Source organism: Pseudoalteromonas sp. SR45-1, assembly GCF_014163655.1.
Lineage (GTDB): Bacteria > Pseudomonadota > Gammaproteobacteria > Enterobacterales > Alteromonadaceae > Pseudoalteromonas > Pseudoalteromonas distincta.
Genome location: NZ_JACJDR010000010.1, coordinates 93,179 through 150,849, shown reverse-complemented (window position 1 = coordinate 150,849; position 57,671 = coordinate 93,179). Strand labels below are relative to the sequence as shown.

General features: G+C 39.3%; 59 protein-coding genes (1 of these 59 cut by a window edge). 39 read left to right on the top strand and 20 right to left on the bottom strand.

Translation table 11 applies throughout. The annotated features are described in order from the left end of the window. The first annotated feature begins 120 nt into the window (after positions 1-120). Together H5089_RS12130 and ubiA are read left to right on the top strand one after the other, a co-directional pair. Entirely contained in the window at positions 121-660 is a 540-nt protein-coding gene (locus tag H5089_RS12130) for a chorismate lyase (RefSeq protein WP_002961048.1), read from the top strand. Beyond that, positions 657-1,535 (top strand): 4-hydroxybenzoate octaprenyltransferase, encoded by an 879-nt coding sequence (gene ubiA, locus H5089_RS12125; RefSeq protein ID WP_039489667.1) that lies wholly within the window; start codon positions 657-659, stop codon positions 1,533-1,535. The genes H5089_RS12130 and ubiA overlap by 4 nt, the downstream gene beginning before the upstream one ends. A 38-nt stretch (positions 1,536-1,573) precedes the next feature. Here ubiA and H5089_RS12120 read toward each other — a convergent pair whose 3' ends face one another. From H5089_RS12120 to H5089_RS12110, 3 genes are all read right to left on the bottom strand, one after another. Beyond that, the gene (locus tag H5089_RS12120) at positions 1,574-2,194 is read right to left on the bottom strand and encodes a 2OG-Fe(II) oxygenase (protein ID WP_154903688.1); all 621 of its coding nucleotides are present in this window, start codon (positions 2,192-2,194) and stop codon (positions 1,574-1,576) included. Positions 2,195-2,285: 91 nt separating this feature from the next. Beyond that, on the bottom strand, positions 2,286-3,170 hold the full coding sequence (locus tag H5089_RS12115; protein WP_002961044.1) for a LysR family transcriptional regulator: 885 nt from the start codon (positions 3,168-3,170) through the stop codon (positions 2,286-2,288). A gap of 377 nt (positions 3,171-3,547) precedes the next feature. Beyond that, complete coding sequence (locus H5089_RS12110; protein WP_002961042.1) at positions 3,548-3,970, bottom strand: DUF2721 domain-containing protein; 423 nt, start codon at positions 3,968-3,970, stop codon at positions 3,548-3,550. Positions 3,971-4,045: 75 nt separating this feature from the next. Between H5089_RS12110 and H5089_RS12105 the strand changes: the two genes are divergently transcribed. Genes H5089_RS12105 through tsaD form a run of 3 tightly spaced genes read left to right on the top strand, consistent with a single transcriptional unit; the run spans position 4,046 to position 6,034 of the window. Further along, entirely contained in the window at positions 4,046-4,399 is a 354-nt protein-coding gene (locus H5089_RS12105) for a DUF2007 domain-containing protein (protein ID WP_002961041.1), read from the top strand. Further along, positions 4,392-4,982 (top strand): YjaG family protein, encoded by a 591-nt coding sequence (locus H5089_RS12100; protein ID WP_002961040.1) that lies wholly within the window; start codon positions 4,392-4,394, stop codon positions 4,980-4,982. Before H5089_RS12105 ends, H5089_RS12100 begins: the two co-directional genes overlap by 8 nt. Positions 4,983-5,020: 38 nt before the next feature. Next, positions 5,021-6,034: a tRNA (adenosine(37)-N6)-threonylcarbamoyltransferase complex transferase subunit TsaD gene (gene tsaD, locus H5089_RS12095; protein WP_182712279.1), complete on the top strand. Its 1,014-nt coding sequence runs from the start codon at positions 5,021-5,023 to the stop codon at positions 6,032-6,034. An 11-nt stretch (positions 6,035-6,045) separates the two neighbouring features. On the opposite strand, the gene plsY is transcribed toward tsaD, so the two are convergent. After that, on the bottom strand, positions 6,046-6,657 hold the full coding sequence (gene plsY / locus H5089_RS12090; RefSeq protein WP_002961038.1) for a glycerol-3-phosphate 1-O-acyltransferase PlsY: 612 nt from the start codon (positions 6,655-6,657) through the stop codon (positions 6,046-6,048). Between the two features lie 230 nt (positions 6,658-6,887). On the opposite strand from plsY, the gene folB reads away from it, so the two are divergent. The 8 genes from folB to H5089_RS12050 all read left to right on the top strand — a co-directional run bounded on the left by folB (position 6,888) and on the right by H5089_RS12050 (position 13,061). After that, the gene (folB, locus tag H5089_RS12085) at positions 6,888-7,247 is read left to right on the top strand and encodes a dihydroneopterin aldolase (RefSeq protein ID WP_024604056.1); all 360 of its coding nucleotides are present in this window, start codon (positions 6,888-6,890) and stop codon (positions 7,245-7,247) included. Then, positions 7,248-7,736 carry a 2-amino-4-hydroxy-6-hydroxymethyldihydropteridine diphosphokinase gene (folK, locus tag H5089_RS12080; RefSeq protein WP_024604057.1) on the top strand — a complete coding sequence of 163 codons (489 nt, stop codon included), beginning with the start codon at positions 7,248-7,250 and terminating at the stop codon, positions 7,734-7,736. Continuing rightward, positions 7,733-8,533 (top strand): undecaprenyl-diphosphate phosphatase, encoded by an 801-nt coding sequence (locus H5089_RS12075; RefSeq protein ID WP_182712278.1) that lies wholly within the window; start codon positions 7,733-7,735, stop codon positions 8,531-8,533. The genes folK and H5089_RS12075 overlap by 4 nt, the downstream gene beginning before the upstream one ends. 176 nt (positions 8,534-8,709) lie before the next feature. Continuing rightward, on the top strand, positions 8,710-10,065 hold the full coding sequence (gene mpl / locus H5089_RS12070) for a UDP-N-acetylmuramate:L-alanyl-gamma-D-glutamyl-meso-diaminopimelate ligase (RefSeq protein WP_182712277.1): 1,356 nt from the start codon (positions 8,710-8,712) through the stop codon (positions 10,063-10,065). 1 nt (position 10,066) lies between these two features. Then, a complete protein-coding gene (locus tag H5089_RS12065) occupies positions 10,067-10,687 on the top strand; it encodes a flavin prenyltransferase UbiX (RefSeq protein WP_002961027.1) in 621 nt (206 codons plus the stop codon). After that, positions 10,687-11,616 carry an ABC transporter ATP-binding protein gene (locus tag H5089_RS12060; RefSeq protein WP_182712276.1) on the top strand — a complete coding sequence of 310 codons (930 nt, stop codon included), beginning with the start codon at positions 10,687-10,689 and terminating at the stop codon, positions 11,614-11,616. The genes H5089_RS12065 and H5089_RS12060 overlap by 1 nt, the downstream gene beginning before the upstream one ends. After that, positions 11,617-12,384: an ABC transporter permease gene (locus tag H5089_RS12055; protein WP_002961025.1), complete on the top strand. Its 768-nt coding sequence runs from the start codon at positions 11,617-11,619 to the stop codon at positions 12,382-12,384. After that, on the top strand, positions 12,384-13,061 hold the full coding sequence (locus H5089_RS12050) for a tRNA (guanosine(46)-N(7))-methyltransferase TrmB (RefSeq protein WP_182712275.1): 678 nt from the start codon (positions 12,384-12,386) through the stop codon (positions 13,059-13,061). Before H5089_RS12055 ends, H5089_RS12050 begins: the two co-directional genes overlap by 1 nt. Positions 13,062-13,327: 266 nt before the next feature. Here H5089_RS12050 and H5089_RS12045 read toward each other — a convergent pair whose 3' ends face one another. Beyond that, on the bottom strand, positions 13,328-15,208 hold the full coding sequence (locus H5089_RS12045) for a GGDEF domain-containing protein (RefSeq protein ID WP_033020723.1): 1,881 nt from the start codon (positions 15,206-15,208) through the stop codon (positions 13,328-13,330). A gap of 531 nt (positions 15,209-15,739) precedes the next feature. On the opposite strand from H5089_RS12045, the gene panP reads away from it, so the two are divergent. Further along, positions 15,740-17,365, top strand: coding sequence for a pyridoxal-dependent aspartate 1-decarboxylase PanP (gene panP / locus H5089_RS12040; protein WP_024595231.1), 1,626 nt, complete (start codon positions 15,740-15,742; stop codon positions 17,363-17,365). Between the two features lie 52 nt (positions 17,366-17,417). Here the strand turns inward: panP and serA are convergent, their stop codons facing one another. The 5 genes from serA to metK form a co-directional block, all read right to left on the bottom strand. Then, positions 17,418-18,647, bottom strand: coding sequence for a phosphoglycerate dehydrogenase (serA, locus tag H5089_RS12035; protein WP_024595232.1), 1,230 nt, complete (start codon positions 18,645-18,647; stop codon positions 17,418-17,420). A gap of 9 nt (positions 18,648-18,656) precedes the next feature. Further along, the gene (gene rpiA / locus H5089_RS12030; RefSeq protein ID WP_002958979.1) at positions 18,657-19,310 is read right to left on the bottom strand and encodes a ribose-5-phosphate isomerase RpiA; all 654 of its coding nucleotides are present in this window, start codon (positions 19,308-19,310) and stop codon (positions 18,657-18,659) included. A gap of 53 nt (positions 19,311-19,363) precedes the next feature. Beyond that, positions 19,364-19,960 (bottom strand): 5-formyltetrahydrofolate cyclo-ligase, encoded by a 597-nt coding sequence (locus H5089_RS12025; RefSeq protein ID WP_182712274.1) that lies wholly within the window; start codon positions 19,958-19,960, stop codon positions 19,364-19,366. 18 nt (positions 19,961-19,978) lie between these two features. Continuing rightward, positions 19,979-20,527, bottom strand: a complete 549-nt coding sequence (locus tag H5089_RS12020) for a hypothetical protein (RefSeq protein ID WP_024595234.1) — start codon at positions 20,525-20,527, stop codon at positions 19,979-19,981. Positions 20,528-20,702: 175 nt separating this feature from the next. Continuing rightward, the gene (metK, locus tag H5089_RS12015; RefSeq protein WP_002958976.1) at positions 20,703-21,854 is read right to left on the bottom strand and encodes a methionine adenosyltransferase; all 1,152 of its coding nucleotides are present in this window, start codon (positions 21,852-21,854) and stop codon (positions 20,703-20,705) included. A 304-nt stretch (positions 21,855-22,158) separates the two neighbouring features. Between metK and tkt the strand changes: the two genes are divergently transcribed. The 7 genes from tkt (at position 22,159) to H5089_RS11980 (ending at position 28,320) form a co-directional block, all read left to right on the top strand. Then, positions 22,159-24,150: a transketolase gene (gene tkt, locus H5089_RS12010; protein ID WP_024604068.1), complete on the top strand. Its 1,992-nt coding sequence runs from the start codon at positions 22,159-22,161 to the stop codon at positions 24,148-24,150. Between the two features lie 184 nt (positions 24,151-24,334). Further along, on the top strand, positions 24,335-24,649 hold the full coding sequence (locus tag H5089_RS12005) for a pyrimidine/purine nucleoside phosphorylase (RefSeq protein WP_002958974.1): 315 nt from the start codon (positions 24,335-24,337) through the stop codon (positions 24,647-24,649). Positions 24,650-24,826: 177 nt separating this feature from the next. Continuing rightward, positions 24,827-25,183, top strand: coding sequence for a ribosome hibernation-promoting factor, HPF/YfiA family (gene hpf, locus H5089_RS12000; RefSeq protein ID WP_007376058.1), 357 nt, complete (start codon positions 24,827-24,829; stop codon positions 25,181-25,183). A 202-nt stretch (positions 25,184-25,385) separates the two neighbouring features. Beyond that, positions 25,386-26,561, top strand: coding sequence for an NRAMP family divalent metal transporter (locus H5089_RS11995; RefSeq protein ID WP_182712292.1), 1,176 nt, complete (start codon positions 25,386-25,388; stop codon positions 26,559-26,561). Between the two features lie 71 nt (positions 26,562-26,632). Further along, positions 26,633-27,094, top strand: a complete 462-nt coding sequence (locus H5089_RS11990) for a GNAT family N-acetyltransferase (protein ID WP_182712273.1) — start codon at positions 26,633-26,635, stop codon at positions 27,092-27,094. Between the two features lie 12 nt (positions 27,095-27,106). Continuing rightward, positions 27,107-27,520, top strand: a complete 414-nt coding sequence (locus H5089_RS11985) for a GNAT family N-acetyltransferase (protein ID WP_182712272.1) — start codon at positions 27,107-27,109, stop codon at positions 27,518-27,520. A gap of 62 nt (positions 27,521-27,582) precedes the next feature. After that, positions 27,583-28,320 (top strand): HNH endonuclease, encoded by a 738-nt coding sequence (locus H5089_RS11980; protein ID WP_182712271.1) that lies wholly within the window; start codon positions 27,583-27,585, stop codon positions 28,318-28,320. 224 nt (positions 28,321-28,544) lie between these two features. Here the strand turns inward: H5089_RS11980 and H5089_RS11975 are convergent, their stop codons facing one another. From H5089_RS11975 to H5089_RS11960, 4 genes are read right to left on the bottom strand one after another with little or no spacing between them, the layout of a single operon-like run. Then, positions 28,545-28,967 carry a hypothetical protein gene (locus tag H5089_RS11975; RefSeq protein WP_182712270.1) on the bottom strand — a complete coding sequence of 141 codons (423 nt, stop codon included), beginning with the start codon at positions 28,965-28,967 and terminating at the stop codon, positions 28,545-28,547. Between the two features lies 1 nt (position 28,968). Next, positions 28,969-30,156, bottom strand: coding sequence for a VWA domain-containing protein (locus H5089_RS11970; RefSeq protein ID WP_182712269.1), 1,188 nt, complete (start codon positions 30,154-30,156; stop codon positions 28,969-28,971). Position 30,157: 1 nt separating this feature from the next. After that, positions 30,158-31,006 carry a MoxR family ATPase gene (locus tag H5089_RS11965; RefSeq protein WP_182712268.1) on the bottom strand — a complete coding sequence of 283 codons (849 nt, stop codon included), beginning with the start codon at positions 31,004-31,006 and terminating at the stop codon, positions 30,158-30,160. Positions 31,007-31,058: 52 nt separating this feature from the next. Beyond that, a complete protein-coding gene (locus tag H5089_RS11960) occupies positions 31,059-31,298 on the bottom strand; it encodes a DUF1653 domain-containing protein (protein ID WP_039486721.1) in 240 nt (79 codons plus the stop codon). 60 nt (positions 31,299-31,358) lie between these two features. Here H5089_RS11960 and H5089_RS11955 point away from each other — a divergent pair, with 60 nt between their 5' ends. The 11 genes from H5089_RS11955 to rpoS all read left to right on the top strand — a co-directional run bounded on the left by H5089_RS11955 (position 31,359) and on the right by rpoS (position 38,945). After that, on the top strand, positions 31,359-31,838 hold the full coding sequence (locus tag H5089_RS11955; RefSeq protein ID WP_002958965.1) for a DUF2947 domain-containing protein: 480 nt from the start codon (positions 31,359-31,361) through the stop codon (positions 31,836-31,838). Positions 31,839-31,913: 75 nt separating this feature from the next. Further along, complete coding sequence (locus tag H5089_RS11950) at positions 31,914-32,549, top strand: hypothetical protein (RefSeq protein WP_002958964.1); 636 nt, start codon at positions 31,914-31,916, stop codon at positions 32,547-32,549. A 37-nt stretch (positions 32,550-32,586) separates the two neighbouring features. Continuing rightward, positions 32,587-32,874 (top strand): cell division protein FtsB, encoded by a 288-nt coding sequence (ftsB, locus tag H5089_RS11945; RefSeq protein WP_002958963.1) that lies wholly within the window; start codon positions 32,587-32,589, stop codon positions 32,872-32,874. Next, complete coding sequence (ispD, locus tag H5089_RS11940; protein WP_182673805.1) at positions 32,864-33,565, top strand: 2-C-methyl-D-erythritol 4-phosphate cytidylyltransferase; 702 nt, start codon at positions 32,864-32,866, stop codon at positions 33,563-33,565. The genes ftsB and ispD overlap by 11 nt, the downstream gene beginning before the upstream one ends. Beyond that, on the top strand, positions 33,562-34,059 hold the full coding sequence (gene ispF, locus H5089_RS11935) for a 2-C-methyl-D-erythritol 2,4-cyclodiphosphate synthase (RefSeq protein WP_024604077.1): 498 nt from the start codon (positions 33,562-33,564) through the stop codon (positions 34,057-34,059). Before ispD ends, ispF begins: the two co-directional genes overlap by 4 nt. Continuing rightward, complete coding sequence (truD, locus tag H5089_RS11930) at positions 34,056-35,108, top strand: tRNA pseudouridine(13) synthase TruD (protein ID WP_182712267.1); 1,053 nt, start codon at positions 34,056-34,058, stop codon at positions 35,106-35,108. The genes ispF and truD overlap by 4 nt, the downstream gene beginning before the upstream one ends. Then, the gene (gene surE, locus H5089_RS11925) at positions 35,089-35,853 is read left to right on the top strand and encodes a 5'/3'-nucleotidase SurE (RefSeq protein ID WP_024600608.1); all 765 of its coding nucleotides are present in this window, start codon (positions 35,089-35,091) and stop codon (positions 35,851-35,853) included. The genes truD and surE overlap by 20 nt, the downstream gene beginning before the upstream one ends. Next, positions 35,843-36,481: a protein-L-isoaspartate(D-aspartate) O-methyltransferase gene (locus H5089_RS11920; RefSeq protein WP_002958958.1), complete on the top strand. Its 639-nt coding sequence runs from the start codon at positions 35,843-35,845 to the stop codon at positions 36,479-36,481. The genes surE and H5089_RS11920 overlap by 11 nt, the downstream gene beginning before the upstream one ends. 9 nt (positions 36,482-36,490) lie before the next feature. Then, complete coding sequence (locus H5089_RS11915) at positions 36,491-37,069, top strand: YqaA family protein (RefSeq protein ID WP_002958957.1); 579 nt, start codon at positions 36,491-36,493, stop codon at positions 37,067-37,069. Between the two features lie 41 nt (positions 37,070-37,110). Then, complete coding sequence (locus tag H5089_RS11910; protein ID WP_182712266.1) at positions 37,111-37,935, top strand: peptidoglycan DD-metalloendopeptidase family protein; 825 nt, start codon at positions 37,111-37,113, stop codon at positions 37,933-37,935. 35 nt (positions 37,936-37,970) lie between these two features. After that, the gene (gene rpoS, locus H5089_RS11905) at positions 37,971-38,945 is read left to right on the top strand and encodes an RNA polymerase sigma factor RpoS (protein WP_002958955.1); all 975 of its coding nucleotides are present in this window, start codon (positions 37,971-37,973) and stop codon (positions 38,943-38,945) included. 91 nt (positions 38,946-39,036) lie between these two features. Here the strand turns inward: rpoS and mutS are convergent, their stop codons facing one another. Then, complete coding sequence (gene mutS / locus H5089_RS11900) at positions 39,037-41,622, bottom strand: DNA mismatch repair protein MutS (protein ID WP_182712265.1); 2,586 nt, start codon at positions 41,620-41,622, stop codon at positions 39,037-39,039. Positions 41,623-41,643: 21 nt separating this feature from the next. Between mutS and H5089_RS11895 the strand changes: the two genes are divergently transcribed. Both H5089_RS11895 and recA read left to right on the top strand, forming a co-directional pair. After that, the gene (locus tag H5089_RS11895) at positions 41,644-42,132 is read left to right on the top strand and encodes a CinA family protein (RefSeq protein ID WP_024597314.1); all 489 of its coding nucleotides are present in this window, start codon (positions 41,644-41,646) and stop codon (positions 42,130-42,132) included. A gap of 67 nt (positions 42,133-42,199) precedes the next feature. Then, a complete protein-coding gene (gene recA / locus H5089_RS11890) occupies positions 42,200-43,243 on the top strand; it encodes a recombinase RecA (RefSeq protein WP_002958952.1) in 1,044 nt (347 codons plus the stop codon). A gap of 190 nt (positions 43,244-43,433) precedes the next feature. Here recA and H5089_RS11885 read toward each other — a convergent pair whose 3' ends face one another. Both H5089_RS11885 and H5089_RS11880 read right to left on the bottom strand, forming a co-directional pair. Continuing rightward, entirely contained in the window at positions 43,434-45,557 is a 2,124-nt protein-coding gene (locus H5089_RS11885) for a TonB-dependent siderophore receptor (RefSeq protein ID WP_182712264.1), read from the bottom strand. A gap of 219 nt (positions 45,558-45,776) precedes the next feature. Then, the gene (locus tag H5089_RS11880; protein WP_024597312.1) at positions 45,777-46,943 is read right to left on the bottom strand and encodes a DcaP family trimeric outer membrane transporter; all 1,167 of its coding nucleotides are present in this window, start codon (positions 46,941-46,943) and stop codon (positions 45,777-45,779) included. Between the two features lie 442 nt (positions 46,944-47,385). On the opposite strand from H5089_RS11880, the gene acs reads away from it, so the two are divergent. Together acs and H5089_RS11870 are read left to right on the top strand one after the other, a co-directional pair. After that, positions 47,386-49,326, top strand: coding sequence for an acetate--CoA ligase (gene acs / locus H5089_RS11875; RefSeq protein WP_024597311.1), 1,941 nt, complete (start codon positions 47,386-47,388; stop codon positions 49,324-49,326). Between the two features lie 104 nt (positions 49,327-49,430). After that, positions 49,431-50,081, top strand: a complete 651-nt coding sequence (locus H5089_RS11870; RefSeq protein ID WP_002958948.1) for a response regulator transcription factor — start codon at positions 49,431-49,433, stop codon at positions 50,079-50,081. Between the two features lie 99 nt (positions 50,082-50,180). On the opposite strand, the gene purU is transcribed toward H5089_RS11870, so the two are convergent. Continuing rightward, a complete protein-coding gene (gene purU, locus H5089_RS11865; protein ID WP_182712263.1) occupies positions 50,181-51,011 on the bottom strand; it encodes a formyltetrahydrofolate deformylase in 831 nt (276 codons plus the stop codon). A 206-nt stretch (positions 51,012-51,217) separates the two neighbouring features. Next, a complete protein-coding gene (locus H5089_RS11860; protein WP_182712262.1) occupies positions 51,218-53,104 on the bottom strand; it encodes a hypothetical protein in 1,887 nt (628 codons plus the stop codon). A gap of 310 nt (positions 53,105-53,414) precedes the next feature. On the opposite strand from H5089_RS11860, the gene H5089_RS11855 reads away from it, so the two are divergent. The 3 genes from H5089_RS11855 to H5089_RS11845 all read left to right on the top strand — a co-directional run bounded on the left by H5089_RS11855 (position 53,415) and on the right by H5089_RS11845 (position 56,941). Continuing rightward, entirely contained in the window at positions 53,415-54,392 is a 978-nt protein-coding gene (locus H5089_RS11855; RefSeq protein ID WP_182712261.1) for a DNA topoisomerase IB, read from the top strand. Between the two features lie 210 nt (positions 54,393-54,602). Beyond that, entirely contained in the window at positions 54,603-55,928 is a 1,326-nt protein-coding gene (locus tag H5089_RS11850; protein ID WP_182712260.1) for a murein L,D-transpeptidase, read from the top strand. Positions 55,929-55,939: 11 nt separating this feature from the next. Continuing rightward, positions 55,940-56,941, top strand: coding sequence for a D-Ala-D-Ala carboxypeptidase family metallohydrolase (locus tag H5089_RS11845; RefSeq protein WP_182712259.1), 1,002 nt, complete (start codon positions 55,940-55,942; stop codon positions 56,939-56,941). A gap of 275 nt (positions 56,942-57,216) precedes the next feature. Here the strand turns inward: H5089_RS11845 and pelG are convergent, their stop codons facing one another. Continuing rightward, positions 57,217-57,671, bottom strand: partial view of an exopolysaccharide Pel transporter PelG gene (pelG, locus tag H5089_RS11840; protein ID WP_024597305.1) — the 3' portion only. 910 nt of this gene lie beyond the right edge of the window; the window shows 455 of its 1,365 coding nt (coding positions 911-1,365); its start codon lies beyond the right edge, outside the window; it ends in the stop codon at positions 57,217-57,219.

Below are 57,671 nucleotides of genomic sequence, written 5' to 3'. Positions count from 1 at the left end.
TTTATACTTAATAGTAGGTAATAAACAGCGCCAAGCAATTATTTATGGTTATAAAACATCACTTTTTCAAAAGCTTTGGCAATGGTATCATCTCGTTGTTTTTTATTTTGTTGAGCTATTGTGATTACTTATCCTCTGTCTATATCTGCTAATTGGCAGTCCACTTCTTATATAAGTGACTTATCTCCTCTAGAGCAAGAGTGGCTTTTTGAACAGAATTCATTAACGGCTAAATTAAAAAGTAACTCAAAAACTTTTAATGTAAAGGTATTAAGTGAGCAGTTATTTACTTTAAGCCCAGAGCAAAACTTACTACTAAACAGCACAGCTAAAACAGCTATTAATAGAGAAGTTCTCTTACTGTGCGATAACAAACCTGTGGTGTACGCACAAAGCTGGCTTCCTAAAAATGATTCTATTAATCCTTTGCACAATATGGGCGAGCGTCCTTTAGGTGATGTGATTTTTCAAGACCCAGCATTAAAAAGAACGGATATAGAAATTGCTTATTTTGATGACACGCACCCTATTCAGCAATTAGTTACAAAATTGAACTTACCCGAGAAAAACTTACTAGGGCGTCGAAGTGTATTCTCACTCAAAGAATATAAGTTTTTAGTGTGTGAAGTGTTTTTACCTGGAGCATATTTATACTCATGAAATTAGCCGCTTTAAAGCCAAAACATATTCCTTATTATATACAGTTAATGCGTATAGATAAGCCCATTGGTACCTTGTTATTACTTTGGCCAACATACTGGGCTTTATGGCTTGCTAATAGTGGGATGCCGAGCTTACTCAACTTTATTGTATTTACGCTGGGCGTTGTTGTTATGCGTAGCGCAGGGTGTGTAATTAATGATTTTGCAGATAGAAAAATAGACGGCTCGGTAAAACGCACAGCTCAACGGCCGCTAGCTTCAGGACAGGTGAGTAGTGGTGAAGCACTTAGTCTATTTTTACTACTCATAGTTATTGCGTTCATTTTAGTATTAATGCTTAGCGTTAATACTATTTTGCTTTCTTTTGGTGCTTTGGCTTTAGCCTTTTGTTACCCCTTTATGAAGCGCTATACACAGTTACCTCAAGTTGTTTTAGGGGCTGCATTTGGTTGGGCTATTCCTATGGCGTATATGGCTTCAATTAATGCACTACCACAGCAGGCATGGTTATTATTTATAGCCAATATTTGCTGGACAGTGGCTTACGACACCATGTATGCGATGGTTGATAGGGACGACGATTTAAAAATAGGGGTAAAATCAACCGCTATTTTATTTGGTAAATACGACCGCCATATTATCTTTTTACTTAATGCTGTATTTATAGCGTTGGTTGCTTTTATTGGTATAAGCAATCATTTAAGTGTCGCATTTGGCGTTGGTTTAAGTATTGCTGTGGGCCTATTGGCATACCAACAAACGCTTATTCATAAACGTGAAAGAGATGCCTGTTTTAAAGCGTTTTTAAATAATCATTACGTGGGTTTGGCTATCTTTATAGGGTTATTACTTTCATACCCAATAGCATTTTAAAAGCCTCAATAAAGGCTGTTAAAATGCTCTATTAGGAGTTATCGGGGGGGATCAATAATGCCGCTAATAGAGGCGTTTTTCCTAAACCAGCCTGCAATAGAATAGCGATCGTCAACGGCGGGAAGTACTTCGTGGGCAAAGCGTTCGCTTTCAAACATTACTAATGTGCCAGCAGTTGGTTTAATTGTTATTTCTATCTCTTTACTTTTAGGTTTATAAATAACAAGTTCGCCACCTTGCTTAGGCGTATTTAAATAAAGTACCGTTGTAAATACTCGATTAGAGCGACCTTTAAATGCATCTAAGTGCTTTTTGTAAAAATCACCCTGTGTATATTTTGCATAATGGCATTCGTAATCAAATAACCCCATAAAAAAACTGCGATTTAACGTGGTCTTTATACTTTGCATTATTGCTTGATAGGTAAGCTGTGCTTGAGAGCTGCCGTCAAACCAATAGGTTTTATCAGTACGTACGGCTTTATCTATTTGTAAGTCATTTAATCGACCAATACCAGCAAGGCTAAAGTGAGGGTTTATACGGTGGCAGTCTGCAACTAAATCGTTAACTAAATCGGCAATAAGCGCGTTATGAATTACGGTATATCCTTGGCGTTCTATATCATCTAAATAGACATCAGGACCAAAAAGTGTGTTCATTCACATCAGCTGTTTAAAAAAGGTGCGACAGTGTAGCCGAAAAGCTGTTAAAAGCTACTGTTTATTGTGCCGCACTTTTTGAAACATCAGATTAGCTAAATGCAGCACCCGCTTTTTTTATAAGCGATAGTAAATGCTCTACATGTTCAGTAATCGACGTCTGTTGGCTTGTTTGTACAACGAGTTGTTCGTGGTTTAAACCTTTATTTGTTTTAAGTTGTACTAATTCAGAATTCTCTGCGATTGCATTAGCATGTTCAATGCTTGCAATAGCAAAATGATCTGATTTAACTACACCTGCCATTACTTGCTCAATACTGCCCACTTTAATACTTGATGATTTATTTAAAGAATCAATTGCTTCATTAAGCATAGTTTGTACTTGTTTAGACTCAGAGAAACAGCCAAACATCGGGTAGCTATCAAGGTTTTGTTTACTTATATCGTTTTTATGGGCAAGAGGGTGGTTTTTTGAAACAAATAACACAAGCTGATCAGGTAAGTGAATGTCACTGCCAATACTATTAATAGCTTGAGAGTATACGCTAATGTCTATTTCACCTTGTTGGAGTTTGCGTGTTAGCTCTTGCTGATCTTGTAGCTGCATCTCAATTTTTATATGAGGGTATTGAGCTAAAAACTGCCCACAAGAAATAGGTACTATGCTGCTTGCCTTATTGGTATACCCAATAACGAGCTTTTCATTGGCATTACCGTTTACTGATTGAAAAATCCGCTTTTTCGTTAGCTCAAGTTCCGATAGGGTCGTTTTAGCATATTCTAGAAAAAGCTCGCCTTCTGGCGTTAATTTAACAGAGCGTGTTGAGCGTTTTACTAACTCATATCCCATTTCATCTTCAAGTGTTTGAATGCTGCGCGTTAGCGCTGAAGTACTAATTTGGGTTTGTTCAGCAGCTTGTCTAAAATGACGTAATATACCAAGTGCTACAAATTGCTCTAATTGTTCAAATCTCACTTTATAGTCCCTTTTTATAAGTAAGTCGCAGATACCACGGACATCAAATATATTAATTTTTATTCTAAAGTTTAGTAAAATTCTATATTGAAATACGGTTGCAAGTTCATACGTGTTTCCAGCAGGATACCCCCCTTTTAGTATTAATTAAAGAGAAAAGCGACCAAATAGTATTACTTTTTAAATTCATAACTAGTTGTTTATTGTATTTTATCTATGTTTTTGCAATGGGCTAGCTAAGTAAACTTATTTGTAGTCAGTAAGTTAGTTAGTATATTTGGATTAAATTGTTCTAATTAATAAAAAAGTACGCCCCAAAAAGGGGCGTTCATACAACATGATTGTGACAAATAATAGAGTGTTTTATTTATAATAAACTATTTTACAAAATTTCTATTTATTCGGCTACTTAGTGGTTTATTTTCAATGCTTTGCAGTTCTATCTCGATTGCATCACAGGAAATATGTATTTCAAATAAAGACGTTAATAACGATAAACTTAAGCAAGCTAAGCTAATGCCAAATAAAATAATTCCTGTGGCATTAAACTCAATAAATAATGCAAACATTGATAGTGTACACAGTAGAAAAGAGGCTACCCCGTACACTTGCATCGTTCTAATTAGCTTAATACGTTTACGTAAGTTAGTGATTTGAGCCACTACAACAGGCCGAATAGATTCACCTTCACGCGCATTTAGCTCCCTAATTAATTGCGCTAAAACTAAAAATCGGTTTGTATAGGCGAGTAATAGCAGCGATATGGCCGGAAAAAGTAAGCCTGGGGTTGTTAGTGTCATGTTTATTCCTTAAAAGTACAGCATGCTAATAATTTAGCGCAGGATATTGTTAACACAAAATAAATGAGGTGAATATTGCAAAATATTAATAATAACAATTCAACAGATAGCTCTTTTCAATGGGTTACAATTTATAAAGCTGAAAATACCTTGGAAGCGAATATCGTAAAAGGCTTAATACAAACTGCTGGAATAGAGTGTAAAATTAAAGGCGAGATGCTCCAAGGGGCGCTTGGAGAAATTCCATATGATCAGGCGCAAGTTAGTGTGCAGGTTTATGCGATAAAAGAGCGCCATGCGCGGCAAATATTGGTAAACTATCAACAAGTAAAACAATCCGCTCCAGATTGGGTATGCCCTAATTGTAATGAGCATAATGGATCAACATTTGATTTTTGTTGGTCGTGTGAGACGTTAAAGAATGACTAAAGCAAATAATTTTCAGCGTATTAGAGAGCTTAACTATTTACAAAAGGCCGTCTTAGCAAGTGCTTTAATAGAGCGAATGCTGCCAAATTACGGTTTATTTAGCGAAGCAACGGGGTTTGGTGATGAAACCTTATTACGTAATTCGCTTAATGTTTGTTGGGAAAAAATCTTACTGCCTAAAAGTAAAATAGATCTCGAAAAACAAGTTGAAAAAATAGAGCCAAATGTTCCTGAACTTGCTGATTTTGATATGTTTGGTACTTATCCTGCTATTGATGCTGCAACGTCTTTACTTAGCTTAATGCACGGTTTAGTGGCGCAAGATGAGCAAGAGTTCATTAGTGTGAGCAAAATATCTCAAGCAACAGTGGCTCGCTTTATTGAATATCAAATGACGGTTGAAGGTGAGATTGCTGATAACACAGCAGTGAGAGAGCACCCATTAATGCAGTACGAAATTGAAGTATTAGGTGAGCTAATTGATTTTGTAGAAAATATGGGGCGTATTACCTCTGATAGCGTAAAGGCACTTAAAAAGTTTGCCCTTGAAGATGGCCAAACAAATATTGGTCTTACGTTATAAAAGAAGCAAAGTAGAATTTAAAAGGCAGGAGAAGTACAGTGCGAATTTTAGGCATTGAATCGTCATGTGATGAAACGGGTATTGCAATATATGATGACGAAAAAGGCTTGTTAGCTCATCAATTATACAGCCAAGTAAAAGTACACGCTGATTACGGCGGTGTAGTGCCGGAACTTGCATCGCGCGATCATGTTCGTAAAACATTACCACTTATAGATGCAGCATTTGCACAAGCAGGTTGTGGCCCTGAAGATTTAGACGGTATTGCTTATACTGCAGGCCCAGGTCTAGTTGGTGCATTATTGGTAGGTACGTCTATTGGTCGTTCATTAGCATACGGTTGGGATATACCTGCGGTAGCAGTACATCACATGGAAGGGCATTTACTTGCTCCGATGCTTGAGGAAAATACCCCTGAGTTTCCGTTTATTGCATTGCTTGTATCGGGCGGTCATACCATGATGGTTAAAGTAGCGGGTATTGGACAATACGAAGTACTAGGTGAGTCAGTTGATGATGCCGCAGGCGAGGCCTTTGATAAAACGGCTAAGTTACTTGGTCTTGATTACCCCGGTGGCCCACGCTTAGCTAAAATGGCCGAACAAGGCGTAGCAAAGCGCTTTGTATTTCCTCGCCCTATGACCGACAAGCCAGGTCTTGATTTTAGTTTTAGTGGTTTAAAAACAGCGGCATCAATCACGATTCGTGAAAATGACGACGATGATCAAACCAAAGCTGATATAGCGCATGCATTTCAAACTGCGGTTATTGATACCCTCGTTATTAAGTGCAAGCGTGCGCTTAAACAAACAGGTATTAAGCGTTTGGTCATCGCCGGTGGTGTGAGTGCAAATACACAGCTTCGACTGCAGCTCGAACGCGTAATGAAAGGTATGAAAGGCGAAGTGTTCTATCCGCGTACTGAATTTTGTACCGACAATGGTGCAATGATTGCTTATGCTGGAATGCAACGCTTAAAAGCAGGGGAATTTGCCACGCTTGATATGAAAACAAAACCTCGTTGGCCTATAGATAGCCTTGAGCCGATTTAATGAATCATATTTTAGATATTTTTGTTTTCATCGGTGGGTGCTTTTTTAGCACCCACTTTTGGTTCTTCCCCACTAAATAATCGAATAATATTAGTACGGTGACGAAATATAATTAACAGCGTGATAAAAGTAACGGGAAGAGTATAAAGTGGCTTTATTAGCCATGTATACAAGGGCGCTAAAGATACAGCTACAAGCGCCGCCAGTGATGAATAGCGTGTTATTGCCACTATAACTAACCAAGTACACACAAGTAAACCTGCCAATGATAAGCCAATAGGTAATAATGAGCCAAATGCCGTTGCTACGGCTTTACCGCCTTTGAAGCTAAAAAACAGTGGGTACATATGGCCTAAACAAGCAGCTACTGCGACTAAACCAAGCTCTAAAGGTTCAACTTCTAAAAAATAAGCCCCCCATACCGGAATAGTGCCTTTTAAAATATCAAACACTAGAACCAAGCAAGCCGGAAATGCTCCGCCTAATCTATAAACATTTGTAGCTCCTGGGTTGTTAGAACCACTATTACGAGGGTCTGGGAGTTTGAACAACCGCGACACTAAAATAGCCGACGAAATCGACCCAAGTAAATAAGCTAAAACAAACATTATAGTGGCTAACACGCGCTTCCTTATTTTTTAATTGCTATACCAATTGATAGTGCTTTTAGGCTATTATTGGCAGCAAAATTTATCGTAAAAATTATTAACGGGCTATTTAATAGCTAGTTTAGTTATTTTGCTATTGTAGAAGTTATTTTTACATATTTAAACACTGGCTAAACCATATACAGTATTAATTTTATTGATGCTTAGTATAATTGCTTAGTAGTTTGTTGTTATTTGGAGTATCAATGGATAAGGTTTTTATATCTCAATTGCACGTCGACACTATTATTGGAGTGTACGACTTTGAAAAAGAAAGTAAACAGAGCCTTTATTTTGATATTGAAATGCTAAGCGATATTAAGCCTGCAGCTGAAAATGACGATATTAATTTAGCACTCGATTACTCAAAAGTAAGTGAGCGAGTTATTGAGCACTGCACTTTAAAACCTGTAGAGTTGCTAGAAACTTTAGTTGAACAATTAGCGCATATTATTTTAAGCGAGTTTAATACTCCACAAGTTACTATAAGAGTAAGTAAACCAGCAGCAGTAGCACAAGCGCAAACTGTAGGTGTTGAAATTACACGTGTTAAGGCAACTGACTAAATGGCTCAAATTTATATCAGCCTAGGGTCAAATATAAATAAAGCGCATTATATACAATGTGCATTAATTGCACTTAAGCAGCACTTTGAACATATTGTACACTCGTCTGTTTTTGAAAGTGAAGCAGTAGGGTTTGCTGGCAATAATTTTTATAATTCAGTCGTTGGCGCTACAACTGATATGTCGCTTGTTGATGTATGCGCTTTATTAAAACAAATAGAGCGTGATAATGGACGCACAGCGAACGATAAAAAGTTTAGTCCACGAACGCTCGATTTAGATTTACTATTTTATGATGATGTAATTTGCGCTTCTCCAGCACAATTACCACGAGATGAAATAACTAAAAACGCATTTGTATTACAACCTCTTAGCGAGGTTGCCCCAGATTTCTATCATCCTGTAGCTAAACAAACGATTGCGCAGTTATGGAATGAATATAATAACCCTCAACAAAAGCTATGGAAGGTGGAGTTTTCTAACCCATGAGTATCATCGAAATAATTATTTTAGCCCTCATACAGGGATTTACTGAGTTTTTACCAATATCTAGTTCTGCGCACTTAATTCTCCCATCGCAAATTTTAGGCTGGGAAGATCAAGGGCTTGCGTTTGACGTGGCAGTCCATGTTGGTACTTTAATTGCCGTTGTTATTTATTTTCGCAAAGAGGTCGTCGACATACTCAGTGCGTGGTTTAAATCCTTTGGAACACAGGGTACTAGTGATGATAGTAAGCTAGGTTGGTGGATAATTTTAGGCACTGTGCCTGCCGCTATTTTAGGCTTACTTTTAAAAGACTTTATAGAGTTGTACCTACGAAGCGCTTGGGTAATTGCTACTACCACAATTGTGTTTGGTTTATTGCTTTGGTACGCGGATGCAAAAGGTAAGCAAATTAAAACTATTTATCAGCTTAATTGGAAAACAGCACTTATTATTGGTTTTGCACAAGCTGTTGCAATGATCCCGGGAACTTCTCGCTCAGGTATCACGATGACTGCTGGTTTAATGCTTGGAATGAATAAGCAAAGCGCAGCGCGTTTTTCGTTCTTACTGGCAATTCCAATTATTTCTATGATGGGGCTTTATTATACTGCAGAGCTTGCTTTGGGTGACCATGTGGTTGATTGGAATACATTATTACTAGGTGTAGTGCTATCGTTCTTATCGGCTTATGCATGTATATTTATGTTTTTAAAAGTAATAGAGCGAATGGGCATGTTGCCATTTGTGATATATCGTTTATTGCTCGGTGTAGGTTTAATAGTATTTTTAATGATGTAGCAAATAATGACTAATAAAAAAGCCTTCTAATTAAGAAGGCTTTTTTATTATCAAGTGGTCATTTTGGCACGAGTGAATTGTGCAGACGTACATAGTAACTAAGCACGAATTTTGGCATTATACCGCCATTAAACTTTGCATAGCTGTAAAGTGAGCATACGATTTAAGGAAAGTATATGCATATACATATTTTGGGCATTTGTGGCACGTTTATGGGCGGTATTGCAGCCATTGCTAAATCGTTGGGTCATAAAGTAACGGGTTCCGATCAAAACGTTTACCCACCAATGAGTACGCAACTTGAAGAGCTTGGCATTGAACTGACTCAAGGCTACGACGTATCTCAATTAGAGCCAAAGCCAGATATGGTCGTTATTGGTAATGCAATGAGCCGTGGTAACCCGTGTGTTGAATATGTGCTTGATAAAGGCCTGCCTTATACATCTGGCCCTGAATGGCTTAAGCATAACTTACTGCAAGATTCTTGGGTACTTGCGGTTGCTGGTACGCATGGTAAAACAACCACAGCAAGTATGCTTGCGTGGGTGTTAGAGTACGCAGGTTTAAAACCAGGGTTTTTAATTGGCGGCATAGTGCAAAATTTTGGTGTATCGGCAAAAGTGGGTGAAACGCCATTTTTTGTTATTGAAGCAGATGAATACGACACTGCTTTTTTTGATAAGCGCAGTAAGTTTGTACATTACCTCCCGCGTACACTTATCTTAAATAATCTTGAATTCGATCACGCTGATATTTTTGAAGATTTAAACGCAATAAAAAAACAATTTCATCACTTAATGCGTACATTACCTCAAAGCGGCAAGGTAATTTGGCCAAAGCAAGACGTAGCGCTTAATGATGTAATAGCACAAGGGCTTTGGAGCGAAAGCGAAACGCTAGGCGATGATTGGAGCTATGAATTAATAAAAGCCGATGGAAGTGAGTTTAATGTATTACTTAATGGCGAAAAGCAGGGCACTGTCTGTTGGCAAGCAATAGGCGAGCATAACGTTAAAAATGCGATTATGACTATCGCAGCAGCGCGCCATGTGGGTATAGCCATTGATCATAGCATTGATGCGTTAGGAGAATTTATTAGCCCTAAAAGGCGTATGGAGCTAAAGGCGGATATAAATAATATTAAAGTGTATGACGACTTTGCGCATCACCCAACAGCAATTAAAACTACGCTTGCAGGATTGCGCGCAAAAGTAGGCGATGAAAAAATTATCGCTGTTTTAGAGCCGCGCTCAAACACTATGAAAATGGGCGTGCACCAATATACATTATTAGATTCACTGCGTGATGCTGACAACGTACTCCTTTTTGAACCAGAGAATCTAAATTGGTCGCTAAAAGAGCAAGCAGATAAAGCAGGCATGCAGTGCTTTAGCAGCACGCAAACAATTATTGATACGGTGCTTGAAAATATTGAGCCTAATCAGCATATTTTAATTATGAGCAATGGCGGCTTTAATGGCCTTCATCAACACCTTGTTGATGGCTTAGCTGATAAATACAGCGGAGAATAGTGTGCAGTTTAAAGATAGAATTACGCTCGCTTTTAGTGGTGCATCGGGTGCGCCTTATGGGCTTAGGTTACTTGAAGTATTACTAGAGCAGCAATTTCAGGTCTACGTTCTCATTTCAAGTGCAGCACGCGTGGTGCTTGATACAGAATCAAATATTAAGCTCTCTGGAAATGAAGATAAAGCCACAGAGCAGTTAAGTACGCTGTTTAATGCCAAACCTGAACAACTAAAAGTATACGGTAAAGATAACTGGTTTAGTCCTGTGGCTTCGGGCTCTGCTGCTCCTAAAAAAATGGTAGTATGCCCATGTAGTGCCGGATCGGTTTCTGCAATTGCAGTGGGAGCGTCTGATAATTTATTAGAACGCGCCGCTGATGTGGTAATTAAAGAACGCGGACAGCTCATTTTAGTGCCTCGCGAAACACCATTTAACGAAATTCATTTAGAAAACATGCTTAAGTTATCTCGTTTAGGGGTAACAATTATGCCAGCCGCCCCTGGTTTTTATCATAAGCCACAAAGTATCGAAGACTTAGTTGATTTTATGGTGGCGAGAATTTTAGATCATTTAAACATTGAGCATAACCTAACAAAACGTTGGGGTTATGGTGAGGGTAAGTAATGAATAAGCAAAATATTGCTTTAAATATAGAAGGCCTTACCAAGGTTTATAAAAATGGTGTTGAGGCAATTAAAGGCGTTGATTTACAAGTTGAAGAGGGCGATTTTTTCGCTTTGCTTGGTCCAAATGGAGCCGGTAAATCAACCACTATTGGTGTTATTTCGTCACTTGTTAATAAAACAAAAGGCAAAGTAGAAGTTTTTGGCTGTGATATTGATACTCATTTAGAAGCTGCAAAAGCGCATTTAGGCTTAGTGCCGCAAGAGTTTAACTTTAGCCAGTTTGAAACGCTTAGCCAAATACTGGTTAACCAAGCCGGTTATTATGGTGTGCCACGTGGTGAAGCCCATAAACGTGCTGATAAATACCTAGCGCAGCTAGGTTTGTTAGAGAAAAAAGACAAGCAAGCTCGTACGCTTTCAGGCGGAATGAAACGTCGATTAATGATTGCACGCGCCCTTATGCACGAGCCAAAATTACTTATACTTGATGAGCCAACAGCGGGTGTAGACATAGAGCTTCGTCGTTCAATGTGGGATTTTTTACGCCAAATAAATGAGCAAGGCGTTACTATTATTTTAACCACACACTACCTTGAAGAAGCTGAGTTACTGTGTAAAAACATAGCGATTATTGATTCTGGTCGAATTGTTGAAAACACCACCATTAAAGCACTGCTTGCAAAACTTGATAAAGAAACCTTTATTTTAGATTTAAAAATGCCAGCAAACCCTGTCACGCTTGAAGGTTATAAGTTTACGATGACGGACGATCATACTGTTGAAGTAGAAGTCGCTAAATCACAGGGCTTAAATGCGGTATTTAGCGCATTAACAACCCAAGGAAATACAGTATTGAGTATGCGAAATAAAGCAAACAGACTAGAAGAGTTATTTGTAGGATTATTAGAGCAAGGGCGGGGCGAATAAATGTTTAAATATGGCGTAGCCTTAAAGAGTTTATGGATTAAAGAGTGTATTCGTTTTTTACGTATCTGGGTACAAACCTTAGTGCCGCCAGCAATTACGATGAGCTTATATTTTGTTATTTTTGGTAACTTAATTGGTTCACGTATTGGTGATATGGGCGGCTTTAGTTATATGGAGTTTATTGTACCTGGCCTTATAATGATGTCGGTTATTACTAATTCCTATTCCAACGTAGCCTCTAGTTTTTACTCAACAAAATTTCAAAAAAGCATTGAAGAGCTTTTAGTTGCACCTGTACCTAATTACATCATTGTACTGGGTTATATGGGCGGCGGTATGACGCGCGGTATTATGGTGGGCTTTATAGTTACTTGTGTATCGTTATTATTTGTTGATATTCAAATTCATAATATTTTTGTAATTATGGCGACCGTTATTTTAACCTCAGCTGTGTTTGCTTTAGGTGGCTTAATTAATGCAATTTATGCAAATAGCTTTGACGATATAAGTATTATTCCCACCTTTATACTAACGCCATTAACTTACTTAGGCGGTGTATTTTATTCAATTACGTTATTGCCAGAATTTTGGCAAAACGTATCGCAAATAAACCCTATTATTTACATGGTAAATGCATTTCGCTATGGCTTTTTAGGTGTGTCGGATGTTGATTTAAGTGTAGCGCTAGGTGTTATTTTGGTGTTTATTACGGTGTTATTTACTTTAGCGCTAACTTTAATTAAAAAAGGTGTGGGGCTAAGACACTAATGAGTGATGCAAATTCACGTAGTATTGTATCTAATCAAGCGGGTATTCACGAAAAGCTTGATGAAATAGTAAATAAGCATTTAGATGCTGAATTTAAAAAGCCAATAGCAGCGCATACCCAAGCCGCATTTGACGAGGTTAATGCTAAAGTACAAGCCTTTAGTGGCCCGCTTATTTTAGACTCGTGTTGTGGCGTGGGTGAAAGCTCAGCTAACTTAGCTAAGCGCCACCCTGATGCACTTATAATTGGTATTGATAAATCGTCGCACCGATTAGATAAGCATGATGTTGAATATAAGCAAACCGACAGTGGTCAGTACATTTTAGTGCAAGCAGATTTAAATGACTTTTGGCGTTTAGCGGTAGCCGCCAATTGGCAACCTACGCACCATTATTTGTTGTATCCAAACCCGTGGCCTAAATCTAAGCATATTCGTAGGCGCTGGCATGGCGCAGCTATTTTTCCATTTATTGTTAAGTTAGGTGGAAAATTAGAAGTGCGCAGCAATTGGGATATTTACGTTAAGGAGTTTGCTCGGGCGCTTGAATTAACAGGCAACCCTTGCGATGTAACACTTTATGAGTCAGACGATGCAATTACGCCTTTTGAGCGTAAATACTGGGCCAGTGGCCAGCAAAGCCACCGACTCGTTATAAACTTACCTAGGGCGTGTTGACCTTTCATGATTGATTTTGCAGCAGCATGTTTGGTTTTTAGGCAAGGCGGAGCCTATGTAGTGTGGTTATTCCCCATAAATAGGCGATAACGCAGCATAAAGACCAAACATGTGCTGCCCTTTGGGTTCTTTCTAGGGACGATTAACTCTTTGTTGCTCAGTTTTTACTTAGCCCACTAGGTTACAAACCTCGCGCCGCGATTTAATCGCCCCTAGATTGAACAAATTTCAATCCACAAAGCTCAACACGCCCTGGTTAAAGTAAGTTAAAGTGCTAATTCTTCTGTAACCGTATTAACATGTGGCACTGGGTGGGCAAAATAATTGCCTTGCATTAGTGTCACATTCGCCTTTTTAAGTGCGGTTACTATGGTTGTATTTTCTACCGATTCTGCCATTAATTGTAAACCAAGTTGATTAGCAAAGCTGGCTATATGCTCAATAAACAAGTAGATATCTTTGTCATTCACTATTTGCTTTATTAGTGCGCCATCTAATTTAATACCATCTACTTCAAGCTTAAGTACGTTTGATATATTTGAATAACCACTACCAAAGTCATCAATAATAACCTTAACGCCTTTCGTTTTAACCATGCCAATAAATGCTTTTACTTCAGAGAAGTTGGCAATAGCTTGGGTTTCTAAAAGCTCTAATGTGATATTACCAGGATGCGGGTAGCGCTTAAGTTCGTCCGCAATAAACTCACTTAAATTAGGGTCGAGCATATCTTGTGCTGTTATATTTAAACTCCAGCAAATATCGGTTTTTCTAAAGCGACTAACACATTGTGAAAATATAGTACGGGTAAGTATTCCGTCCATTCTTGAGCGGGTAACAACATTTAAAAATGCATCAGGTTTTAATACTTCCCCTTGCGCTGTTACCATTCGAGCTAAACATTCGTATTGAACGACCTTATTGGTATTTGTGTCAATAATGGGTTGAAAGTAAGGCACTATACGATTGTTATCAAACGCTTCTCGCACTTCTTTAGCCATTTCTACATTGTATTGATATTGCGTTTTTACATCGTGTAGCGCTTTTGAGTAGTTAACTACACTATGCCTGCCTTGTTTAGCTTGCAGCGCTGCTATATGAGCGTTTTCAAGTAGTAGCGATTTATTACCACTGGCAATACCTGCACATAGGGTTATGTAGATAAAAGGGTCAGTTAATACCGGTGTATTAAAGTTATATGTTTTTACGAGGTCGGTAAATTCGTCATTACTCATTTCCTTAGGCGCGAGTAATACTATTTTATTTGTTGCTAGTCTGTATATATGGCAATGCGTAGAGCTTCTAAGTTTAAAGTGAATAAGTAAGTTTTTCATTACCTTGTCACCCACTTCAGTGCCATAAAAACTGTTTATATCTTCTATTTCATTAACCCAAATAACGGCTAATTGCATGTGATGTGCATTACTTTTTTTAATAAAGTACTCAAGTGCAATATGATTTGAAAAACCAGTACTTGAGTCAGTTGCTAAAGACCGTTTTAGTAAATAAATATATATGGCGGCAACGAGTATCGCGATAAAAAAGAAGAAGCTAGCCATTGCAGCTGCTTTTGATACGCTTTCTTTAAGTTTCTCGTTTAAATCATAAATAGTTATATCGGCACCCGTTAAATAGGTATTGCCGTTGATTGGGTCAACGTAAGGAATAAAAATTGTTTTAAAGTGGCCCCACTGATCGCTCGATATTTCAAATACTGGCTCTGTTGAATAAAAAGCACTTATATTTGCATCGGTAGCTTCAGGGTAGAGATCTAAAAATTGAGTTACCTTGCCATTATTCTGATCGTCTTGCGTGTAGCTTGATGAGCTAAAAAGCACCTTACCGTCTTTTAAAATCATTGAATAGACATAAGCAATATCAAGTGCTTGAGCAAACTCAGAGAGTTGTTTACTTTTATCTTGATAGTAAGAAAAACTTATATTATCGCCTTGATTAACCGCACTTAAATAATCGTCACCTAAAATATGTTTAACGCTGGTGGCGGCATTAAGTAAGCGATTATCAACCGACTGCATTATTTCAGCACGCGTGGTTTGGTAAGTGTAGTAAACGTAGGTTAGCAAGCTTATTAAAAACAAGCTAAAGCCTGCCACTATCCAACTAACTTTGACTCTTCCTTCTGGCATATGTGTCCCTTTTTTGTTATCAAATTTATTATACCCAAAATAAGTAAATGCCCAATAAATAATTAGGTTTGGTAGAGTTTTAATTAGGGTCTGTTTATCTTTGCGGATTATAATTTGTTCAAACTAGGGGCGATTTAATCGCGGCGCGAGATTTGTAACCTAGTGGTCTAAGTAAAAACCGAGCAACAAAGAGTAAATAGACCCTAGGCAGAACCCTTTGGGCAGCGCCTGTTTGGCATTAATGCTACGTTATCGCCTATTTATGGGGAATAACCACACTACATAGGCGCTGCCCTGCCTAAATACCAAAAGACTGCTGCAAATTTAACCTTGAAAGATAAATAGACCCTAAATTATCATTTTTTTGTCATCGCTTTGATTGCTTTTATAGGTTTAAACGAGACATTTTAGTTATATTGCAGTAAAGTTAGCGCAATTTTTAAAGAAACACGATTGCTCCAAATGTCCTAATAAGTAGGCGTTTTTGATGGGTAAGCGCGTGTTTTAGATACACACACACTAGGTATTAAGATGGATCAAAAGCGTTGTGCCGTCGCCTCTAAAGAAAGCCTTAAGCGTATATTTACTGTACCTGAAGCGCCAGACTCAACTTTAAGCAAAATCGAGCTTGAAATTTCGAGTAATTTAGCAGGTTTTTTAAACGAAAATATAGCGGCAATTGAAAAACCATTACATGAAATAGAAAAAGATTTTCAATCGGCAGTGATCCCAGAAGATCCAACGTTTGTCTCTGCTTATGCCCAAGACATAATGGAGCAGCTTGTTGCACATTCTGTGCATACAGCTGCGCCTAGTTTTATTGGTCACATGACCTCTGCCTTGCCGCACTTTTTATTACCGCTGTCAAAATTGATGGTAGGGCTAAATCAAAATCTAGTAAAAATAGAAACATCTAAAGCGTTTACGCCTCTTGAGCGTCAAGTGCTTGGGATGATGCATCATTTAGCTTATGGGCAAGAAGACTCATTTTATTCTAAATGGATGCACAGTGCTAAAACCTCATTAGGTGCATTTTGCTCTGGTGGTACGGTTGCTAATATTACTGCGCTTTGGATTGCGCGAAACCGCTTATTAAAACCTGATGGCGATTTTAGAGGTATTGGCGCACAAGGCTTAATTGCTGGTATGCTGCATTACGGTTATAAAGGTTTAGCAGTATTAATATCAGAACGCGGACATTACTCATTAGGTAAATCGGTTGATTTACTCGGCATTGGTCGCGATAACTTAATTGGTATTAAAACCTGTGAAAATAATAAAGTTGATGTAGGAGCGATGCGTGAAAAAGCACGTGAGCTTGAAGCGCAAGGCATTAAAGTAATGGCGATTATTGGGGTCGCGGGAACAACCGAGACCGGTAATATTGATCCACTTGATGAAATGGCCGACTTAGCACAAGACATTAACTGCCATTTTCATGTAGATGCTGCATGGGGGGGAGCGACCCTTTTATCGAGTACGCACCGTCCTTTACTAAAAGGGATTGAGCGAGCAGATTCAATTACCATCGATGCACATAAACAAATGTATGTACCAATGGGAGCGGGTTTGGTTTTATTTAAAGACCCCGCTGCAACTGATGCAATAGAGCATCACGCTGAGTACATATTACGTAAAGGTTCAAAAGACTTAGGTAGCCACACGCTTGAAGGCAGCCGACCGGGTATGGCAATGTTAGTACACGCTTGCTTACGTGTTATTGGTCGTAAAGGTTACGAAATGCTGATTGATCGAAGCATCAAAAAAGCACATTACTTTGCTGATTTAATTAAGGCTGATGAAGACTTTGAGCTTATTTCGGAGCCTGAGTTGTGCTTATTAACGTATCGTTATGTACCTAAGCAAATTAAACAAGCAATAGCCGATGCAGATGCTGCAACTCGGTTAGATATTTTTGCTTCACTGAACCGTTTTACTGCCAGTATGCAAAAGCGTCAACGCGAGTCTGGTCGCTCATTTGTATCACGTACACGCTTAACGCCTTCTAAATACGACAATCAACCAACGGTTGTATTTAGAGTGGTTCTTGCTAACCCGCTTACCTCAGGCGCTATTTTAAAAGAGATATTAGCTGAGCAAAAAGAGTTGGCTGCAACAGATCCGGTATTCAAAAAATACTTGAGAAAGTATATGTAATCTAAATACAAAAAAGGGTCCATAAGGACCCTTTTTTAATATCAAAGAATGGTTAATGTAAAATACGTGCTCTAATTGTACCCTCAACAGCGCTCAGTTCTTTAAGTGCTACTTCAGATTGATCTGTATCAACATCAATAACTACATAACCAATAGATGCGTCTGTTTGTAGGTATTGCGCAGCAATATTAATACCGTGCTGTGCAAACGCTTGGTTAATTTGCGTTAGTACACCTGGGCGGTTGTGGTGTACGTGTAATAAACGGCTACGATTAGCAAGCTCAGGTAGCGATACTTCAGGGAAGTTAACCGCAGTAATAGTTGAGCCATTATCTGAATATTTAGCCAATTTACCCGCTACTTCAATACCAATGTTTTCTTGCGCTTCTTGTGTAGAACCACCAATGTGCGGCGTTAAAATAACATTGTCGAATTGGCGCAGTGGCGATACAAATTCTTCATCGTTAGATTTTGGCTCAGTAGGGAACACATCGATTGCTGCACCACTTAGTTTTTTCTCTGTAAGCGCTTCTGCAAGAGCATCAATATCAACAACAGTTCCGCGTGATGCATTGATCAAAATAGACCCCTGCTTCATAACTGCAAGTTCTGCTGTACCAATAAGGTTTTTAGTTTGCGGGGTTTCTGGTACATGTAAGCTAATAATATCAGAGCGTTGTAACAGCTGAGTAAGGTTATGAACTTGTGTTGCATTACCCAGTGATAACTTATCTTCGATATCGTAAAACTCCACGTTCATACCGATATTTTCAGCCATAATACCTAGCTGAGTACCAATGTGACCGTAGCCAATAATACCTAATGTTTTACCACGTGCTTCAAACGAACCATTTGCTGTTTTTAACCAGCCACCACGATGAGCCGCTGCATTACGCTCTGGAATACCACGTAATAAAAGTAGAATTTCGCCAAGTACAAGTTCAGCAACTGAACGAGTATTAGAAAATGGAGCGTTAAATACAGCAATACCACGTTCGCGTGCAGCATCTAAATCAACTTGGTTTGTACCAATACAAAAACAACCAATAGCAACTAGCTTTTCAGCTGAGTCTAATACAGCTTGGTTAATATGAGTACGAGAACGAAGTCCTACAAAGTGAACATCTTTAATGCGCTCTTTAAGCTCGTCCTCAGGTAAGGATGTTTTAACGTAGTCGATATTGCTGTAACCGTTACGTTTTAGCGTTTCAACAGCGCTTTGGTGAACACCTTCAAGCAAGAGAATTTTAATTTTGTCTTTTGCTAACGATACCTTACTCATAACCTCATCCTATTTAATTTGTGGCCCATTTTTGGTACCGATAATCACTTTATCAGCACCTCGCATCGCAAATAGGCCGTTGGTAACTACGCCAACAATTGAATTTATTTGTGTTTCAAGTTGTTTGGCATTGGTAATTTTTAAGTTAAATACATCTAATATAACGTTACCATTATCGGTAACTACGCCTTGGCGATAAACAGGGTCACCACCAAGTTTTAATAATTCTCGTGCAACGTAGCTGCGCGCCATTGGAATAACTTCCACCGGAAGCGGGAAGTCGCCCAATGTATCTACCAGCTTTGTGTCATCAACAATACACACAAACTGTTTTGCAACTGCTGCTACTATTTTTTCACGTGTTAGCGCTGCGCCGCCGCCTTTAATCATTTCGTTTTGAGCGTTTATTTCGTCAGCGCCGTCAACGTATACATCTAAAGCATCAACGTTATTAAGTTCAAACACTTCAATACCTAACGCTTCCAAACGTGCAGTTGACGCTTCTGAGCTTGATACAGCGCCTACAATAGTGTCCTTTACTGAGCCAAGGGCATCAATAAAGTGATTAACAGTAGAGCCTGTACCGACACCTACAATGGTGTTTTCTTTTACAAACTCGAGTGCTGCCCAAGCAGCTGCTTTTTTTAATTCGTCTTGTGTCATTGCTTTGTGCTCATGTATGTCAGAAATATGCGGTTAGTAACCAAAATTAAATGTTACCAACAGTATGTTTTATCTGGGGTGATAATGGTTTTAAGAGGTACGTCCCATGACTCGATTGGTAGAGCATCAACTTTTTGGCATTCATGTGCAAGGCCAATTAGTTGTGGTTTTTGCCAATTTTGTTCGTGTAAACGCGCCAATGTCCGGTCGTAAAACCCACCTCCCATTCCTAGGCGATTACCTTGTTTATCAAATGCCACTAATGGCATAAGGAGGTAATCAAGCGCTGGTAATGGGCATATTTGAGAGCAGTTCAGCTTAGGCTCCAAGATACCATAGCGATTTGCCCTCATGGGTGAGTTTTTCTCATAGCGCTGAAATAGTAAATTAGCGCCATTGAATGGGTGTATTATAGGTAGATAAACAGCATGGTTTAAGTTCCATAATTCTTTAATTAACAATGAAGTGTCTAGTTCTCCGTCGTTACTTGAATAAATGGCAATATGCTTTGAATTCGTTGTATTTTCGCTTTTTAAGTGTTGAATAAAATTCATTTTTAGCGATTGCGCAGCAATTATTTGCTGATTATTTGACAAGTTTTTACGGGTGTTACGAATTTCAGCTCTTATTTGTGCGCGTTTATTGCTCATTAAACTAATTAGCCATTTTTAAAAAGAGAATAAATCGGGAAAAATTAAAAAAACAGCCAGTACGACTAGCAAAATGGTGGCAGTTGCAATCAATGAATATAAAAGTAAGTTACTGCGTTTTTTAGGAGTCGCTAAATCCTCATCTAGCATTAGGTCGTCATTTTGCCATTCGTCTACACTTTCGTCTGGTGTATTTAATTGAGCTTCAGGAAGGCGTTGCTCTAGCTCATCTAGCTTTTCTTCAAGGCGTATTAAGCTGCTAGTGATGTAATCAAGTGCATCAAAAATACGTTCATCACGTTGGTTGTTATTTGCAGCTGCGGGGGAGCTATTTTGAATCGCATTTGAAACAGCTTGCAGCTTACTTTTAATACCTAGGCTTGCTAATAACTTAGTCTGTTTTAACGCTTTGTCTTTATCGCTTGGCGCAAACAGCGGCTTACCTTTAAAAAAAAGAGCTACTTTTTCATCTGACGTTTTTAATTTTGCAGCTAAGTTTGCGCACGCTGTTTTTATGTCAACGTTATCGGCAAGTCCTGCAAATATAACGCGAAAGTTATCGGCCATTTAACTATCCCTAAAGCTTTTATAATGAAATGAGTATATACCTAAAGTACAAAAGAATTCGAGGTTGATTTTATAGTTATTTTGTAGACGTACTACAAACAATGTAACTGATAAGTTTTAGATACAAAAACGGCCCTATTAAGGGCCGTTTTTAATTTACTTCAACACTTTTAGCTTAAAGGCCAGCAGCTGCACGAAGTGCATCAGCTTTATCTGTACGTTCCCAAGGGAATTCGTCACGACCAAAGTGGCCGTAAGCCGCTGTAGGAAGGTAGATAGGGCGCTCTAAATCAAGCATTTGAATTAAGCCGTAAGGGCGCAGGTCAAAGTGTTCACGAATAAGTTCGATTAAACGGCTTTCTTCTAACTTGCTTGTACCAAACGTTTCAACGCTGATAGATGTAGGCTCTGCAACACCGATTGCGTAAGAAACTTGTAATTCACATTTATCAGCAAGGCCAGCCGCAACTACGTTTTTAGCAACGTAACGTGCAGCGTATGCAGCTGAGCGGTCAACTTTTGATGGATCTTTACCAGAGAAAGCACCACCACCGTGACGAGCCATACCACCGTATGTATCAACGATGATTTTACGACCTGTTAAACCACAATCGCCCATTGGTCCGCCAATTACAAAGCGACCCGTTGGGTTAATGAAAAATTTAGTCGCGCTTGTAATAAGCTCTGCAGGAAGTACCGGCTTGATGATAGTCTCCATCACCGCTTCTACTAAATCTTTTTGCGAAATGTCTTCGCTGTGCTGAGTAGATAGTACTACTGCATCAATACCTACTGGCTTACCATTTTCGTATGCAAAAGTAACTTGAGATTTTGCATCTGGACGTAACCAGTTAAGCTCGCCGCTTTTACGTACTTGCGCTTGGCGCTGTACTAAACGGTGTGAGTAAGTAATTGGCGCAGGCATTAGTACTTCTGTTTCGTTACATGCGTAACCAAACATAAGACCTTGGTCGCCAGCACCTTGTTCTTCTGGGCTAGTACGGTCAACACCTTGGTTAATGTCAGGAGACTGTTTACCAATAGTGTTTAAAATTGCACATGAATCTGCATCGAAACCCATGTCTGAATGCGTGTAGCCAATTTCACGTACTGTTTTACGTGTAATTTCTTCAATATCAACCCATGCGCTAGTAGTGATTTCACCACCAACCATAACCATACCTGTTTTTACGTAAGTTTCGCACGCAACACGGGCATGAGAGTCTTGCTCTAGGATAGCATCAAGTACCGCATCAGAGATTTGATCGGCGATTTTATCCGGATGACCTTCAGAAACTGATTCAGAAGTAAATAAATGTTTTGCCATTGTAATTCTGCTCACAAATATTGCGCTTCACAAACGTCGGTATTAGCGCTAAAAAATTAAGGGGCGTATTTTATCGAAAACAAAACACCTTGCATAGTGTTTTTACGCCTAGACGTCTAAATAAAATTACTAATAACTTTTTGGTCTTAAAAAATATTCATAATGCCTCACTTTTATAGGGTTTTTAATTGCACACAGCCCCCACAATAAGTAAGAATGGTCGATATAAACAAACCCAAGTTACTTGGGTGCATAAACAAACACATAAATACCCGCGCAAATACACATAAAGGTAGGAGAATTCATGCCATCTCGCAAAGAACTTGCAAATGCTATTCGCGTCTTGTCAATGGACGCAGTACAAAAGGCCAAATCTGGTCACCCTGGAGCCCCTATGGGCATGGCTGATATCGCAGAAGTATTATGGCGCGATTATCTAAAACACAACCCAACAAATCCAGAGTGGGCTGACCGTGACAGATTTATTCTTTCAAACGGCCACGGTTCAATGCTTATCTATTCTCTATTGCATCTAAGTGGTTACGACTTACCACTGGACGAAATTAAAAACTTCCGTCAAATGCATTCTAAAACACCAGGTCATCCAGAATATGGTTACGCACCAGGAATCGAAACTACTACGGGTCCATTAGGTCAAGGGATCACAAATGCCGTAGGTATGGCAATTGCCGAAAAAGCACTTGCTGCACAGTTTAACCGCGAAGGTCACGATATTGTTGATCACTTTACCTATGCATTTATGGGCGATGGCTGCCTTATGGAAGGTATTTCTCATGAAGCTGGTTCACTTGCAGGCACATTAGGTCTGGGTAAACTTGTTGCATTTTGGGATGACAACGGCATTTCAATCGATGGTGAAGTAGAAGGTTGGTTTACAGATGACACGCCAGCTCGCTTTAAAGCATACGGTTGGCATGTAATTAGTGGTGTTGATGGCCACGACAGCGATGCTATAAGTGCTGCAATTGCAGAAGCTAAAAGTGTTACCGATAAACCATCACTAATTTGTTGTAAAACAATTATTGGTTACGGCTCACCTAATAAATCTGGTAGCCACGATTGTCACGGTGCACCACTAGGTGATGACGAAATTAAAGCGTCTCGCGAATTCTTAGGTTGGACTGGCGATGCGTTCGAAATTCCTGATGATATTTACGCACAATGGGATAGCAAAGAAAAAGGTCAGCAGCTTGAATCAAGCTGGGACGAAAAATTTGCAGCATACGCAAAAGCATACCCAGAGCTTGCAGCTGAATATAAGCGTCGTATTAATAACGAACTGCCTGGCGATTGGGCTGAAAAATCTCAAGCGTACATTGAGCAATTACAAGCAAACCCTGCAAACCCAGCGTCTCGTAAAGCATCGCAAAATGCATTAAACGCATTTGGTCCGTTATTACCAGAATTTATGGGTGGCTCAGCCGATTTAGCAGGCTCAAACTTAACAATTTGGGATGGCTCTAAAGGTTTAACACACGACGATGCAAGCGGTAACTACATTTACTACGGTGTACGTGAGTTTGGTATGTCGGCAATTATGAATGGTATTGCCCTTCATAAAGGCTTTATTCCTTACGGTGCTACGTTCTTAATGTTTGTTGAATATGCAAAAAATGCCGTACGTATGGCTGCATTAATGAAGCAACCAAGCATTTTTGTATACACGCACGATTCAATCGGTTTAGGTGAAGATGGTCCAACTCACCAACCAGTAGAGCAAATTGCAAGCATGCGTTTAACGCCTAACTTATACAACTGGCGCCCATGTGACCAAGTTGAGTCGGCAATTGCATGGCAACAAGCTATTGAGCGTAAAGACGGTCCTACATCGTTAATCTTTACTCGCCAAGGTCTTGAGCAACAAGCGCGTGACGCACAGCAATTAAGCGATGTTAAAAAGGGTGGTTACATCCTTAGCTGTGACGGCAATCCTGAAATTATTTTAATTGCAACGGGTTCTGAAGTGCAACTAGCACAAGATTCAGCAACTGAGCTACGCAGCCAAGGTAAAAAGGTACGTGTTGTATCTATGCCATGTACTGATGCCTTTGAAGATCAAAGCGCAGAGTATAAAGAAAGCGTATTACCGGCATCTGTTACACGCCGCGTAGCAGTAGAAGCAGGTATTGCTGACTACTGGTACAAGTACGTAGGTCTAAATGGCGCAGTAGTAGGTATGACTACCTTTGGTGAGTCGGCACCTGCTGGTGAGCTGTTTGAGCACTTTGGTTTTACAGTGGCAAACATTGTAAGCAAAGCAAACGAGCTTTTTTAATCGCTTTGATTAAATAAAGTAAGTAATTGAAAAACCCGCACATGTTGCGGGTTTTTTTATGCCCTAACATGAAGCAACTTCACCTTGAACAATGCTGCTTTCCTTGCAAGAAAGTAAGCTATCAGGCAAGGTAGTGCGATAAAATTTATAAATAAAAATCTTAAATTAATAGCAGGAGCTAAAAATGCCAAAGTTCGATAACGTAAGTGTAGTAAAAAAAGCCAATGTATATTTTGACGGAAAAGTGTCGAGCCGTACCGTTATTTTAGGTGATGGCGAAGCGAAAACTTTAGGCTTTATGCAACCTGGTGAGTTTGTTTTTGATACAAACCAAAAAGAATGCATGGAGCTTTTAGCTGGCCAATGGGATATTTTATTACCAGGGGCAAGTGAGTGGAAAACATTTAACGCAGGTGAATCGTTTAATGTTGATGCAAATGTAAGCTTTAAAGTAAAAGTATCTGATTTTGCTGACTACTGTTGTTCGTACACAGATTAATCAATACAGCTAGACGTCTGAAAGCCCATGCACTATGGGCTTTGCATAAACTTTGCACAACGCATGATTTAAATCACCAAAAACCGCAAATAAACCTCAAATATCTCTCTTTTTTCCTTGTGTTAATCTAAATAGCCCCCAATACTATTTATGAGGTAACAAATAAAAGGATACCCTATGAAAATTAATCTTTCTGGTCACCATGTTGAAGTTACTGACTCTATTAGAGAGCACATCAACGAAAAATTTTCAAAAATCGAGAGCCACTTTCCATCGCTTATTGCACTCGATATTATTTTGTCTAAAGAGCATCATAAAATCCAAGCTGAAATTAGCACTAATTACGAAGGCACGCGCATATCGGTAAAAGGGGAAAACGAAGTTATGTACCCTGCCATTGCAAGCGCAGCTAAAAAACTCGATGCGGCACTAAAACATCGAAAAGGGCAGATAAAAGCAAACTTACACGAAAAGCCTGTTAGCACTACACCTGAAATCGCACACGAGATCATCCAAGAGATGGATCTTAAATAAAATTTAGTCACAAAGTATTGTAAAAAAGAGCCGTATGGCTCTTTTTTATTGCCTGTAATTTAGGTAAGTTATGCGTTCTTGCAGTTTATTAATCAAAAAAATTAATAAAAGCAGCGTATAACACACATATTTTGAGAAATTAATGCACACAACAAAAGCAGTATGGAAGTCTCGACTAGGTGCGCTTGGACCTGGAATACTCATGGCAACAGCCGCTATTGGCGGTTCTCACTTAGTTGCCTCTACGCAAGCTGGGGCAATATTTGGCTGGCAACTATTTTGGCTAATACTGGTTGTTAATGTTTTAAAGTACCCGTTTTTTCGCTTTGGTATGGAATACACACTCGCGACTAAAAATAGCCTAGTGGAGGGCTATAAAAGTAAAGGCCCGTTTTATTTTTACAGTTTTATCGGTTTAAACATTGTAGCCGCCGTAGTTAATACCGCTGGCGTATTACTACTTACTGCAAGCTTACTGCATTACGCGTTGCCCGTAGTGATAGAAGTAACACTGCTATGTTGGATATTATTAGGAGTGTGCTTAGCCATATTATTGTTAGGGCACTTTAAAGCGCTCGACAGTGTGGCCAAAGGCATAATGGGGTTATTAACGCTGGCTACCGTTATTGCGTTAGTTATCGCGTTTAGTAATGGCCCAATGGCGCCTGCTGACTATGTTGGCCCATCACCTTACGAGCTGGCTATGCTGAGCTTTATGGTGGCTTTAATGGGTTGGATGCCAGCCCCTATCGAAATATCTGCATTAAGTTCTTTATGGCTAAAAGAAAAACAAGCGCAGCAAACAGTTTCTAAAAGCCAAGGCTTGTTCGATTTTAACGTAGGTTACTGGCTTACAGCTGGCTTAGCCTTGGTATTTTTTAGCTTAGGTGTATTAGTGCAGTACGGGCAAACCAGTAGTATAGAACTCGGCGGTGTCGCGTTTGCCAAGCAGCTTATTGATATGTACGCATTAACAATAGGCGAGTGGGCAAGGCCGCTTGTATCAGCAATCGCCTTTTTATGTATGTTTGGCACTACACTTACCGTGCTAGATGGCTACGCCCGCACGCTTAACGAATCTCATAAACTACTTGGCTTTAAGCAATCAAAACACAGCCTAAATATTTGGCTTGTACTGCAAGCACTAGCTGGCATGGCCGTTATTTTATTCTTTAAATCAGCCCTTGGTCCAATGCTTACGTTTGCAATGACACTTTCGTTTGTTACCACCCCCGTTTTTGCATGGCTTAACTTTAGCCTTGTGCGCTCAGAGCCTGCTATAAAGCACAGCGTGCTATTACGTAGTTTAACGTGGTTAGGTTTAGTGTATTTAGTAGGCTTTGCTGTTGCGTTTGTAGTATGGAAACTAGCAGCCTAAATAGAGCCACTTACTTTAGGGTTTTCATTAAAGCCCTAAAGCATTAAATTCTAGGATTAAACGAGGTATAAATGGATATTAGAATAGGTGAGCTTTCAAACCCACACGTTATAAAACTACTACATGCGCATCATAACGATATGCTAAAGCACTCACCTGTTGAGAGCGTACATGCACTTGATGTGAGCAAACTCACTCAGCCCGATATAATCTTTTATAGCTTATGGATTGATAATAATTTAGCGGGTGTTGGCGCATTAAAAGCGCTCGATGCCACTCATGGCGAAATTAAATCAATGCGCACCTCAAGCAACTATTTACGCCAAGGCATCGCTGCTAAATTGCTCACGCATATTATTGAGCAAGCAACTTTGCGAGGTTACAAAAAGTTAAGCTTAGAGACCGGCACGGCAAAGGCATTTTTGCCCGCACAAAAGCTTTACACTCAATTTGGTTTTAAAGAGTGCGAACCGTTTGGTGATTATGAGTTAGATCCGTACAGCTTGTTTATGAGTAAAGGGCTTCAAAAGTGAGTAGGGGATGTTATGGAATATAAGGTTGAATATTCAGCTCCAGCACTGGATGAATTTACTAATTTACGCGCACAAGCAAAGTGGCAAAACCCTGACGATAAAACATTAAAAGCAAGCATCGAAAATTCATTGTTTTGGGTTGCCGTGTACCACATCGATAAGTTGATAGGTACTGGTAGAATAATCGGTGATGGCGCAATGTATTTTTATATTCAAGATGTAATTGTTGCGCCAAGCTATCAAAAACAAGGCATAGGTCATTTAGTTATGACCCACATTGAAGACTACCTAAGCAACACCTGCTCTAATGGCGCTACAATAGCTTTATTAAGTGCTCACGGTAAAGAAAGTTTTTATACACAATATGGTTATGTAAAGCGTGATGGAGATGTTTTAGGATTAGGAATGTGTAAGTTTATTAAGTAAATAAAATTCTACAGAAAAAATAAAATGTCTTTAATATAATAATTTAACTGGATCAGAATAATATGGAAGTTAATAAGTTTGGTTTGAGTAGAGTAATTCCAGCAGAAATAAAGCGAGAGATTCGTCAGCACTGTGGGTTCGGGTGTGTTATTTGTGGATTAGGAATAATTCAATATGAACATGTAGATCCTGAGTTTAAAGATGCAAATAAACATGACCCGGCTAATATGACCCTCCTATGTCCTCAATGCCATTCAAAGGTAACTACAAAAATGTGGTCAAAGTCACGTGTAAAATTAGCAATGCGGATGCCAAAGTGTTTACAACAAGGTTACTCTAATGAGTTTTTTGATTTCCCAGAGCGTAATCCTTCTTTAATTTTTGGTGGTGTCAAGTTAAGCAACTGTAAAATCCCTATTCAAGTTGCAAATTACCCATTATTTCAATTAAAAAAACCAGAGTACTTAGGTCAACCATTTTTGCTATCTGGTCTATTTACAGACTCTAATGGAGAAGTCTCACTAGAAATTAAAGATAATGAGTGGAAAGCTAATTCTTCTCTCTGGGATGTAGAAGTTAAAGGCCCTTGTATAACTATTAGAGAAAGGCATCGAAAAATACATCTTGTACTAACTATCACTGAGCAGTGTGATATTTTGGTTTCGCGTCTGGATATGGTTTTTGCAGGCTTCTATTTTGAAGCTAATGGTGATTATTTAAAAGTAACTTTTCCTGATGGAGGTTCTTCAGAGTTATCTGGATGTGTTGCAGATAATTGTAATGTTGGTATTTCTTTTTGATGTAAATAACTAAAGCTACTATTACTTTTTAAATTGATGATTCAAACTACTCTAATACAAATATAGCTGAGTCAAAATTTAACTCAGCCCTTTTATCGCTCTACTTATCCCATCTAAACTAAGCGCATACATGCGGTTGTTCATTAGCTTTTTTATAAAGCCAATTGATTGGTAGTGCAGCCACTGCTCGACGAGTTGTGAGTTTAGCCAATCTAGCCTAATTGTTACTCATTTGAGTAAACAATAATTTCGTCAGAATTTGGTAATTTATAAAATCCAACATTTTTTGATTGCTTACCCATGAAATCAATAGCATATTTCATCTCTGCAATTGTTCTTACTGTAGAAAATTTATCTTTAAAACATGCTGAGAATTCGTATGTGAAAGATGTTGACTGATCATAACCTCCCAGCTCTAAAAGGTTATACTCAGTAAAAGGATCTGGTCCTAAAATTTGATGAGAGGTAATAAAAGGCACCCTAGAGTCTTGTGATTTCCAATCATTCAAGCATTTAGCTTCAACATTGCTTGCTAATAAATAAATGCTTTTATTCTTTTTAGAGTCACTTATAAAGATAGTAATAAAAACCAAATTTATAATAAGTGATGCAAACAAAATTAATTTTAATATATTTCTATTATTCACTTTAACTCAGCTCTTTTATCGCTCTACTTATCCCATCTAAACTCAACGCATACATGCGGTTGTTCATTAGCTCTTTTATAAAGCCAATCGATTGATAGTATGGCCAGTGTTCAACGGGTTGTGGGTTGAGCCAGGCGACTTTATCAAAGTGGTTTGTGACACGTGATAACCATGCACTGCCGGGCTCTTCGTTGTAGTGTTCTACCGAGCCGCCAGGGTAGGTTATTTCATATGGGCCCATAGTGGCATCACCGACAAATATTACTTTGTAGTCGCTGGTAAATTTATTAATCAGCGTCATGGTGTCAATCACGTTTGAATGGCGGCGCGCGTTGTCTTGCCAAACGTGCTCGTATAAACAGTTATGAAAGTAGTAAAACTCTAGGTGTTTAAATTCGCTGTGGGCGGCGCTAAATAGCTCTTCGCAGGTATGAATGTAGTCATCCATTGAGCCGCCAATATCAAATAGCATCAATACTTTTACTGCATTGTGGCGCTCGGGCGCCATTTTTACATCAAGCATGCCGCCTTGTTTTGCAGTAGCGCGAATAGTCTCGTTTAAATCTAGCGTGTCGCTTGCGCCTGTGCGGGCGAACTTTCGTAACTTTTTAAGGGCGAGTTTAACTGTGCGCGAACTAATTTCTCTGTCGGTGTCGAGGTTTTTGTATTCTCGTTTATCCCACACTTTTACTGCTTGGCGGTTACGGTTGCCGTCTTGCCCTATACGCACACCTTCTGGGTTATAGCCGTATGCACCAAAAGGTGATGTGCCGCCAGTGCCCACCCATTTATTGCCGCCAGCGTGGCGTTTTTGTTGCTCTTCTAAACGCTCTTTTAGGGTTTTCATAAGCTCGTCGAGCCCGCCCATGGCTTTTAGTTGGGCTTTTTCTTCATCGCTTAGGTGTTTTTCAAACTCTTTACGTAGCCAATCTTCAGGTAGGTTGTGCTGTTGCTTTAAGCTCTCGAGCAAATCAAGGTCGGCAATACCGCTAAAGTAGTCGCTAAAGGCTTTGTCGAATCGATCAAAGTGCGTTTCGTCTTTTACCATTATGGTGCGTGCTAAATGGTAAAAGGCGTCTACGTCGGCAAATATAACGCCTTTTTTTAAGGCGTTAATTAAATCGAGTAATTCGCGCAGGCTTACAGGTAGGCGGTATTCACGCAGTTTGAAGAAAAACGCAATCAACATCTTAACGGCGGCTCATAAAGGCGAGTTTTTCGATTAGGCTTATATCTTGCTCGTTTTTAAGTAAGGCGCCAAACATTGGCATTAATCCGCCTTTTTGCGCTTTGTCGTGCAGTGTTTTAGCGTCTATGTCTTCAGCCATTAAAAGCTTTAACCAATCGAGTAATTCGCTGGTGGAAGGTTTCTTTTTAAGGCCGTTTGCTTCGCGCAGGTTAAAAAACACTTCAAGTGCTTGGCGTACTAAATCCTGTTTAACGTTAGGGTAGTGCACGTCAATAATTTGCTGCATTTCGTCGCTGCTAGGAAAATCAATATAATGAAAAAAGCAGCGGCGTAAAAATGCGTCCGGCAATTCTTTTTCGTTATTTGATGTGATGATCACAATAGGGCGCTCTTTTGCGACAATGCGCTCGTTAGTCTCATAAACATGAAACTCCATTTTATCGAGCTCAAGTAGTAAGTCGTTTGGGAACTCTATGTCGGCTTTGTCTATTTCATCAATTAAAAGCACTGGGCGTTTGCCGTTAAGCTCTGCATACGTAAATGCCTGCCAAAGCTTACCTTTAACGATGTAGTTGCCAATATTGTGTACACGCTCGTCACCTAGTTGGCTGTCGCGCAGGCGCGAAACCGCGTCGTACTCGTATAAACCTTGCTGCGCTTTAGTAGTCGATTTTATATGCCACTGAATAAGCGTGGTATCTAAGCTTTTAGCCAACTCCTCAGCCAGCATGGTTTTACCTGTGCCAGGTTCGCCTTTAATTAAAAGTGGTTTTTCGAGCATAATGGCAGCATTTACAGCTTGTTTAAGTGCGCTACTCGCTATGTAATTGTCAGTTGAATTAAATTGCACGGTGTACCCTTGTCTGGTCTGAGCAGTAAGTTATTTTGTTATAATGCCATAGTTAAGCAGCAGGTCCAATATAAGCAAAACGCTGTATGACCTCACCTTCTTTTTCAACAGTTTCTAAAAACATACTAAGTGGGCGCGCCCATATACCAAATTCACCATAAAGTGCTTGGTAAATCACAAGCTGTTCCTCGGTTTCGCTATGGGTGGCAACATGAATAACTTTATATTGCGGGCCTTTGTAGTGTTGGTATATGCCTGGTTTTAGGGAAAGTGGTTTTATTGCTGTAGTCATGTTTTGATCTCTTGTATAATTTGGCTCTGCACTTTTAATGTTAACTAATTTGCCAATACTATGAACTATATTTCTTTAGATGATTACAAAAAGGCGTGGGTTTTTCGCCACAAAGATTTACCTGTATCTGATGAAGACGCAGCAAAAATAAAGCCTATGAGCGACGAGCGCGCAGCCGTACTTTGGACAACCATGGTGAGCCGTGAATTTGATCACCCTGATTTTTTTGAAGACACCGATTGGTGTGGTCAAGAAAAAAGCTTTAGCCAAGAAGTAGATTGGCAAGATGCGTGGGAAAATGGCGATGCGTTACCACCAGAAGCAATCTTAACGTTTTTAGATTGGGAAGCTAACACCACGGTTTATTTTTGTATGGCACGCGATAATATTATCGAAACGACGTTTGATGTATTTAAACGCAATTGGCAAAACTTTATGTTTTTAGCTGATGGCAGTTTATTGATTGGTAAAAAGCGTAATACGGTTGTGCAATTTTTAGAATCAGGTAAAGCAAAATTAGGTGAAAAGCCAAGCGCTTAAAATAGTGCGCTGCGCTTAAAAAACATTCAATACTGTGTTATAAAACATTTACCTGAATATTTTTGAGTACAGCTTTTGGTCGCTAAAAATCAGTCACTTGGTGCTCAACAGCAAGTTGAAATTTGGCAAACTGATGCACAAAAAGTGTTGTATGCACAATTGTGCAATGCGTTTTATCAGCGTGAGGTTCAGCGATTAGTTGCAGAGCCTAATGCCGATAAACTGCGCCGCCAGTTAAAAAGCCTACCTTATTATATTGAGCGAGCGGCAACGTTAGTTGCCAATGGTGACACGCCTTTTACGCTTGATGCACAAAATGGTACGTGGCTTGAAAAGCAAAAACCGACCCCACCCGATGTGAATGTTCAAGCTAATGAACTTTTTTATCAAACGTATGCCAAAGTGGGGCTTATTGTGCCCGTTATATTGCATGGCTACGATCAGGTGCGTCTTAGAATAGACAGTATCGATCAGTTAGGCGAAAATAAGCTGCATTGTAACGAGCTTGGTTGGTTTGATTTTTTAGGAAATGGGCTAGAGCAGCAAAATGCTCAGCTAATAAAGCCAAGTAAAGTGAGTTTAACCGCTGCATGTTGCGGGCATCAGTGGCAATTTTCGAAGCGTTGTATGCCGCGTGTTTTATCACTACGCGAAATGCTTTTAGCGGGTAGTATTAATTGGCGCAATTTAAAGCGCCCCTTAGCGTATTAAAGTTAAGGTATTTGGAATTTAAAATAAGGAGTGTTAAATGCGTATTTTTCAAGTTGGCTTACTGTGCTTAGCACTGTTTGTACAATACAGGTTATGGTTTGGTCATAATGGTTTACAAGACTACACACGACTAAAAGGTGCAGTAACGTCGCATCATCAAACCAACGAAAAACTCATTAAACGTAATAAAGTACTTAAAGCAGATATTGAAGACTTAAAGCTTGGCCAAGAAGGCATTGAAGAGCGTGCACGCAACGAATTGGGAATGATTAAACCGGACGAAACATTTATTCGTGTTTTACCGGGCAAACAATATGACAAATAAACAGACTATTGCAGCAATTGTACCTGCTGCGGGTGTTGGCAGTAGAATGCAGCACAATGCGCCTAAGCAATATATACAATTAGCCGGTAAAACCATTTTAGAACACACCTTAGCTAAACTTTCTCAATTACCTCAATTACGCACTATTGTTGTTGCCCTTAGCGACAGCGACCCCTATTTTGACGAACTCCCACTGCTTGATAATCGCATTGTGCGAGCCAGTGGCGGAAAAGAGCGAGCCGACTCGGTGCTCAATAGCTTGCTTTTTTTAGCGCCTAACCCACCTACATGGGTATTGGTGCATGATGCTGCTCGTCCATTAGTTAATATCAGTGATATAGAACGTTTAATTGATGAATGCATTAACGCTGATGAAGGCGGTATTTTAGCTAGCAAAGTAAAAGACACTATAAAACGCGGCCACACTCATGCCCTACAAACTGTGCCGCGAGATGATTTATGGCAAGCACTTACCCCGCAGTTTTTTAAATATGACGAGCTTAAAAATGCACTGCAAAACGCATTAGCAAGTGGGGCTACTATTACCGATGAAGCCAGTGCAATTGAGTGGGCGGGTAAACCGGTTAAGCTTGTAGCAGGTCGTAGCGATAATATTAAAATAACCACGCCAGAGGATTTAGACCTGGCTGGGTTTTTATTACATAAACAACAAAACGAGAGTGGATTATGATACGAATTGGCCATGGTTTTGACGTACATAAATTTGGCGGCGAAGGCCCGTTAACTATTTGTGGTGAAAAAATTGATTACCCACAGGGCTTTTTAGCGCACTCAGATGGTGATGTTGCTATTCATGCATTATGCGATGCTATTTTAGGCTCACTTGCAATGGGTGATATTGGTAAGCACTTTCCCGATACGGCAAGCGAGTATGAAAATATCGATAGCCGTATTTTACTTCGCCATGTGGTGGGCTTAGCTAAAGAACAAGGTTATGTACTTGGTAATGGCGATGTGACTATTGTTGCTCAGGCACCAAAAATGTTGCCACATATTCAAGCTATGCGCGCTAATTTAGCCAGCGATTTAAATTGCGACCTTAGCCAAATTAACGTTAAAGCCACTACTACCGAAAAGCTAGGCTTTGAAGGGCGCAAAGAAGGTATTTCGAGCCATGCGGTGGTTATTATGAGTAAAGAGCTTGCGAGTACAAAAAACGCATGAGCGATTTAAATTATTTATACGGTGCACCACTTTCTAAAGCTGATTTTAAAACCACAGCTGAAGACTTTATGGTTGATGAAGACTTAGGTATAGAATTTACCGGCAGTGGCGAACACGTGTGTTTGCAGGTGGTTAAAAAAGGCGAAAACACGCAATACGTTGCAAAGCTAATTGCACAGCGTGCGGGTGTTTCACCGCGAGACGTAAGCTATGCAGGCATGAAAGATCGCCACGGCGTGTGCTCGCAGTGGTTTAGTGTAAAAGTACCAATTAAAAAGCCTATCGATTTTAGTGATTTAAATAGTGAGAGTATTTTTATTGTGTCGCAACAGCGCCACGACCGTAAGTTACGTACGGGCTGCCACAAAGGTAATAAATTTACTATTGCGCTTCGTAACGTAACCAACCCTCTTGATATTTTATGTCGTATTAACGCAGTACGCGCAGGTGTGCCTAATTACTTTGGCGAACAGCGCTTTGGGCATGGCGGTCATAACTTAGTTATGGCTGAAAAAATGTTTGCCGGTGAGCGTATTCGCGATAAAAAGTTGCGCGGTATTATTATTTCAGCAGCACGATCGCATGTATTTAATCAGTTAGTGAGCTTACGTGTAAAAGAGCATGGTTTAGCTAAAACAATGCACCGTGAAGTATTTATGCTCAGCGGCAGCAATGCATTTTTTGAAGATGCAATTAATGACGAAAACATAGAGCGATTAGCTACCGGCGATATTATGATGTCGGCACCTATGGTGGGAAAAAGCGAAAAAGGCTTAACCGAACAAGAAAAAATATGGCTTGCACCTTTCCAAACATGGTGTGATGGTTTAGGTGAGTTAGGCCTTAAAAATGAGCGCCGAATGCTGCGCTTAATTCCACAAAACTTAACCGTTGAAACACTTGATGAAACCACACTAAAACTAAGCTTTGGTTTGCCAAAAGGGTGTTTTGCAACCGCATTATTACGTGAGCTGGTGGATTACACTGATGCTAGCCCTCGAGAGCGCAAAGAAAAGGATAATGGCATAAATGAAGATACTGTTAAGTAACGATGATGGCGTAAATGCCAAAGGCATTGCGGTTTTATATCAGGCGCTTATACAAATTGCAGATGTAACCCTTGTTGCACCTGATCGCAACTGTAGTGGTGCGAGTAATTCTTTAACACTTATGAACCCGCTACGAGCGACTACACTCGAAAATGGTTTTATGTCAGTTAATGGCACACCCACTGATTGTGTACATTTAGGTGTAAATCAGCTAGCTGATGAAAAGCCAGATCTAGTTGTTGCAGGTATTAACCATGGTGCCAATTTGGGTGATGACACGCTTTATTCCGGTACTGTTGCCGCTGCAACTGAAGGTCGCCATTTAGGTCTGCCTGCAATTGCGGTATCGCTTTGCTCACATAATGGCGATCATTTTGAAACAGCCGCTGCTGTTACCGTAAATATTATTAAAGGCTTGGCTTCGCATCCGCTTCCAAAAGATCAAATAATAAATATTAATGTGCCAGATATTCCATTAAGTGAATTAAAAGGGGTGCAAGTAACACGTTTAGGTGCTCGTCATAAAGCTGAAACGATGACGAAACAAACCGATCCTTGGGGGCGTGATATTTATTGGTACGGATCGCTTGGCACCGAAAGCGATGCTGGTGAAGGCACCGACTTTTACGCAATCAATAATGGCTATGCCTCAGTTACGCCACTGAGTGTTGATATGACAGCTAAAGATAGCTTAAAGGCAGTAGGAGAATGGTTAGCCGATTTGGAGATTAATCGTGCTCGCTAATTATACCCGCAGTGCTAAAGCGCTTTCTGACTTACTAAAGCGTGAAGGTGTTGAAGATACGCAAGTACTTAGTGCTATAGCTGATATTCCGCGCCATATTTTTATAGATGATGTGCTAAAACACAAAGCCTATGAAAATACAGCGCTCCCTATTGGGCAAGGGCAAACAATTTCTCAGCCTTACATAGTAGCGCGCATGACAGAGCTACTTCGTTTAGCTGGTGTGCGCAATAAAGTGCTAGAAATAGGTACGGGATCTGGGTATCAAACTGCAATATTGGCCAAAACGTTTACAAAGGTTTACTCGGTAGAGCGTATTAAAACACTTCAGTGGCAGGCAAAAAGACGTTTGCAGCAACTCGATTTATATAATGTAACCATGAAGCATGGCGATGGTTGGCAAGGCTGGCAATCACAAGCGCCGTTTGATGGTATTATAGTGACTGCTGCGGCCTCTAAAGTTCCGCAAGACTTACTTGCTCAGTTGGCCGATGGTGGCGTGTTATTAGCCCCAATTGGTGAGAGCGATCAAAAATTAGTAATGGTTATCCGCAAAGGCGATAATTATAAAGAGCATGTTATTGCTCCCGTTAGATTTGTGCCGTTAGTACCTGGCGATATTGAATAGGAATTCATTTTGAAGTTGTTTACCAAGTTATACGATATGGCCCTAGTGTGGGCAAAACACCGTCATGCGGAACGTTACTTAGCTGCTATGAGCTTTGCAGAATCAGTTTTTTTCCCGATACCACCCGATGTAATGCTTGCACCTATGTCGCTTGCGCAACCAAACAAAGCATGGCGATTTGCAAGCTTTGCCACAATAGCATCGGTTATTGGTGGAGTGGTTGGTTACTTACTTGGTTTTTGGCTATTTGAACCCGTTGTAGAGCCATTGATTGCACAAATGCACTGGCAAGAAAAGTTTGATATAGCACTAAACTGGTTTAAGGATTACGGTGTTTGGGTTGTGTTTTTAGCCGGTTTTTCGCCTATACCATATAAAGTATTTACGATTGGCGCAGGCGTTTTACAAATGGCATTTTTGCCATTTTTAATAGCATCAGCCATTGGGCGCGGTGCGCGATTCTTTTTAGTTTCAGCCTTAATGAAGTGGGGCGGAGCTCAAATGGAGCGAAAATTACGTCAGTATATTGAAATACTTGGTTGGGGATTAGTGGTATTAATTGCGCTAGCTTACTTTTTATTGCGTTAAGCGTTAAAAATATCAATTTTCTAATTTAGGGGAAAAATACAATGAATAAACAGTGTTTACTGTATGTAACTATATTTATTAGTATTTTTCTCTTTGGTTGCTCTTCTCGCCATGTTCCTGCACCTGTTAGTAGCTTAAATAATAATGTTAATGATTTAGGTCATACTGTTAACATCAATGGGGCTAGCTATAAAGTACAAAAAGGAGATACGCTCTACTCTATTGCCTTTAGTGCTGGGCAAGACTTTAGATTACTTGCAAAAAACAATTCAATTCCATCACCTTACACAATTTTCCCTGGGCAAAACATCTCCTTACTCCCTAAGCCCGAAAAAACAAAAAGGGATGGAAATTATACGAATTCGAGTAAAAAGTCTATAAAAAAATTACAAAAAAATAACAAAATTTTAAAGAAAGAGCTTGATCCCCCAAAACAACGAGAGTATGTTCAGAAACAAGCCAGTAACAAAATTAGTAATACTAAACGTTTGTCGAGCAGTAAAGTTAAGTGGTTTTGGCCTGCACAGGGCAAAATTACCAAACGCTTTTCTAATAAGGAAAACGGTTATAAAGGTTTACAGATTACTAATCGCAAAGGGGCTTCAGTCTTAGCTGCGGCACAAGGAACAGTGGTATACGCGGGTAACGCCCTTCGAGGTTATGGTAGTTTAATCATATTGAAACATAATGATGATTACCTAAGTGCTTATGCACATAACTCGAAATTACTTGTTAAAGAAAAGCAGAAAGTTAAGGCAGGACAAAAAATAGCAGAAATTGGTAATTCAGAATCTCCGGTCACCGCGCTTCGCTTTGAAATTCGCTACCGAGGGCAAGCTGTCAATCCTGCTAAATACCTACCCTAATTTTTAGGTATTGATAATTGCTCGGGAGAAGGCTTATGGCTAGCGCAGCAAAACTTGACAAACATACTACGACTGACGAAAAGTTCGATGACATCGATGTTGATGAAAGCACAGCTCTACTAGATAAAGTAGACGACGATGAAATCTTTGCTAAAGAAGAAGTAACTAAAAATCTTGACGCAACTCAACTTTATTTAGGCGAAATTGGTTTTTCTCCTTTGCTTAGTGCTGAAGAAGAAGTGTTTTTTTCTCGCAAATCACTTCGAGGGTGTGAAGCCTCACGTAAACGTATGATTGAAAGTAACTTACGTTTGGTTGTTAAAATAGCACGTCGTTACAATAATCGCGGCCTTGCTCTACTTGATTTAATTGAAGAGGGTAACTTAGGCTTAATTCGCGCAGTTGAAAAATTTGACCCTGAGCGTGGATTTAGATTCTCTACTTACGCTACATGGTGGATACGTCAAACAATTGAACGTGCCATTATGAACCAAACGCGTACCATTCGCTTACCTATTCATGTAGTTAAAGAGCTTAATGTTTATTTACGTACAGCGCGTGAGTTAACTCAAAAGCTTGACCATGAGCCAACAGCTGACGAAATTGCAGCTTGCCTAGATAGACCCGTTGAAGACGTTACTAAAATGCTACGTTTAAACGAAAGAATTGCATCAGTAGACATGCCTATTGGTGGCGAAAACGACAGTGTACTACTTGATATCATCCCTGATGAAAAAAGTGCTGGTCCTGAAGGCGAAGTACAAAATAATGATATTAATAAACATATTGTTGATTGGTTAGGTGAATTAAACCCTAAACAACGTGAAGTGTTAGCACGTCGATTTGGACTGCTTGGCTATGAGCCATCTACACTTGAAGATGTAGGTCGTGAAATAGGCTTAACACGTGAGCGAGTAAGACAAATTCAGGTAGAGGCATTACGTCGTCTAAAAGACATTTTGCAACAAGAAGGTTTAAGTACAGATAGCTTGTTTAATCAGTTTTCGTAACTAGTTAAATAGTTTAAGAGACTATGTGTGTTAAAAAGCCGAAGAGTTTATTCTTCGGCTTTTTTTATGCTTGTAAATTAGGTGATATAAATTACAGCAATGCTTTTAGTTTATATAACAAATCGTGCGCTTGGCGTGGCGATAAATTATCAGGGTCGATTGCGCTTAACTGCTCTTCAACTTCAGAAGGTGTACTTTGTGCAATTTCGTTATTAAAAGTAAAGGCTTGTTGCTCTGTATTTGGTGCAGTAACGCTTTGATGATTTTCAAGCAACTTAAGTTTTTGCTTTGCTTGTGCAATCACAGCTTTTGGCACACCTGCAAGAGCTGCTACTTGTAAACCAAAGCTTTTGCTTGCTGCACCGTCGAGAACTGTATGCATAAACGCAATAGTGTCGTTATGCTCTATTGCATCAAGGTGCACGTTTACAAGGCCCGTAGTTTGCTCAGCAAGTTCTGTTAATTCAAAGTAGTGCGTAGCAAACAATGTTTTAGCAGATATTTTTGATGCTAAATGATCGGCTGTTGCATACGCAAGAGAGAGTCCATCGTAAGTACTTGTACCGCGACCAATCTCATCCATTAACACTAAAGACTGCGCCGTGGCATTATTTAAAATAGTCGCTGTTTCGGTCATTTCTACCATGAAGGTTGAACGCCCTGATGCTAAATCATCGCTTGCACCAATACGTGTAAATATGCGGTCAATATTACCAATTTTAGCGCTGTCAGCGGGTACATAACTGCCAATGTGAGCCATTAAAACAATAAGTGCCGTTTGGCGCATATAGGTTGATTTACCGCCCATGTTTGGACCGGTAATAATTAGCATTTTACGTTGGCTGTTTAATTCAACAGGGTTAGCAATAAACGGTTCTTTCATTACTTGTTCAACAACAGGGTGACGACCTTGCTTAATGCTTATATTGTCGTTATCGCACAATTCTGGTTTTGCATAATTGAGTGCGAATGCACGCTCAGCTAAATTGTTTAAAACGTCTAAATCGGCCAATGCTGCTGCCATCATTTGCAACTGCTCAATATGTGGAGCAATAAATCTAAACAGCTCCTCGTATAGTTGTTTTTCAAGCGCGAGAGCTTTTGATTGGCTACCGAGTACTTTATCCTCGTGCTCTTTAAGCTCTGGAATAATGTAGCGTTCGTTATTTTTAAGCGTTTGGCGACGAATGTAGTCGGCTGGCACTAAGTGCGCATTAGCTCTACTTACTTCAATAAAAAAGCCATGTACGCGGTTATAACCAATTTTAAGCGTACTAATGCCCGTACGTTCGCGCTCTCGCAGTTCTAATTGCTCAAGGACATCAGTGGCACCTTTGCTTAAGTTACGCCACTCATCAAGTTCACTATTGTAACCTGGAGCAATAACACCACCGTCACGAATAAGTACCGGTGGGTTTTCTATCACAGCTCGTTCTAATAACGCTTGTAAATCAGGGAGTTCAGGCGAGTGCTTGATGATACCTGCTATACGAGGATCGTTAGCGTCAGCTAACAAAGTATGCAGTGGTGCAAGTGCTTGTAGCGCACTGCGCAGGCGAGTTAAATCACGCGGGCGTGCAGTACATAAAGCTAGGCGTGCAATAACACGCTCTACATCACCAATCTCTTTTAATGATTCGTGTAATTCACCGCAAAGCTGCGCATCTAAAATAGCGCTAATGGCATTTAAACGTGAATTTAGCTCGTCTTTATTACGAATTGGTGTATGAATACGGCGCTTAAGTAAGCGAGAACCCATAGGTGTGGCTGTTTTATCAAGTATTTGAGCAAGTGTATTTTCAAACCCGCCTGATAAATTAACAGTTAATTCTAAATTTTTACGGGTAGCGGCATCTAAAATAACAGCGTGTTCGTTGTGCTCAAGCGTAATTGCACGAATATGCGGCAGTGCAATACGTTGTGTATCTTTTACGTATTGCATTAGGCAACCTGCAGCAACAAGCGCGCTATGGGCTTTATCAACACCAAAGCCAACTAAATCTTTAGTACCAAACTGATCGCATAATAAATGCTGAGCCGTATCTAAGTCGAATTCCCACTCTGGGCGACGGCGAGCGCCTTTTATATGTTCAATTAAATGAACGTTTTCAAAGCTTTCGCTATACAGAAGTTCGGCTGGTGATAGGCGCTGAATAGTTGAGCTAAAGGCTTCGTCGGTATTTACCTCGACAATATTAAAACGACCAGAGTTAATGTCTAAATAAGCAATCCCGTATAAGCCTTTTTTACTTTGCCAAACGCTGGTAAGGAGATTGTCTTGTCGTTCTTGTAAAAGCGCTTCATCAGAAATTGTACCGGGTGTAACTATACGCACTACTTTACGATCAACAGGGCCTTTACTGGTTGCAGGGTCTCCCACTTGTTCGCAGATAGCGACTGACTCACCCATTTGGACTAGACGTGCTAAGTAGTTTTCTACCGCATGGTAGGGTACGCCAGCCATAGGAATGGGATCGCCGCCAGCTTTACCACGATGAGTTTGCGAAATATCGAGTAATTGAGCGGCGCGTTTAGCGTCATCAAAAAAAAGTTCGTAAAAATCGCCCATACGATAAAACAATAAAATATCGCGATGCTCTGATTTTATTTTTAGATACTGCTGCATCATAGGGGTTTGTTGTTTTATAGTGTGTGGTGCATAAAGATCAAACGACATGTATTTACCCAAAGGCTGAATATGGAATTACATCAAGAGATTAAAACACTTGCTGCGCAATTAGGCGCTATTTTAACGGATAAATGCTTATGGATCACTACTGCTGAGTCATGTACTGGTGGCGGAGTGAGTTATGCGCTTACCGATACACCTGGAAGTTCAGCTTATATCGACCGTGCATTTGTCACTTATAGTAACCAAGCAAAGCAAGATTTGCTCAATGTTAGTGCTAGTACATTAAATCAATACGGTGCTGTGAGCGAGCAAACAGTCCATGAAATGGCAGTAGGTGCTATTAAAGCAACAAACGCTAATATATCTATAGCTGTATCGGGCATTGCAGGGCCTGGCGGGGCGACAGAAGGTAAACCTGTTGGACTTGTATGGTTTGGCATACAAATTGATGACAAAGTACTGACCTTTAAACAAATATTTACTGGTGATAGGGCTCAAGTAAGACTGCAAGCTATTGTATTTGCATTAAAAAGTGTAATAGATGAGATAAAATGAAAAAATTAGCTTGATACTGTGATTTCATACAGTATACTTGTTCGCATTAGCTGGATTGGAGAACAAAATGAACGATAACAAACAAAAAGCGTTAGACGCAGCACTATCACAAATTGAACGTCAATTTGGTAAAGGCTCAATTATGAAATTGGGTGACAACAAAGCGTTAAACATTGAATCTGTATCTACAGGTTCACTAGGTATTGATATTGCCTTAGGCATAGGTGGCTTACCTATGGGACGTATTGTTGAAGTGTATGGTCCTGAGTCATCTGGTAAAACAACGCTTACTTTACAAGTTATCGCAGAAGCTCAAAAAGAAGGTAAAACATGTGCTTTCATTGATGCTGAGCATGCTCTTGATCCTGTATATGCACAAAAACTAGGTGTAAATATTGATGATCTTTTTGTATCTCAACCTGATACAGGTGAGCAAGCACTAGAAATTTGTGACATGTTAGTACGTTCAAGCGCAGTAGACGTCGTTATTATTGACTCGGTTGCTGCACTTACACCAAAAGCTGAGATTGAAGGCGACATGGGCGACTCGCACATGGGCTTACAAGCACGTTTAATGTCACAGGCATTACGTAAGCTTACTGGTAATATTAAACGTTCTAACACGTTATGTATTTTCATTAACCAAATCCGTATGAAAATTGGTGTTATGTTTGGTAACCCAGAAACAACAACGGGTGGTAATGCACTTAAGTTTTACGCATCGGTACGTATTGATATTCGTCGTATTGGTTCTGTGAAAGAAGGTGATGAAGTTGTTGGTAACGAAACCCGCGTTAAAATTGTTAAAAACAAAGTAGCGCCGCCATTTAAACAAGCTGAATTTATCATCATGTATGGCGAAGGTATTTCTAAGCAAGGCGAGTTAATTGATTTAGGTGTTAAGCATAAAATTGTTGAAAAAGCAGGTGCTTGGTACAGTTACAGTGGCAACAAGGTTGGCCAAGGTAAATCTAACTCAATTAAGTTTTTGAAAGAAAACCCAGAAATTGCAGATGAGATTGAAGGTAAGTTACGCGAAATGCTTTTACTAAAAGCAACTATTGAACCTGAAGACGGTGAAGATAAGTTAGGCGACGATCCAGACCTTTAAACTGCACCCAAATGAGTTTTTAAGCTTGATTTGACCCGAGCTTTGAAAAGCGCTAATCAGTAATGATTAGCGCTTTTTTGTTATTAAAAACTTACATCAGGTTAGATAAAATAAAAACGACACATTAAAAATGTGTCGTTTTTTTCTATTGAATTAAAAAAATCTAGAGTCTTTAATTAATCAAATATATTTATAATTGCCAGTTTACAGATAGGGCGTAGTTACGAGGTGCACCGTAGTAACCTTGTGCCCAGTACAGGCTGTGCAAATATTTTTCACCGGTGGTGTTATTTACATTGAAAGTGACTCCTACGTTATCTGTAATTTCGTAAGTGGCCATTAAATCAAGTAACCCGTATGCATCTTGGTGAGTAGTGACGCTTGCAATACCATTTGCATCTTCGACTTGAACTCGGCTAGTTGAATCCTGCCAGCGATAGTTTGCACCAAATGATAAACCATCAACTAAAGGTACTTGGTAGGTTGCGGCCACTTTAAGTTGGTTTTCAGGTGTGTAATCTTTAACTAAATCATCACCATCAATATTTAGGTTACTAAAACTTACACTTGCGCTTAAATCATCGGTTATTCGACCACTTAGTTCAACTTCAAAGCCGTTGCTGTTAATACCATCTGCTGCATAATAACGCGTATCACTAGGTAGGGAGTCGGGTAAAGCTATGGCAAGCCCTTCCTGCTTTGCATCGAAGTAAGCAAAAGTTACGAAAATTTGGTCATCAAGTAACTGTGCTTTTATACCAACTTCACTACTTTTACCTATTACGGGAGCTAATTGGTTGGCATTAATATCAAGCTCTTTTTGCGGTACAAATGTTTCTGTGTAGCTTGCATAAGCTGATAGAGACTCGTTAAAGTCGTACACCGTGCCAATATAAGGAATAACTTCAGAGTCGCTTCTTGTTTGTTCAACACCGTAAGCACTCCCTTTTGTTTTCCAATCGGTATAACGCACACCAGCGAGCACACTTAAAGGCTCACTTAATTTAATGCGAGTAGATATGTAAGCTGATTTTTGCTCGTTAGTAATATCACTACCATCTAAGCCATCAGCAAGTGTTGCCTCTGGTACTACACCATCCCACGTTTTAAGTGATGGCATAGCTGGAAAACCATTGCCTGTAGTGTAATCGTAAAGAGACTGCTCGTTGTAATCCATTTTAGCATGGCTAACACCAAATGATAGGTCGTGCTCTTGGCCAAATAAATCAAACTTACCACTGGCATATAAATCAAATAAGTCATGCTTATCTTCGTAATCATAACGGCTAGCATAACCTGTTAAACCAAGTTCAGTATCTTTATCAGGGGTGCCGTATACGTAGAACAACTCTGAGTCTTGTTCGTTTTCGATGTGAGCATAACGTGCTCTAGCTACCCATGTTGCCGATAAGTTTTGTTCAAGTGTTACATATACTTGCTCAGCACTGTTATCCCAGTAAGACCAGTCAGCAGCAGTGCTGGTTGATTCGTCGTAATCGGTTGCTGTTCCGTCTGTATAATAAAGAGGTAGTGCACCCCACAGCGGGCTATCTGCGTCTTTTTGTTGGTTAACATAGTTAACGCTTAATAATGTGTTGTCTGTTAATTTGCCTTCGTAGGCTAAGTAAACAATGGTTTTATCTGTTTCGTAGCGATCTAAATATGAGTCAGCTTTTTGCTTTGTAAATACAGCGCGTACAGCGTGGTCTTCATTTATTGGCGTAGATACATCTAAATCTAAACGTTTTTTATTCCATGAGCCATAAGATGCTGATGCATTTGCCTGTGTTGTATAAGTTGGCTTTTTTAAAACCATGTTTACAGTTGCAGAAGGATTACCAGCGCCAGTCATTAAACCATTAGCACCGCGAACTATCTCTACACGGTCATAAATTGATGTATCAAGACTGCCTTGAATAGAGCCTGAGCTTTGTGGGATCCCTAAGCCATCAACTTGAAAGTTCGTAATTTCAAAACCACGGGCCTTAAAGTAAGTACGATCTGTTTCTATTTGCTCTACTGTTACGCCTGGCGTGCTTTCAAGTACTGAGTTTATGTCGTCTAGTGAAAAGTCGTCCATTAGTGCGCGTGAAACTACCGAGATTGATTGTGGTGTTTCTTTAATTGTTAAACCTAGTTTGGTAGCCGATTGCGCTTCTTCAGTAATGTAGTTTTTATGATGCTGACCATATACCGCAATTTTTTCGAGAGGTTCAGATTTTACATTTGCCTCATCAGCAAGTGCATAACCAGATAAAATTAAAGAAGTAGCAAAGCTTAGTTTAGATAAACGCAAAACTTGAGGGGACGACATAAGTTTTTCCAGTTAGTTCAAAAGAAGTGCGTAACTTAATCTAAATGATATCGATTTGCAATTGTGTTTAGTGTTTTTATCAATAATAATTCTATTTTTTTGTATTTTAGCGCCACATATAAAGATTTTAGGTACGAATTGATGAATTATATAGAACTCAATCTCGCTTATAAAAAAAGCGGCCTAGGCCGCTTTTTAAAGTAGTTAGCTTTCTAGTTATTAAAAAGAGTATTTAACAGAAAACTGTAAGCGGTCTAAATCGCCATCAACGCCGCTTTCAGTTTCACGCTCAGCATGCTTTAGCTCAGCACCAAAAGTTAGACGTTTAACCGGTGAGTATAGAATGTTAGCGCTATAGCTTTGGCTTGATTCAGTCGGATCACCAGAAATAGCTAATAAATCAGTGTTGTTATCAGCACTGAAGAATGAATATAAGAACGTTGAACGCCATTGGCTTGTCCACTTGTGCTGGTAAGCAACAAAACCAGAAGTCGAATCAATTGCATCTAGTTCATCGCCATTAAGTACTGCACCGTGAGCAACGTTTAAGCCTACGTAACGGCCTAAGCCTTTACCTTGAGTAAGCATAAATTTAAGGTTGTCTTCACCAAGGTTTATTTTACCTGATGCACTAATACCAAAAGAAGTTTCATCTGCATCAACACTGCCTACTTTATAAGTAAGTTGGCGAGCAAGCGCTGCAACCACAATGTTACCCCAATCGGCTTTGTGTGTGTAACGAGCTGTAAAGTCAGGCAATGATGCATCATCAGTTACTACCATACCGCTAGTAGTAGAAATTGTACTTTCTGGGTTTTCTAATGAAAACGACCATGCGCCAGTGGTGTATTTAATTTGCGATTGACGCACAAACACAGTGCCCTCAGCAGGGCCTACAAAATCAAGCGTTTCAGCAAGCGCCCCCACGTTTTGGAAGTTAGACCATGTTTGACCAAATAACCAACCATCGTAAGTCACAAACGCATGGCGAATACGCGGGGCGTAAGAATTTGAAACTCGCTCATTACCGCCAGCAGCCGAGGCCAAAAAGTCAATTTCAATTTTAGTATTAACGGTTTTACCGTTATCCATAACAGTGGCTGTGCCAAAGTTAAAACGTGACTCACGAGCATGCATATCAAATACAGCATCTGAGCTGTTATCATCGCCAACTGTTAACGTACTTGGTACGTAAAAGTCACGACCTACGTTTGAGCCTGCAGGCGCACCCGCTGAATAATCACTCCACATAGAGTCGAGTTTAATGTATCCACCGTAAGTAAATTCCGTATCACCAATTTTTGCGGCAGTCGCTGCATAAGCAGTGCTTGATAGTGCACATAATACAGCGCTTGCTGCTAATGTTTTTAATGGGGTAAGTTTCATTGTGGTGTCCTTTATAGGCTACTTGTTGTTTGTTGCTTTTTTTTTCATGTAAGGTTGTATTACTTGCTACTAGTATTACTTACGAATAAAAAAGGGTGTTAATTTGGCTTTTCAATACACATATTGTTTTCATTCGTTAAATAAAGCTTTGGCAAGTAATACCGCAAATATCTTTATTAAAGTACACAAACACTTTTGAATATGTGCAATATTTACTCAATTACCTATTGGTCTATAAGACTAAGGTTTTAGAGTTGATTAGTTTGCATTTACTTACATTTAACGCGTTGTATTATTTATGTAAAAAAATTGAAAGCAGGTGGATTATAAACTACAAATGAGCAAATTGGAGTAGAGTACAACTAAGGTCTAATACTTAATAAAGTACTGCTGAGTAATCCTTGATAAAAGCTTAAGGCAAGTAATTTAAATGGAGACGAAGATGTCACAAAGTATCTATCCAGTTCCTGCGCATATTAAAGATGCGACTCTCATTGATAAAAATAAATATAATACGCTTTATAAGCAATCTATTGATGACCCTGAAAGTTTTTGGCGTGAGCATGGCAAACGCCTCGATTGGTCTACTCCTTACACTAAAGTTAAAAACACCTCTTTTGATAAAGGCCACATCAGTATTAAATGGTATGAAGATGGCTATTTAAATGCGTCTTACAACTGTATTGACCGCCACTTAAAAACGAAAGCAGACAAAATTGCGCTTATTTGGGAAGGTGATGATCCTTCTCAAAGTGAGAACATTACTTATCAAAAACTTCATGATGAAGTGGCTAAATTTGCCAATGGTTTAAAAAAACTGGGTGTACAAAAAGGTGACCGCGTAGCTATTTATATGCCAATGACCCCACAAGCGGTGTATGCAATGCAAGCTTGTGCACGTATTGGTGCTATTCATTCTGTTGTATTTGGTGGTTTTTCACCATCGGCTATTGCTGATCGTATTAGAGATTCTGGCGCTAAGGTTGTTATTACTTCTGATGAGGGACGCAGAGCAGGAAATTGTGTTCCATTAAAAGCAAATGTAGATGAAGCGGTAGCGCAAGAAACTGTAACCACAATTGAACACGTTATTGTGCACCAATTAACAGGCGGTGAAGTTGATTGGAATGAGCACGATATATGGTGGCACGAGCTAGTTGCTGACTTACCAGCACAGTGTGAGCCAGAGCCAATGAATGCTGAAGATCCTTTGTTTATATTGTATACATCAGGTTCTACTGGTCAGCCTAAAGGTGTTGTACATACTACAGGTGGCTACTTAGTTTACTCATCAATGACACATGAATACGTATTTGATTTAAAAGAAGATGATGTGTATTGGTGTAGTGCCGATGTAGGTTGGATCACAGGCCACAGTTACATTGCGTACGGGCCATTAGTAAACGGTTGTACTCAGGTTTTATTTGAAGGTGTCCCCACTTATCCAACTGCAGGGCGTATGGGCGAAGTAGTTGATAAACACGGCGTTACTATTTTATATACCGCCCCTACAGCAATTAGAGCACTAATGGCTAAAGGTGATGAGCCTACAGCTTCGTCACATCGCGATAGTTTACGTATTTTAGGTTCAGTAGGTGAGCCAATAAATCCAGAAGCGTGGACATGGTATTACGAGAGTATTGGTAAATCTAATTGCCCGATTGTTGATACATGGTGGCAAACAGAAACCGGTGGCATTATGATCACACCACTTCCGGGCGCTACTGATACAAAACCAGGTTCTGCAACACATCCATTTTTTGGTATTGCGCCTGCATTATTTGATGCTGAAGGTAATACACTCGAAGGTGCCGTAGATGGTAATTTAGTTATTTTAGATAGTTGGCCATCGCAAGCTCGAACTGTTTATGGCGACCATGAACGTTTTGAACAAACTTATTTTAGCGCCTACCCAGGAGTTTACTTTACAGGCGATGGTTGTCGTCGTGATGAAGATGGTTATTACTGGATCACAGGTCGTGTGGACGATGTACTTAATGTGTCTGGGCACCGCCTTGGTACTGCCGAAATTGAAAGTGCGTTAGTTGCGCATGAAGCGGTAGCAGAAGCTGCTGTTGTAGGTTACCCCCATGATATTAAAGGCCAAGGTATTTATGTTTACATTACGCCTAACGAAGGTGTAACTGTAAGCGATGAATTAACTAAAGAGGTACGTAATTGGGTTCGTAAAGAGCTCAGCCCAATTGCATCTCCAGATATGATTCAATGGTCACCGGGTTTGCCAAAAACACGTTCAGGCAAGATTATGCGTCGTATTTTACGTAAAATCGCTGCAAATGAGCACCAACAACTCGGTGATACGTCAACGCTTGCCGATCCTTCAGTTGTCGATGAACTAATCGAGAACAGATTAAATCGTTAAATGTGCGTTAAAAACTTGATTACAAGTTGATTCTAAACGTAGTATATCGGCTGTCAGTAAAGGTTTTAAACCTAACTGGCAGCCGAATTTATTAGGAGTGAACCATGAGTCAGTTTTTAATAGCGGACGATCATCCGTTATTTCGTGAAGCACTAAAGGGCGCACTGAGCGCAAAATTTGAGGGTTTAGAGGTTTTTGAATCATCCGATTTTGACAGCACACTGCAAGTGTTAAGCGAGCAAGAGGATCTTGATATATTACTGCTAGACCTTCACATGCCAGGTAATGGTGATTTATATGGTCTTATTCGTATTAGAGAAGAATACCCAAGCTTACCTATTGCCGTTGTTTCGGGTAGTGAAGACGTGAATATCGTTTCTAAAGTAATGGGTTACGGCGCTATGGGTTTTATTCCTAAATCATCATCGTCTGATGATATTGCCAGTGCAATTAACCAAATACTTGAAGGCGATACATGGCTACCAAAAGAGCTAAAAAACAAAGTAGCTGAAATTGAAGGTGAAGATAGAGAAATAGCAGCGCAAGTTGCCTCATTAACGCCTCAACAATACCGAGTGCTGCAATATCTGCACGAAGGTTTACTTAATAAGCAAATTGCTTATGAACTACACATATCAGAAGCGACAGTAAAAGCACACATTACAGCCATATTTAGAAAACTCGGTGTGTACAATCGTACCCAAGCCGTTTTAATTGCCGCTAAATTAAAGCTCGAACCAATAGAGCAGGCATAATTTACATTTAAAAAGTTATTAGCTTATTTATGATAAAAAAATGCCAGCAACAATGCTGGCATTTTTTATATGTAGAATAATTAAGCAGTTGGATTAATGCTAAGAAAACACCACGGTTTTATTACCATTAATAAATAGCTTATGCTCTGAGGCAAGTTGAAGTGCTTTACAAAACACTGTTTTTTCAACATCTTTGCCCATTTTAGCCATCATTTCGGCGGTATTAGCATGTGTAACGCTGGTTACATCTTGCAAAATAATAGGCCCTTCATCAAGCTCATTATTAACAAAGTGAGCGGTAGCACCAATAATTTTTACACCGCGCTCAAATGCTTGATGATAAGGTTTAGCCCCTATAAATGCTGGCAAAAATGAGTGATGAATATTAATTATTTTACCTTCAAATCGACCCACAAATTCAGGACTTAAAATACGCATGTATTTAGCAAGACCAATAATGTCAGGATTGTAACTGGCAATTAAATCGCCTACCTTTTTATCATGTTCGCTACGGGTTAACCCTTCGTGCGATACAATATGAAATGGCACACCAAACCCTTTAGCTAGCGGCTCTAAATCAGCATAGTTAGCAATTACAGCGAGTACTTCAATATTAAGAGTTTGTTCAAATTGCTTTAACAGCATACCACCTAAACAATGAGCTTCTTTAGTTGCCAGTAAAACTACTTTAGTTTTTGCGCCGCAATGTAGCGCAAGTTTAGCGCCTTGTGGCAACAGTGCGCGTAATTGATCTAAAAAGTCGCTTTGTGGCTCACCTGTAAGCTCTGTACGCATAAAAAATCGCTGCGCGTCTTTATCTACAAATTCGTTGTTACGCGTAATGTTTAAATTATTTTTATGGCAAAGCCCTGTAATTTTAGCTATTAAGCCTACATCATCAGCACATTGGGTGGTTAGTATATAGCTCATTGTCCTCATTCTTACCCTGTAATTAATCCTTTCATTATTTGTGTTTTGGCATATAAAGCAAGGGCTTTGTGAACTAATCCAATATTAATCATGTTGTTGAGTGCAAAAGAGGTAATAAAGTTAAAAAGTATTGAATAGAGGTTAAAAAAAATGCCACCTAAGTTAACAAGGTGGCATTAATAAAAATTATCTAGGTTTGAGGTTAATTAACCCTTGGGCTCGGGAGATAAGTTTTCTTCTTGTCTTAAATACCCGGCAGCTTCTTCATCATCTTTCGCTATTGCTTGCTGAGTAGGTATAGCGCGCGTTTGTTGGTTTAGTTGATGTATTTGTGACGCATTACCTAAATCACGCTCACTGGTGATTGAGGCGATAGATTCGCGGTCTTTTAAGAATGAAATAACGTCTTTTTTGATTGCTTGTAATTGTCCTTCGTCTTTATGCATTTCCATAATGTGGCGAGGATGTTCAAGGTTTTTCATACCTGTTGCAGCAAACGTAGTAGAGATAACACGAGAAACAATAATCCAAGGCGTTATGCTACTGCGTACTAAAGTATTTTCTGAGCGGGTGCTATCGTGAATACCAGTACCTGTTGATATTTTAGACTCAGTAAAAGTGCCTTCACATTTAAAGTACACAAGCAGTGACTCAAATTGCATTTCTGCAAAAAATAGATGCGCTGTGTTTGCAAGTAACTGCGCAAATGCTTTAATAAGTACGCCTATTAGCAATAAGTGAAAGCTTGTCATTAATAGCTCACTAAATTGAATGACATGTTGGTTATTAAATGCCTGTTTAAAACTATTAATATTTGCCGCATCAATGTAATGGTAAATATTAATAAACGAATACGCTAAAAGTACAGTAAATGCTAACGCTACAATATAAAGTAAGTTACCGCTCACCAAAGCAAGTAATCTCGCGAGTGTAAAGTTTTTACCTAAGTCCATTGAGTGCAGTTTAGGCTGAATCTCTTGGATCATTTCACCTTTAAAACCGCCTTTACCTTCTATTTGTTCTTGAAGCTTAGGGTCTAATTCTCTGTAAACTCTGTTAGGTACTTCTTTATAACGGCGATTAGCCATTACTAGGTTATCGAGGTTTATGAAAATCTCGTCTGGATGAACAGACTCTTGCCAGTTTTCACGTAGTTCAGATACTTCAGCTGAAGGGGTAACTGAATTTAAACGCGCTTTAATCATGATAAAAGCAAGCGCACAGCTTAGAGTTGCTAATATAATAATTGCAATTAAGTATATTCCAGCATGAAGACTAGGCAGTTGCTCAAGCCAGCTATCTATTTCTTGTTTACTAATGTGCTGCTCTTTCATCAACCATGACATAGAAAGACCAATAGCGATGGGTAAAATAAAAGATAAAGAAATAATTTTAGCAAGCGCACCAGTACCAAGTGCTTCAATATTCTTTTCTGCATTTCGAGAGATAGGTTTACCTGTAGAGCGCCAAGAAAAAAGCACGTAAAACATTAATATTGCACTATAAACCGGAAATGCTAATTCCCCAGCTTCACCGGTAAAGCCCGACAAAGATACAAATGCAACAAGGCCATAAGCAATAAGGGCGACAAAGGTGCTTACCCATGAGCCAAATAATCGCTGGGCAACATTTCGAATAGGATATGGTAGAAACAATAGCTTAGGGATTAAGCTGTGAAGTAAGCGTGATAAAAAACCATTAGGCTCTTTAAATGTACTGTTTTTACGACCAACCAGCATTTCTTCAAGTGATTGCGCTGTGTAGGCTACTTCTTTTTGTTCTTCTTGAGCGGTTGGTGCTTGCGATTTACTGTAGTTATAAGCAAGTGAAGTTGGGTGGTTTCTACCTACAAAGTATTTAAGTGTTGCATAAATACCTGCAGATAGTGAGCGAATGCCGAATGCTAAAATAAGCATGCCAAACACCATTAAAATCCAACCTGCGGTTGTATCTTCTTTCACAGAGCCCGCAGCAATAACAAGTAAACTAATACCTGCTATAGACTCAATGAGTCCTCTTAATGCTGTTACTTTACCTTCCAGTTTGAAGGGGTTTTTTAGTCCAAGATCAATCGATCCATAATCAAAAGCCATTGAATTCTCCATTTAAACAGCACCCCAATTGCAGGGGACAAAGTGTAATTAATCTGAACTTAGGATAATAAATCTATCTCAAGTAGCTTTTTTAGCGCTAAGTGCATCGAGTTTAATCGTAATAGACTTGTTGCTGGCGCGTAAGTTCGACCTACTTTTACGAAAACCTAAATAGAATTATTAATATATATTAAGTATTTATAATTGTTGTTGGTTTTTTATTATATATCAATAATCTGTTCAGTTTAAGGTTATTTTAAAGTGATACATTTTATATTCCGACGCATGCTTAAATATAACTGGAGGGTTAATGAAGCTAATTTATGTAGACGATAATTTACCAGGGATCACTCGTAAACTTAAACATAAAAGTTGGCTTTACTTTGATCCAATCGGTAAGCAAATAAAAGAGCAAAATGTGATTGATCGTTTGAATGGATTGGCATTTCCGCCTGCCTATAAAAACGCTTGGTTTTGCCCAGAAGAAAACGGGCATATTTTAGCGACAGGATTTGATAGTAAGGGGCGAAAGCAATACCGTTACCATCCTGAATTTAGGGCGCAACAAGAAGCAAAAAAATACCAAGCATGTGGAGTATTTGGTAATAAACTCCCTTTGTTAAGAGCGCGTTTAGAAACAGACTTACAAGGCGATGAGCTTAATATTGAACGCACTTTAGCAGCAGTTGTAAGACTTATGGATTTAGGTGCGCTGAGGGTAGGTAACGAGCGTAACGTAAAGCAAAATAAAAGTTTTGGTGCGACAACATTACGAACACGCCATGCACAACTCACGGGCAAAAATATTCAGCTAAAATATCGTGCCAAATCAGGTAAAGAACGTGAAGTAAATATAACCGACAGGGTGCTTAGCCATGTTATAAAAGACTTACAAGATTTACCCGGGCAGCATTTATTTCAGTATATAAATGAAGGTGAGCGCACAAATGTTACATCAAGTGAAATAAACCAATACATTCAGCAAATAATGGGCGAGGAGTTTAGTGCAAAACACTTTAGAACTTGGCGAGCAAGCGTTATTGCATTCAAACAATTAGCTAAAGCTAAAGGGGCGCTTAGTTTAAAAAACATGCTTGATAGCGTATCTGAGCAACTTGGTAATACTCCCGCTATAGCACGCAAATCTTATGTGCATCCCGATTTAATTACGCTGTGTAAAGAAGATGAAGATACTCAAACTGCGTGGAGAGAGTCTCTTTCATTACCACGAAAAACAAAGTACTTGAGTCGTTATGAACGTGGTTTTTTAGCTTTTTTAAAAGATTAATTGCCATAGCAACTTTACACACTTGAGCATAGTAATTACATATTCTCTAGTTTAATTTATTAACGTTTAGAATAAGATTTTTTAAAAAGTCATTAAATTTCAATTGTTTATTTTGAAACTTTAATTTGGCATTACCGTTGCACCTCCAGTGTACTACTTAGTGGTAAGTACATAAGCATTTATCAACGATATTTAGCGAGGAGGTACACAGTGAAGGGGTCATTTTCAAATCAAGCGCTTACTAAAGCAAAGGGTTTTACTTTAAAAACTGCATTGTTTATTGGCATGAGCGGCTTATGCTCAGCACCAACACTCGCTGCCAATGAGCTTGAAAGTGTGGTACTCGCTAACTCTTCACTAACTACTTACAACTCACAAAAGTACGTGCAAGCAGATGACACCTACTACTTTGACCAATATTCAGCGCAGTTAATTGAACGTACAGAAAAAGCCATTAATTGGTATCAAGAAATAGTTAACAAAGGTGGTTTTACACACTTATATAACGATGAATTGCTTGAACTAGGCAGTAATAATAAACAAGTGAGCTTACTTGCACAGCGTTTATACCAAGAGCGTGACTTAAAAACTAATGTGTGCGACGAAGTTATATGCACGTTTGATAAAGATATAGAGCAAGCTGTTAAGCAATTTCAAAGCCGCCATGGTTTAAAAGTTGATGGCCGAGTGGGTAAGCGTACTTTTGCATCGCTTAATGTGCCCGCACAGCAAAAACTCGATAAATTAAAACTTAACTTTTATAGAATAACTAACTTTGCAGGCGCAAGTGATGAGCAATATGTGTATGTAAATATTCCTGAATACAGCTTACGATTTGTAAAAGCTGGCGATGTAAAATTAAAAAATAACGTAATTGTAGGTAAACCAAGTTGGGAAACACCTGCATTTAGCGACGAAATAGAAAAGTTTGTAGTTAATCCTGAATGGCGTATACCCACCTCAATTGCCACCAAAGAAATTGCTCCAAAGGTAGCCGAGGATCCTGACTATCTTGTAAAAAATAATATTGAAATTAGAAAAAACAGCTACCTAGACTCACAAACTGTTAATCCAAGCAATATTGATTGGGATTCTATTAAGCCGTACCAATTTGATCACTTTTTAGTAAAGCGTGCTGGTGAAGAAAACCCCCTAGGGGAAGTTAAGTATTTATTCCCCAATCCCGAAGCAATTTATGTTCACGATACACCAGCAAAGCACCGTTTTAGCCAAGCAAACCGAGCTTTATCTCATGGCTGTATAAGAATAGAAAAGCCTTTTTCGTTAGCGCGTGAAATTATTAAGCACGAAGGAGAAGTGCAAACACTTAATAATATGGACAGCGCACTTGCTCAAAATAGTACTCAGACGTTTTATTTAGATGAGCCTCTTCCTATTCATTTAGTTTATTGGACTGCATGGGTTGACGAAAATAAGCTGGTTAACTTTAGAGATGACATATATCAACGCGATAAAAAAGCGCTATTCAAAAATGATGAACAGTCGGTGATTGCCGCTTTATTAAAAAATAAATAATGAGAGGGTTTATGCAATTTATTCATTATATTTCTATCGCCATATTCACACTTATATTTAGCAATCATGTATTTGCTGCCGCGCCTATAAAGCCCGCGCATCAGGTAGTTGATATAAAAAACAAAGCCAGCTTTGAAGATGCAGAATTTAGCCTAAAAATTAACGACATAGTTATGCCATATTCGGTGTTTTCAGTATTTGTAATGCCCAAAGAACAAGTTGAGTTTGAAGTGCTTTTTGCGCAATCAAAAAATGCTTACACGCTAATTAACACTCAAGGGAAATCTAAGCTTACAGACACCAACCGCTGGCAATGGCAAGCACCCAAAGAGCCTGGTTTAACAACGGTAATTATTGAGTCGCCCGATAAAAAACAGCGTATGAAAATCAACGTATTTGTAAAAGTACCGGCAGACAATGTTGAAGGAGGAAAGCTCAAGTATTACCACATTGGGCACTATCCTAAACCTTCACAGATTAAAGACGCTTCACACTACATAGTGCCCGATGGCTTTGTTAAGGTAACCCCTGAAAATGAAAACGTAAAAATATCACCTCACTTTTCACTAAAAGAATTTGTTAGTAAGCAGCGAAGTAAGCACCCAAAGTATTTATTTTTACAAAATAAGTTGTTACTTAAACTAGAAAAAATACGCAAAGAACTGATTTTAGAAGGTATACCGGTTAGTAATATGGTGGTTATGAGCGGTTATAGAACTCCGTACTACAACAAATCAATTGGCAATGTAAAACTTAGCCGACATGTATTTGGTGATGCTGCCGATATTTTTATAGATAACGATGGCAACTACCGTATGGATGATATAAATAATGATGGTAAGCATTCAATTGGTGATGCTAAAGCGATGGCCGATATAGTGGAGTCGTTAGCTAGACGTGAATCATTTAAAGGTTTACTAGGTGGTTTAGGTATTTATGGGCCTAAGTCGCACAGAGGCGCATTTATACATGTTGATACGCGTGGCTTTAAAGCGCGATGGGTGAGTAAGTAATGGCAACGGCTACCTCATTTAGCATAAAGCTAAACTAGTTAAGTCTAATTGTACAAGAGATTAGCTAGGCCAAGGTAGGGTGGCTTGGTTTTTATAAGCCCTTTGTTTTATAAACATTTTATACATTTACTGAGCTAGTCTTTTTTGCTTTAAACTGAGGCGCTTATATGAGCTATAAACATGGTGTGTATCAGCCGCTTTCCAATAATTAATTATTTTAATTTTGTACGAAAAGCTTTAAATATAAAGGCTGCATAAGCAGCCTTTATATTATGCTATTGCAGCATAAACGTTTCGTATTCTAAATCTTCAAATTGTTTAGAAAGCCAAAATAACCCAACAACAGAGGTAACAATAGTTGAGAGAGCAAAGCCGTAACCATAAAATTGCGGCCCAAAAGCGATTGATAGCAAAGTTAAAACAACGTTTATTACCAAAAATAGCCCCGCTAAAAACAGGACGGTTGAGCGTTTATCTAAATAAAACAAAATATTTAAAATAGACAAAAATATAACTTGTACACCCACACCAACTACATCAATAAATAAAAGCGTTTTATAGTTTGGATCAATACCAATAAAGGTAAGTATTTGCTCGCCCCATAATAATAAGCAGGCAACGGTAATACCTTGAATTTTAAATATATCGTATAAACCGGCACGTGCAGTTTGGATCATATTGTCTTTTAAATAGTAAATCTCTTCTAACGATGAACCCTCTCGAATAGCTG

What these genes read in the sequence shown, in the direction of transcription:
- panP (WP_024595231.1), top strand. Translation starts at nt 15,740, where the DNA reads ATGGATCAAAAGCGTTGTGCCGTCGCCTCTAAAGAAAGCCTTAAGCGT.
- H5089_RS11985 (WP_182712272.1), top strand. Translation starts at nt 27,107, where the DNA reads ATGGAATATAAGGTTGAATATTCAGCTCCAGCACTGGATGAATTTACT.
- rpoS (WP_002958955.1), top strand. Translation starts at nt 37,971, where the DNA reads ATGGCTAGCGCAGCAAAACTTGACAAACATACTACGACTGACGAAAAG.
- H5089_RS12110 (WP_002961042.1), bottom strand. Translation starts at nt 3,970, where the DNA reads ATGACACTAACAACCCCAGGCTTACTTTTTCCGGCCATATCGCTGCTA.
- H5089_RS12020 (WP_024595234.1), bottom strand. Translation starts at nt 20,527, where the DNA reads ATGGCCGATAACTTTCGCGTTATATTTGCAGGACTTGCCGATAACGTT.
- H5089_RS11995 (WP_182712292.1), top strand. Translation starts at nt 25,386, where the DNA reads ATGGCAACAGCCGCTATTGGCGGTTCTCACTTAGTTGCCTCTACGCAA.
- H5089_RS11990 (WP_182712273.1), top strand. Translation starts at nt 26,633, where the DNA reads ATGGATATTAGAATAGGTGAGCTTTCAAACCCACACGTTATAAAACTA.
- serA (WP_024595232.1), bottom strand. Translation starts at nt 18,647, where the DNA reads ATGAGTAAGGTATCGTTAGCAAAAGACAAAATTAAAATTCTCTTGCTT.
- ispD (WP_182673805.1), top strand. Translation starts at nt 32,864, where the DNA reads ATGACAAATAAACAGACTATTGCAGCAATTGTACCTGCTGCGGGTGTT.
- tkt (WP_024604068.1), top strand. Translation starts at nt 22,159, where the DNA reads ATGCCATCTCGCAAAGAACTTGCAAATGCTATTCGCGTCTTGTCAATG.
- H5089_RS12075 (WP_182712278.1), top strand. Translation starts at nt 7,733, where the DNA reads ATGAGTATCATCGAAATAATTATTTTAGCCCTCATACAGGGATTTACT.
- H5089_RS11845 (WP_182712259.1), top strand. Translation starts at nt 55,940, where the DNA reads ATGCAATTTATTCATTATATTTCTATCGCCATATTCACACTTATATTT.
- ispF (WP_024604077.1), top strand. Translation starts at nt 33,562, where the DNA reads ATGATACGAATTGGCCATGGTTTTGACGTACATAAATTTGGCGGCGAA.
- H5089_RS11910 (WP_182712266.1), top strand. Translation starts at nt 37,111, where the DNA reads ATGAATAAACAGTGTTTACTGTATGTAACTATATTTATTAGTATTTTT.
- H5089_RS12005 (WP_002958974.1), top strand. Translation starts at nt 24,335, where the DNA reads ATGCCAAAGTTCGATAACGTAAGTGTAGTAAAAAAAGCCAATGTATAT.
- H5089_RS12060 (WP_182712276.1), top strand. Translation starts at nt 10,687, where the DNA reads ATGAATAAGCAAAATATTGCTTTAAATATAGAAGGCCTTACCAAGGTT.
- H5089_RS11885 (WP_182712264.1), bottom strand. Translation starts at nt 45,557, where the DNA reads ATGTCGTCCCCTCAAGTTTTGCGTTTATCTAAACTAAGCTTTGCTACT.
- H5089_RS11960 (WP_039486721.1), bottom strand. Translation starts at nt 31,298, where the DNA reads ATGACTACAGCAATAAAACCACTTTCCCTAAAACCAGGCATATACCAA.
- ftsB (WP_002958963.1), top strand. Translation starts at nt 32,587, where the DNA reads ATGCGTATTTTTCAAGTTGGCTTACTGTGCTTAGCACTGTTTGTACAA.
- H5089_RS12120 (WP_154903688.1), bottom strand. Translation starts at nt 2,194, where the DNA reads ATGAACACACTTTTTGGTCCTGATGTCTATTTAGATGATATAGAACGC.
- rpiA (WP_002958979.1), bottom strand. Translation starts at nt 19,310, where the DNA reads ATGACACAAGACGAATTAAAAAAAGCAGCTGCTTGGGCAGCACTCGAG.
- mutS (WP_182712265.1), bottom strand. Translation starts at nt 41,622, where the DNA reads ATGTCGTTTGATCTTTATGCACCACACACTATAAAACAACAAACCCCT.
- truD (WP_182712267.1), top strand. Translation starts at nt 34,056, where the DNA reads ATGAGCGATTTAAATTATTTATACGGTGCACCACTTTCTAAAGCTGAT.
- H5089_RS11955 (WP_002958965.1), top strand. Translation starts at nt 31,359, where the DNA reads ATGAACTATATTTCTTTAGATGATTACAAAAAGGCGTGGGTTTTTCGC.
- H5089_RS12025 (WP_182712274.1), bottom strand. Translation starts at nt 19,960, where the DNA reads ATGAGCAATAAACGCGCACAAATAAGAGCTGAAATTCGTAACACCCGT.
- H5089_RS11860 (WP_182712262.1), bottom strand. Translation starts at nt 53,104, where the DNA reads ATGGCTTTTGATTATGGATCGATTGATCTTGGACTAAAAAACCCCTTC.
- H5089_RS12050 (WP_182712275.1), top strand. Translation starts at nt 12,384, where the DNA reads ATGAGTGATGCAAATTCACGTAGTATTGTATCTAATCAAGCGGGTATT.
- H5089_RS11880 (WP_024597312.1), bottom strand. Translation starts at nt 46,943, where the DNA reads ATGAAACTTACCCCATTAAAAACATTAGCAGCAAGCGCTGTATTATGT.
- metK (WP_002958976.1), bottom strand. Translation starts at nt 21,854, where the DNA reads ATGGCAAAACATTTATTTACTTCTGAATCAGTTTCTGAAGGTCATCCG.
- hpf (WP_007376058.1), top strand. Translation starts at nt 24,827, where the DNA reads ATGAAAATTAATCTTTCTGGTCACCATGTTGAAGTTACTGACTCTATT.
- H5089_RS11895 (WP_024597314.1), top strand. Translation starts at nt 41,644, where the DNA reads ATGGAATTACATCAAGAGATTAAAACACTTGCTGCGCAATTAGGCGCT.
- H5089_RS11855 (WP_182712261.1), top strand. Translation starts at nt 53,415, where the DNA reads ATGAAGCTAATTTATGTAGACGATAATTTACCAGGGATCACTCGTAAA.
- H5089_RS11980 (WP_182712271.1), top strand. Translation starts at nt 27,583, where the DNA reads ATGGAAGTTAATAAGTTTGGTTTGAGTAGAGTAATTCCAGCAGAAATA.
- acs (WP_024597311.1), top strand. Translation starts at nt 47,386, where the DNA reads ATGTCACAAAGTATCTATCCAGTTCCTGCGCATATTAAAGATGCGACT.
- folB (WP_024604056.1), top strand. Translation starts at nt 6,888, where the DNA reads ATGGATAAGGTTTTTATATCTCAATTGCACGTCGACACTATTATTGGA.
- purU (WP_182712263.1), bottom strand. Translation starts at nt 51,011, where the DNA reads ATGAGCTATATACTAACCACCCAATGTGCTGATGATGTAGGCTTAATA.
- H5089_RS12100 (WP_002961040.1), top strand. Translation starts at nt 4,392, where the DNA reads ATGACTAAAGCAAATAATTTTCAGCGTATTAGAGAGCTTAACTATTTA.
- H5089_RS12055 (WP_002961025.1), top strand. Translation starts at nt 11,617, where the DNA reads ATGTTTAAATATGGCGTAGCCTTAAAGAGTTTATGGATTAAAGAGTGT.
- H5089_RS11970 (WP_182712269.1), bottom strand. Translation starts at nt 30,156, where the DNA reads ATGTTGATTGCGTTTTTCTTCAAACTGCGTGAATACCGCCTACCTGTA.
- mpl (WP_182712277.1), top strand. Translation starts at nt 8,710, where the DNA reads ATGCATATACATATTTTGGGCATTTGTGGCACGTTTATGGGCGGTATT.
- ubiA (WP_039489667.1), top strand. Translation starts at nt 657, where the DNA reads ATGAAATTAGCCGCTTTAAAGCCAAAACATATTCCTTATTATATACAG.
- recA (WP_002958952.1), top strand. Translation starts at nt 42,200, where the DNA reads ATGAACGATAACAAACAAAAAGCGTTAGACGCAGCACTATCACAAATT.
- folK (WP_024604057.1), top strand. Translation starts at nt 7,248, where the DNA reads ATGGCTCAAATTTATATCAGCCTAGGGTCAAATATAAATAAAGCGCAT.
- H5089_RS11870 (WP_002958948.1), top strand. Translation starts at nt 49,431, where the DNA reads ATGAGTCAGTTTTTAATAGCGGACGATCATCCGTTATTTCGTGAAGCA.
- surE (WP_024600608.1), top strand. Translation starts at nt 35,089, where the DNA reads ATGAAGATACTGTTAAGTAACGATGATGGCGTAAATGCCAAAGGCATT.
- H5089_RS12045 (WP_033020723.1), bottom strand. Translation starts at nt 15,208, where the DNA reads ATGCCAGAAGGAAGAGTCAAAGTTAGTTGGATAGTGGCAGGCTTTAGC.